Annotated in this window: 45 protein-coding genes and 1 riboswitch (1 of these 46 only partly in view); of the genes, 25 read left to right on the forward strand and 20 right to left on the reverse strand. The window is 62.3% G+C overall.

Annotated features, from left to right (window positions below; translation table 11 throughout):
- A protein-coding gene (locus RGQ15_RS17935; protein ID WP_311162230.1) for an ABC transporter permease crosses the window boundary here: on the forward strand, positions 1 to 790 show its 3' portion. The gene continues 323 nt to the left of window position 1, outside the view; only the last 790 of its 1,113 coding nucleotides appear in the window; its start codon lies beyond the left edge, outside the window; it ends in the stop codon at positions 788 to 790.
- 37 nt (positions 791 to 827) lie between these two features.
- Here RGQ15_RS17935 and RGQ15_RS17940 read toward each other — a convergent pair whose 3' ends face one another.
- Positions 828 to 2,270, reverse strand: coding sequence for a helix-turn-helix domain-containing protein (locus RGQ15_RS17940; protein ID WP_311162078.1), 1,443 nt, complete (start codon positions 2,268 to 2,270; stop codon positions 828 to 830).
- A 135-nt stretch (positions 2,271 to 2,405) separates the two neighbouring features.
- Between RGQ15_RS17940 and aceB the strand changes: the two genes are divergently transcribed.
- Together aceB and RGQ15_RS17950 are read left to right on the forward strand one after the other, a co-directional pair.
- Positions 2,406 to 4,028 (forward strand): malate synthase A, encoded by a 1,623-nt coding sequence (gene aceB, locus RGQ15_RS17945; RefSeq protein ID WP_311162079.1) that lies wholly within the window; start codon positions 2,406 to 2,408, stop codon positions 4,026 to 4,028.
- 68 nt (positions 4,029 to 4,096) lie between these two features.
- Positions 4,097 to 5,707, forward strand: a complete 1,611-nt coding sequence (locus RGQ15_RS17950; protein WP_311162080.1) for an isocitrate lyase — start codon at positions 4,097 to 4,099, stop codon at positions 5,705 to 5,707.
- Between the two features lie 73 nt (positions 5,708 to 5,780).
- On the opposite strand, the gene RGQ15_RS17955 is transcribed toward RGQ15_RS17950, so the two are convergent.
- Entirely contained in the window at positions 5,781 to 7,820 is a 2,040-nt protein-coding gene (locus tag RGQ15_RS17955; protein WP_311162081.1) for a TRAP transporter permease, read from the reverse strand.
- Positions 7,821 to 7,902: 82 nt separating this feature from the next.
- The gene (locus tag RGQ15_RS17960) at positions 7,903 to 8,904 is read right to left on the reverse strand and encodes a TAXI family TRAP transporter solute-binding subunit (RefSeq protein ID WP_311162082.1); all 1,002 of its coding nucleotides are present in this window, start codon (positions 8,902 to 8,904) and stop codon (positions 7,903 to 7,905) included.
- 240 nt (positions 8,905 to 9,144) lie between these two features.
- Between RGQ15_RS17960 and katG the strand changes: the two genes are divergently transcribed.
- From katG to RGQ15_RS18020, 12 genes are all read left to right on the forward strand, one after another.
- A complete protein-coding gene (katG, locus tag RGQ15_RS17965) occupies positions 9,145 to 11,367 on the forward strand; it encodes a catalase/peroxidase HPI (protein ID WP_409201355.1) in 2,223 nt (740 codons plus the stop codon).
- A gap of 357 nt (positions 11,368 to 11,724) precedes the next feature.
- Entirely contained in the window at positions 11,725 to 13,227 is a 1,503-nt protein-coding gene (locus RGQ15_RS17970; RefSeq protein ID WP_311162084.1) for an inorganic phosphate transporter, read from the forward strand.
- A 227-nt stretch (positions 13,228 to 13,454) separates the two neighbouring features.
- Positions 13,455 to 16,535 carry a response regulator gene (locus RGQ15_RS17975; RefSeq protein ID WP_311162085.1) on the forward strand — a complete coding sequence of 1,027 codons (3,081 nt, stop codon included), beginning with the start codon at positions 13,455 to 13,457 and terminating at the stop codon, positions 16,533 to 16,535.
- Positions 16,532 to 17,395 (forward strand): CheR family methyltransferase, encoded by an 864-nt coding sequence (locus RGQ15_RS17980; RefSeq protein ID WP_311162086.1) that lies wholly within the window; start codon positions 16,532 to 16,534, stop codon positions 17,393 to 17,395. Before RGQ15_RS17975 ends, RGQ15_RS17980 begins: the two co-directional genes overlap by 4 nt.
- Positions 17,385 to 19,193, forward strand: coding sequence for a response regulator (locus RGQ15_RS17985; protein WP_311162087.1), 1,809 nt, complete (start codon positions 17,385 to 17,387; stop codon positions 19,191 to 19,193). Before RGQ15_RS17980 ends, RGQ15_RS17985 begins: the two co-directional genes overlap by 11 nt.
- Before the next feature lie 273 nt (positions 19,194 to 19,466).
- Positions 19,467 to 21,344: a TRAP transporter large permease subunit gene (locus RGQ15_RS17990; protein WP_311162088.1), complete on the forward strand. Its 1,878-nt coding sequence runs from the start codon at positions 19,467 to 19,469 to the stop codon at positions 21,342 to 21,344.
- A gap of 31 nt (positions 21,345 to 21,375) precedes the next feature.
- A complete protein-coding gene (locus tag RGQ15_RS17995; protein WP_311162089.1) occupies positions 21,376 to 22,392 on the forward strand; it encodes a TRAP transporter substrate-binding protein in 1,017 nt (338 codons plus the stop codon).
- Between the two features lie 5 nt (positions 22,393 to 22,397).
- On the forward strand, positions 22,398 to 23,228 hold the full coding sequence (locus RGQ15_RS18000) for an IclR family transcriptional regulator (RefSeq protein WP_311162090.1): 831 nt from the start codon (positions 22,398 to 22,400) through the stop codon (positions 23,226 to 23,228).
- On the forward strand, positions 23,225 to 24,394 hold the full coding sequence (locus RGQ15_RS18005) for an acetyl-CoA acetyltransferase (RefSeq protein WP_311162091.1): 1,170 nt from the start codon (positions 23,225 to 23,227) through the stop codon (positions 24,392 to 24,394). The genes RGQ15_RS18000 and RGQ15_RS18005 overlap by 4 nt, the downstream gene beginning before the upstream one ends.
- On the forward strand, positions 24,391 to 26,010 hold the full coding sequence (locus RGQ15_RS18010; RefSeq protein WP_311162092.1) for an acyl-CoA synthetase: 1,620 nt from the start codon (positions 24,391 to 24,393) through the stop codon (positions 26,008 to 26,010). Before RGQ15_RS18005 ends, RGQ15_RS18010 begins: the two co-directional genes overlap by 4 nt.
- Positions 26,011 to 26,018: 8 nt before the next feature.
- A complete protein-coding gene (locus RGQ15_RS18015) occupies positions 26,019 to 26,840 on the forward strand; it encodes a PCC domain-containing protein (protein WP_311162094.1) in 822 nt (273 codons plus the stop codon).
- Positions 26,837 to 27,601 (forward strand): SDR family NAD(P)-dependent oxidoreductase, encoded by a 765-nt coding sequence (locus tag RGQ15_RS18020; RefSeq protein WP_311162096.1) that lies wholly within the window; start codon positions 26,837 to 26,839, stop codon positions 27,599 to 27,601. The genes RGQ15_RS18015 and RGQ15_RS18020 overlap by 4 nt, the downstream gene beginning before the upstream one ends.
- Before the next feature lie 91 nt (positions 27,602 to 27,692).
- Here RGQ15_RS18020 and RGQ15_RS18025 read toward each other — a convergent pair whose 3' ends face one another.
- The 8 genes from RGQ15_RS18025 to RGQ15_RS18060 all read right to left on the reverse strand — a co-directional run bounded on the left by RGQ15_RS18025 (position 27,693) and on the right by RGQ15_RS18060 (position 38,339).
- Positions 27,693 to 29,498: an ABC transporter ATP-binding protein gene (locus RGQ15_RS18025; protein ID WP_311162097.1), complete on the reverse strand. Its 1,806-nt coding sequence runs from the start codon at positions 29,496 to 29,498 to the stop codon at positions 27,693 to 27,695.
- Position 29,499: 1 nt separating this feature from the next.
- Entirely contained in the window at positions 29,500 to 31,281 is a 1,782-nt protein-coding gene (locus RGQ15_RS18030; protein ID WP_311162099.1) for a gamma-glutamyltransferase family protein, read from the reverse strand.
- 15 nt (positions 31,282 to 31,296) lie between these two features.
- The gene (locus RGQ15_RS18035; RefSeq protein WP_311162100.1) at positions 31,297 to 32,166 is read right to left on the reverse strand and encodes an ABC transporter permease; all 870 of its coding nucleotides are present in this window, start codon (positions 32,164 to 32,166) and stop codon (positions 31,297 to 31,299) included.
- Positions 32,163 to 33,110 (reverse strand): ABC transporter permease, encoded by a 948-nt coding sequence (locus RGQ15_RS18040; protein WP_311162101.1) that lies wholly within the window; start codon positions 33,108 to 33,110, stop codon positions 32,163 to 32,165. The genes RGQ15_RS18035 and RGQ15_RS18040 overlap by 4 nt, the downstream gene beginning before the upstream one ends.
- Before the next feature lie 88 nt (positions 33,111 to 33,198).
- Positions 33,199 to 34,710, reverse strand: coding sequence for an ABC transporter substrate-binding protein (locus RGQ15_RS18045; protein ID WP_311162103.1), 1,512 nt, complete (start codon positions 34,708 to 34,710; stop codon positions 33,199 to 33,201).
- A gap of 61 nt (positions 34,711 to 34,771) precedes the next feature.
- Positions 34,772 to 35,473, reverse strand: coding sequence for a FadR/GntR family transcriptional regulator (locus RGQ15_RS18050; protein WP_311162105.1), 702 nt, complete (start codon positions 35,471 to 35,473; stop codon positions 34,772 to 34,774).
- 267 nt (positions 35,474 to 35,740) lie between these two features.
- Positions 35,741 to 36,733 (reverse strand): bile acid:sodium symporter family protein, encoded by a 993-nt coding sequence (locus RGQ15_RS18055; RefSeq protein ID WP_311162106.1) that lies wholly within the window; start codon positions 36,731 to 36,733, stop codon positions 35,741 to 35,743.
- 13 nt (positions 36,734 to 36,746) lie between these two features.
- Entirely contained in the window at positions 36,747 to 38,339 is a 1,593-nt protein-coding gene (locus RGQ15_RS18060) for a gamma-glutamyltransferase family protein (RefSeq protein WP_311162107.1), read from the reverse strand.
- A gap of 87 nt (positions 38,340 to 38,426) precedes the next feature.
- Here RGQ15_RS18060 and RGQ15_RS18065 point away from each other — a divergent pair, with 87 nt between their 5' ends.
- Positions 38,427 to 39,113 carry a GntR family transcriptional regulator gene (locus RGQ15_RS18065; RefSeq protein ID WP_311162108.1) on the forward strand — a complete coding sequence of 229 codons (687 nt, stop codon included), beginning with the start codon at positions 38,427 to 38,429 and terminating at the stop codon, positions 39,111 to 39,113.
- A gap of 9 nt (positions 39,114 to 39,122) precedes the next feature.
- Here RGQ15_RS18065 and RGQ15_RS18070 read toward each other — a convergent pair whose 3' ends face one another.
- The 5 genes from RGQ15_RS18070 to RGQ15_RS18090 all read right to left on the reverse strand — a co-directional run bounded on the left by RGQ15_RS18070 (position 39,123) and on the right by RGQ15_RS18090 (position 44,613).
- Positions 39,123 to 39,602, reverse strand: a complete 480-nt coding sequence (locus RGQ15_RS18070; RefSeq protein WP_311162109.1) for a 6,7-dimethyl-8-ribityllumazine synthase — start codon at positions 39,600 to 39,602, stop codon at positions 39,123 to 39,125.
- Positions 39,603 to 39,681: 79 nt separating this feature from the next.
- A riboswitch (FMN riboswitch) is annotated at positions 39,682 to 39,813 on the reverse strand.
- Between the two features lie 77 nt (positions 39,814 to 39,890).
- Positions 39,891 to 41,351: an FGGY-family carbohydrate kinase gene (locus RGQ15_RS18075; protein WP_311162110.1), complete on the reverse strand. Its 1,461-nt coding sequence runs from the start codon at positions 41,349 to 41,351 to the stop codon at positions 39,891 to 39,893.
- Positions 41,348 to 42,310, reverse strand: coding sequence for a transketolase family protein (locus RGQ15_RS18080; protein WP_311162111.1), 963 nt, complete (start codon positions 42,308 to 42,310; stop codon positions 41,348 to 41,350). Before RGQ15_RS18080 ends, RGQ15_RS18075 begins: the two co-directional genes overlap by 4 nt.
- Positions 42,310 to 43,134, reverse strand: a complete 825-nt coding sequence (locus RGQ15_RS18085) for a transketolase (RefSeq protein ID WP_311162112.1) — start codon at positions 43,132 to 43,134, stop codon at positions 42,310 to 42,312. Before RGQ15_RS18085 ends, RGQ15_RS18080 begins: the two co-directional genes overlap by 1 nt.
- Before the next feature lie 12 nt (positions 43,135 to 43,146).
- Entirely contained in the window at positions 43,147 to 44,613 is a 1,467-nt protein-coding gene (locus RGQ15_RS18090) for an L-fucose/L-arabinose isomerase family protein (protein ID WP_311162114.1), read from the reverse strand.
- Between the two features lie 343 nt (positions 44,614 to 44,956).
- Between RGQ15_RS18090 and RGQ15_RS18095 the strand changes: the two genes are divergently transcribed.
- The 5 genes from RGQ15_RS18095 (at position 44,957) to RGQ15_RS18115 (ending at position 50,072) form a co-directional block, all read left to right on the forward strand.
- Complete coding sequence (locus tag RGQ15_RS18095) at positions 44,957 to 45,895, forward strand: D-ribose ABC transporter substrate-binding protein (protein ID WP_311162116.1); 939 nt, start codon at positions 44,957 to 44,959, stop codon at positions 45,893 to 45,895.
- 56 nt (positions 45,896 to 45,951) lie between these two features.
- Positions 45,952 to 46,596 (forward strand): DUF2291 family protein, encoded by a 645-nt coding sequence (locus RGQ15_RS18100; RefSeq protein WP_311162117.1) that lies wholly within the window; start codon positions 45,952 to 45,954, stop codon positions 46,594 to 46,596.
- Positions 46,593 to 48,116, forward strand: coding sequence for a sugar ABC transporter ATP-binding protein (locus RGQ15_RS18105; RefSeq protein WP_311162119.1), 1,524 nt, complete (start codon positions 46,593 to 46,595; stop codon positions 48,114 to 48,116). The genes RGQ15_RS18100 and RGQ15_RS18105 overlap by 4 nt, the downstream gene beginning before the upstream one ends.
- Positions 48,113 to 49,195: an ABC transporter permease gene (locus tag RGQ15_RS18110; RefSeq protein ID WP_311162120.1), complete on the forward strand. Its 1,083-nt coding sequence runs from the start codon at positions 48,113 to 48,115 to the stop codon at positions 49,193 to 49,195. Before RGQ15_RS18105 ends, RGQ15_RS18110 begins: the two co-directional genes overlap by 4 nt.
- Before the next feature lie 67 nt (positions 49,196 to 49,262).
- Positions 49,263 to 50,072: a DeoR/GlpR family DNA-binding transcription regulator gene (locus tag RGQ15_RS18115; RefSeq protein WP_311162122.1), complete on the forward strand. Its 810-nt coding sequence runs from the start codon at positions 49,263 to 49,265 to the stop codon at positions 50,070 to 50,072.
- Positions 50,073 to 50,093: 21 nt separating this feature from the next.
- Here RGQ15_RS18115 and pcaQ read toward each other — a convergent pair whose 3' ends face one another.
- Positions 50,094 to 51,017: a pca operon transcription factor PcaQ gene (pcaQ, locus tag RGQ15_RS18120; protein ID WP_311162123.1), complete on the reverse strand. Its 924-nt coding sequence runs from the start codon at positions 51,015 to 51,017 to the stop codon at positions 50,094 to 50,096.
- A 254-nt stretch (positions 51,018 to 51,271) separates the two neighbouring features.
- On the opposite strand from pcaQ, the gene RGQ15_RS18125 reads away from it, so the two are divergent.
- The 3 genes from RGQ15_RS18125 to RGQ15_RS18135 are packed head-to-tail and all read left to right on the forward strand — an operon-like array spanning position 51,272 to position 54,151.
- Positions 51,272 to 52,297, forward strand: a complete 1,026-nt coding sequence (locus RGQ15_RS18125; RefSeq protein ID WP_311162124.1) for a TRAP transporter substrate-binding protein — start codon at positions 51,272 to 51,274, stop codon at positions 52,295 to 52,297.
- Between the two features lie 16 nt (positions 52,298 to 52,313).
- On the forward strand, positions 52,314 to 52,835 hold the full coding sequence (locus RGQ15_RS18130; RefSeq protein ID WP_311162125.1) for a TRAP transporter small permease: 522 nt from the start codon (positions 52,314 to 52,316) through the stop codon (positions 52,833 to 52,835).
- Positions 52,832 to 54,151 carry a TRAP transporter large permease gene (locus RGQ15_RS18135; protein WP_311162126.1) on the forward strand — a complete coding sequence of 440 codons (1,320 nt, stop codon included), beginning with the start codon at positions 52,832 to 52,834 and terminating at the stop codon, positions 54,149 to 54,151. The genes RGQ15_RS18130 and RGQ15_RS18135 overlap by 4 nt, the downstream gene beginning before the upstream one ends.
- Before the next feature lie 18 nt (positions 54,152 to 54,169).
- Here the strand turns inward: RGQ15_RS18135 and RGQ15_RS18140 are convergent, their stop codons facing one another.
- Positions 54,170 to 55,084 (reverse strand): LysR family transcriptional regulator, encoded by a 915-nt coding sequence (locus RGQ15_RS18140; RefSeq protein WP_311162127.1) that lies wholly within the window; start codon positions 55,082 to 55,084, stop codon positions 54,170 to 54,172.
- Between the two features lie 91 nt (positions 55,085 to 55,175).
- Between RGQ15_RS18140 and RGQ15_RS18145 the strand changes: the two genes are divergently transcribed.
- Positions 55,176 to 55,526: a hypothetical protein gene (locus RGQ15_RS18145; protein WP_311162128.1), complete on the forward strand. Its 351-nt coding sequence runs from the start codon at positions 55,176 to 55,178 to the stop codon at positions 55,524 to 55,526.
- Positions 55,527 to 55,528: 2 nt separating this feature from the next.
- Here RGQ15_RS18145 and RGQ15_RS18150 read toward each other — a convergent pair whose 3' ends face one another.
- Both RGQ15_RS18150 and RGQ15_RS18155 read right to left on the reverse strand, forming a co-directional pair.
- The gene (locus RGQ15_RS18150) at positions 55,529 to 56,293 is read right to left on the reverse strand and encodes an L-fucose dehydrogenase (RefSeq protein WP_311162129.1); all 765 of its coding nucleotides are present in this window, start codon (positions 56,291 to 56,293) and stop codon (positions 55,529 to 55,531) included.
- Positions 56,293 to 57,570, reverse strand: a complete 1,278-nt coding sequence (locus RGQ15_RS18155) for an L-fuconate dehydratase (protein ID WP_311162131.1) — start codon at positions 57,568 to 57,570, stop codon at positions 56,293 to 56,295. The genes RGQ15_RS18150 and RGQ15_RS18155 overlap by 1 nt, the downstream gene beginning before the upstream one ends.
- Positions 57,571 to 57,671: the final 101 nt, after the last annotated feature.

A 57,671-nucleotide genomic window follows, 5' to 3' on the forward strand; every position in this document is an offset into this window, starting at 1 on the left:
GCCGGGGTTCGATGCCCGACTGAGCGCGGGACGAAAGGCCCCGATTCAGGTCATCCTGGACGGCAGGAACTCTGCGACCGCGGCGCAGGCAGCTTCGTTCGTCGCGTCAGTCGTCGCCAGTTTCAACCGGTCCATGGGTCATGCGCCCCTGGTCAGCATCGAACGCAGAGCATGGTTCAATCCCAACCTCGAATCCCGCTGGAACCTGATGCCACCCTTGATCGCCGGTCTGAGCATGTTGCAAACTCTGCTCCTTGCGGCGCTTTCAGTCGCACGCGAGCGTGAACAGGGCACCTTCGACCAGCTTCTGGTGACACCTCTGACGCCGCTTCAGATCCTGATCGGCAAGGCGCTTCCGACGATGATGATCGGCATCCTGCAATCGACGATCATCTTTCTCGTGATCCTGTTCTGGTTCGGCATCCCGATGAAGGGCTCGGTCGGGGTGCTTTATCTGGCGCTGGGAATGTTCACCCTCGCCTCGGTGGGGATCGGTCTGTCTATCTCTGCGGTTGCGCTGAACATGCAACAGGCGATGCTTTATACATTCATGCTGGTCATGCCCCTGATGTTGCTGTCGGGGCTGCTCACACCGATCGCGAACATGCCCGAGATCCTGCAGATCGCGACCCATGCCAACCCGCTGCGCTTCGGGGTCGATCTGGTGAGACGTGTCTATCTGGAGGGTGCGGGCCTGTCGGATGTGGCCCCCGACTTCCTGCCGCTGGCAGCGATCGCGCTGGTGACCCTGCCGCTGGCAGCATGGCTTTTCCGAAACAGGCTTTCGTGATGTACAACGGAATGGGGGAGGAAACCGCCCTGGCGCTTCAGATCCCCGCCTCCTCCTCGAAACTGAAGATTGCAAGACTGCGCTCGCGTTCGTTCACCTTCAGCCTCCGATTGATCGGCGCATGGGCGCGCGCCGGGCAGTTCGATCTTTCGCAAAGGTAGCAATTAAGACCGATATCGACGGGGCGCGCGCGCTCTAGGTCGATCCCCTCTGCATAGATCAGGCGTGGCGCATAGGCGACGTCGCAGCCCAGCCCCACCGCCAGCCGACGCGCCGGCGCGCCATGCGTACCCCCTGCCCGTGTGACCGTCCGGGCAATCGAGAAATAGGTGGCGCCTTCGGGCATCCGCACAACCTGGGTCTGCACCCGGTCGGGCGTCTCGAAGGCCGCATGGATGTTCCAGAGCGGGCAGGTTCCCCCAAAGCGCGAAAACGGGAAACGTCCCGCGCTGAAGCGTTTCGAGATGTTTCCAGCCTGATCGACCCGGACGAAGAAAAACGGAATGCCGCGTGCATCAGGTCGCTGCAGGGTTGTCATGCGATGCGCGGTCTGTTCGAAACTCGCCCCGAAGCGATGGCTCAGCAGTTCGACATCATAGCGGGCGGATTCGCAGGCCGCGAGAAAGCGACCATAGGGCATCATCACCGCCGCTGCGAAGTAATTGGCCAAGCTTACACGCAGAAGCGATACGGCTGCGGTATCGTCCAGAGCGGCTTCTTCGGTCAACCGCGAAATCAGCGCTTCCTGCTCGAAGCGGGCCAGCAATACCCCGATCTGGAATCGTCTGCTTGACTGGCGAAGAAGTTCGGAAAGCATCAATTCACCGCGATGGGGGTCGAAACGGCGAAGCTGCTCGCCCATCACATGTCCCGGCAGGATGCGGACGCTTATCCCGTGGCGCATCAAGCGGTTCGTCAACGCAAGATGGGGCTCATTGCGGTGCAGGGCCATTTCTTCGGCGAGAGCCTCTGCCGCACGATCGATCGCATCAACATAATTCTTCTGCGCATAGAACCAGTTTCGCACCGTATCGACAGGGCGCGAAGAATCGGCCAGCGCCTCGACCTTGTCTCGGTCGGTCATCGGATTGTCATCGGTCTGCGGGCGCAGCACGGCTTCGCGGTAATGATCGTGCAGGCGCACGAAGGCCGACGCGATCTTCGGCGATGCCTCGAGTACGGCTTCGACTTCGGACCGTGACAAAGCCCCTGCCCCCACGACAGGATCCTTCAGCGCCGCAGAGAAGTCCGCCGCAAGCTGGGCATCCGTCGAGGGAGCTAGTTCAGAGATATTCAGGTCATAGACTTCGGCTATCCGCATCAGGAGGCGTGCCGAGGCCGGGCGCTGGTCAGCCTCGATCAGGGTAATGTAGCTGGCGGATACGCCCAGCTCGGCCGCCATCTGGGCCTGCGTAAGTCCCAGAGACTGTCGCAGAACGCGCAATCTCTGCCCGATGATGAGTTTTTCGCCTCGCGCCATCTGACAAACCTTACAAAGTTTTCCTTTCGGATGTGACAATACTGACCGTCATACCCAATGATCTCTAACAGTTAATGCATATTCGGCATGACATTACTAGAGTGACATCATAACTCGACTCATGAGGAGCACGTCATGCCGCTCGATCACAACGCACCCCCGCTTCCGCCCGTCGTCCTGCGCGCAGTGCCGGGCGCCGAGCATGTCCTCACACCCGAGGCCCTGAACTTCCTGGCCGAACTGCAGATGCGCTTCGGCCTCAGGCTCCATGCGCTGATGGTTGCCCGCACCCGTCGGCAGGAGCGGATCGACCGTGGTGAATTGCCGGACTATCTGGCCGGCACGCGCGAAATCCGTCAGGGCATCTGGAAGGCCGCCCCGGTTCCCACTGCCCTTGAGGATCGCCGCGTCGAGATCACCGGACCCGTCGACCGCAAGATGATGATCAATGCGCTGAATTCCGGCGCGCGTGTCTTCATGGCCGATTTCGAGGACGCCACCGCACCAAGCTTTGCCAATATCATCGCGGGCCTTGCGAACCTGATCGACTATCGCGACGGCACGCTGGAATACATGGATGATATCACCGGCAAGACCTATCGCGTCGGTCCAGTTCCCGCGTTGCTGATCGTTCGCCCGCGTGGCCTGCACATGGCCGAGGCGAATGTGCTGATGGGCGGCCAGCCCGTCTCGGCAGCGCTGTTCGACTTCGGCCTCTCGTTGTTCCATTGCGGTCGGGCGCTTGCCGCCACCGGACGCGGACCTTTCTATTACCTGCCAAAGCTCGAATGTCATGCCGAGGCAAAGTTCTGGAACGAGGTCTTCGTTTACGCTCAAGAGCGGATGGGGATCGCGCAGGGCTCGATCAAGGCGACCGTGCTGATCGAAACCCTGCCCGCGGCCTTCGAGATGGACGAGATCGTCTGGGAACTGCGCGATCATATTGCCGGGCTGAACTGCGGCCGATGGGATTATATCTTCAGCTATATCAAGAACTTGCGCAATCATCCGGCCTATCTTCTTCCGGATCGCTCGAAGCTGGCAATGGACGAGGCCTTTCTGGCGACCTATGCCGCACGGGTCGTCAAGGTCTGCCACCGCCGAGGCATTCACGCGATGGGGGGCATGTCGGCCGCGATCCCGGTCAAGGATGACCCACAAGCCAACGATGCCGCTTTCGATCAGGTCCGCGCCGACAAGAAACGCGAAGTCGGCATGGGTTTCGACGGCTGCTGGGTCGCGCATCCCGACCTGGTTCCGGTCGCCCAGGCAATCTTTGATGCCGACATGCCCGGCCCGAACCAGATCCGCAAGCCGCGCCAGGAATGGCGGATCGAGCCTGCGATGCTGCTCAAGCCGCATCAGGGCGAGATCACCGAGGCGGGCGTGCGCCTGAACATCTCGGTCGCGATCGAATATCTTGCAAACTGGCTTCAGGGCCGTGGTGCCGTTCCCATCCACAACATGATGGAGGATGCTGCCACCGCCGAGATCAGCCGCGCCCAACTGTGGCAATGGATCCGCCATGGCGCGCTGGTCAGGACCGAGTTTGGTGACGAACGCCGCCTGACCGCCGACTGGCTGGGCGAGATGATCCAGGCAGAGATCGTTTCGATCCTGGAACGCATCGGACCGAACGGCTTCCACCGTGGTCGCTACCCGTCCGCCGCCCGGATCGTGCAGGAAGCCGCGACGGCCGAAACCCTGCCCGATTTCATCACCACGCCGGCTTATGACGTGCTGAACGCCCTCGACTGAGGACACCCGGTTTTCGGCGGGCCGCCGTGCCCGCCCCCCCGCTTCAAGATTCCATGAGGAGGAACTACATGACGACCCGCAAGACCTATGCCGAACTGCGCGCCCAGACCGAGGCGCGCTACCCCTCGGGCCAGACTCCGGGCGGCGTCACGGTCGACGACATCGTGCAACTGAAGCTGCAGAACACCTACGATACTCATCTCGACATCGCCCGCGACATGGCCCGCGTCATGCGTGAGGACATGGCCGCATATGATGCCGATCCCGGCAAGTTCACCCAGTCGCTGGGCTGCTGGTCGGGCTTCCATGCGCAGCAGATGATCAAGGCGGTCAAGCGCATGCGCGGCACTTCGCGCGGAACCTATGTCTATCTGTCAGGCTGGATGGTTGCAGGCCTGCGCAACCGCTGGGGCCACCTGCCCGATCAGTCCATGCACGAAAAGACCGCCGTCGCCGACCTGATCAACGAAATCTACGTCTCGCTGCGTCAAGCGGATGAAGTCGCGCTGAACGATCTCTTCCGCGAGTTGAAGGCGGCCCGCACCGAAGCCGAGCGCGCCAGGGTCATCGAAAAGATCGACAGCTTCGAAACCCATGTGGTTCCGATCATCGCTGATATCGATGCAGGCTTCGGCAACGAACACGCCACGTATCTGCTCGCGAAAGAACTGATCAAGGCCGGCGCCTGCGCCCTGCAGATCGAAAACCAGGTCTCCGACGCGAAGCAATGCGGCCATCAGGATGGCAAGGTCACCGTCCCGCGCGAGGATTTCATCGAAAAGCTGCGCGCGTGCCGCCTGGCGCTTGAGGAAATGGGAGTGGAGAACGGTGTCATCGTCGCCCGCACCGACAGCCTTGGCGCAGGGCTCACCCAGAAGGTTCCGGTCAGCCAGCATCCGGGCGATCATGCCGCCGAATACATCAAATGGCTGAAGACCGAACCGATCACCGATGCCAACCCGATGCGCGAGGGTGAGCTTGCCATCTATCAGAACGGCCAGTTCGTGAAGCCGATGCGCCTTGCCAACGGACTTTTCCCCTTCAAGGAGGGCAGCGGCCGTGCTCGCGTAATCGAGGACTGCATCACCAACCTGACCGAAGGCGGCGCCGATATGGTCTGGATCGAAACCGACACGCCCAATGTCGACGAGATCGCCGGGATGGTGAACGAGGTTCGCAAGGTCGTTCCGAAAGCAAAACTGACCTATAACAACTCCCCCAGCTTCAACTGGACGTTGAACCTGCGCAAACAGGTTCGCGCGCAATGGCTGGAAGAAGGCAGGATCGGTCCCTCGGACTATCCGGACGGAAACGAGTTGATGAAGGCGGAATTCGACGCGACCGAGCTTGGCCGCGAGGCCGATGCCCGTCTGCAACGGTTCCAGACCGACATCTCGGCCCGTGCCGGCGTGTTCCACAACCTCATCACGCTGCCGACTTTCCACCTGACAGCCAAGTCGATGGATGAACTGTCGCGGGGCTATTTCGGCGAAGACAAGATGCTGGCCTATGTCAAGACGGTCCAGCGGGAAGAGATCCGCCGCGGCATCTCGGCTGTCAAACATCAGCACGAGGTCGGATCGGACCTGGGCGATACGTTCAAGGAAATGGTCGCTGGTGAACGCGCGCTGAAGGCGGGCGGCCATGCGAACACGATGAACCAGTTCGCTGCAGAGTAAGTCCTGCTGCGGCTTTCCCTCGGCCGCAGCATGAACCTGCCGGCGCGCGCTCCTCGCGCGCCGGCTTTTCCTTTTACCGCTGGCTCAGTGCCTGACGCAGCGTGATCCCGCCCAGGATGAGGCAGCCGATGGCTGTCGAGACAGGTTCAGGCGCAATCAGCAGGAAGGCTGCAATGACCAAGGCAACCCGTTCGATCATCCAGAGCGGCGCGAGCAGCCAGTTCGTCAGCGCTGCCGACAGCGACAGGATGCCCAGGACTGCGCCCGCAAACGCGAGCAGGAACGAGCCCCAGGTGAATCCTTCCGTCACCAGCAAAAGAGATGGCGAGAAGACGAAGACGAATGGTACTAGCGCCTTTCCCATCGACAGTCTGAAGGCGGTGTTCCCGGCCTTGAACGCGTTGGCACCTGCGATCCCGGAGGCCGCATAGGCCGCCATCGCAACGGGCGGCGTTACGTCCGCGATGACCCCGTAATAGAAGACGAAGAAATGCGCGACCATCGGTTGCACGTTCATCATGCCCAGAACCGGCGCGGCAACAGCGACCATGATGATGTAATTCGCCGTCGTCGGAATGCCGCAGCCCATCAGGATGCAGACAACTGCCGTCATGATGAGCGTGAAAAGCAGCGTCAGCGTTTGCACACCCATGATCTCGAATGGCAGGAAGCCCAGGAAAGCATGCGTCGCAACGCCCCAGCCTTGCGCCACCGAGGTCACCATGAAGGCGATCTTGAAGCCGATCCCGGTCAGGGTGACGACGCCGATCACCACGCCGACCAGCGCAGCGGCTGCGGTCACGGAAAGCGACTGGCGGGCACCGTGAACGAAGCCCTCGAAGATACCGAGCACGGTTTGCTTGATGCCGTTCAACGGTCCCGAGGCCATGACCTGCTGGACTAGGTAGACGACGATACAGGCAGAGATCGCGCAGAAGGCCGACCAGAACGGCGTTCTGCCCGACATCAGCATGAAGACAAGCAGGATCAGCGGAATGGTCGACATCCAGCCTTCGCGGAGGACGGCAATGGCATTGGGCAGTTCTTCCTTGGACAGGCCGCGAATGCCCAGCCGACGCGCCTCAAGATGGACCTGAACGAGAACGCCGAAGAAATGCATGAAGGCCGGCACGATCGCGGCGATCAGGATGCCGCGCAGCGGAATGCCCAGATACTCGACCATCAGGAAGGCGACGGCGCCCATTACCGGCGGCGTGATCTGCCCGCCCGTCGACGCGGCAGCCTCGACCGCAGCCGCGAAATGGCGCTTGTAACCCACCTTGATCATCGTCGGGATGGTCAGGGCGCCTGTCGTCACCGTATTCGCGATCGACGACCCCGAGATCGAGCCCATCAGCGCCGAAGAGACGACCGAGACCTTGGCCGGACCGCCGGCAAAACGACCGGTCAGGGCCGTCGCCAGGTCGATGAAAAGCTGCCCCAGTCCGATCTTCTGCGCCATCACGCCGAAGAGCACGAAATGGAAAACATAGGTCGCGATGACACCCAGCGCCGTGCCGTAGATCCCTTGCGAGGTCAGGTAAAGGTGGTTGACGATCGCTTTCCAGTCAGCACCAGGATGCACGAAGATGCCCGGCATCTGCTTGCCGAAATACGCATAGGCCATGAACAGGATCGCAATCACCGGCAGCGGCCAGCCCATCGAGCGACGTACCGCTTCCAGCAGCACCACGATCAGGATCGTGCCCATCGCCACGTCGAGCGTGTTCGGGTTGCCGACGCGGAAGGCAAGCTGGTCGTAGATCCACGGCACGTAAAGCGCGCTGACCGCACCGCCGATCGCAAGCAGCCAGTCCACGACCGGGATGCCGAGGATCGCGAAACCGCTAACCTTGTGCCGCCCCGACTGAAAGGCCGAGAAGCTCAGGAAAGTCACGAAGACGGTCACTGCCATGTGCAGCCCGCGATGCGTGGTCGCGCGCGGGATGCCGAACCCGGCGGTGTAGTAGTGATATACCGAGAGCAGGAAAAGCAGCACCGTGGACAGGATCGCGACCGGAACCGTGACGTCGCGGAAGCGGGCTTCTGGATCGAATTGTTCCTCGATGGCGCGGAGTTCGGCTTCGGAAAGTTGAGGCGTGGATTCGCTCATCCTGCTCGTCCTTTCAATGGGTTGTCATTTCAAAGCAACACGGCCCCGAAGGGCCGTGTCCCAGATCCGAGATGTGGCGCTCTTATTCGAGCTTCCCGGCTTCCTTGTAGAACTTCTCGGCACCCGGATGCCACGGAATGCCCGCACCTTCCGTCGCGTTGTCGAGCGTGATCAGTTTGCCCTTTGCGTGGCCCGCGGCAAAGAGCTTCTGGGTGTTGTCGTTGTAGATTGCCTTGGTGATGTTGTAGATCAGCTCTTCCGGTTGGTCGGCGCTGGTCACCATCTGCGCACCAACGGAAATCGTGGCGACATCGCCGTCCTGACCGTTATACGTGCCTGCCGGGAAGCTGTCGGCTGCGAAGAAGGTATATTTCTCGCGCAGCTTGTCGGCCGCCTCGCCCTCGATCGGGACAAGCTTGATGTCATGCTGGCTGGCCAGTTCCGCGATTGCACCTGCCGGATAGCCGCCGACGAAGAAAAACGCATCCATCGCGCCGTCGCGCATGCGGTCGGCTGCCTGGTCGGGCTTGAGGAATTCCGGTTTCACATCGCCTTCGCTCAGGCCGTAGGCCTCGAGGATGATGCGTGCGTCGACAAGCGTTCCCGAGCCCGGTTCATCGAGAGAGACGCGCTTGCCCTTCAAGTCCGCCACGCTCGCGATCCCCGATTCCGCCGATGCGACCAGATGGATGCTTTCGGGATAGAGGTTCGCGATCAGGCGCAGCTTCTCGACTGCCGGCTGGCCTTCCCACAGCCCGGTTCCGGTCTGGGCCCAATAGGCAACGTCAGATTGCGTAAAGCCGGACTCGAGCTGGCCGCCGTTGATGGCATTGATGTTGCCGACCGACCCGTTCGAGGCGACCGCCGTGGCGACAAGTCCCGGCACCCCGCAAGAGCCGCCATCTTCGCAGGCGCGCGAACCGGGTGGGTTCGAGATCGCATTCGCGATCAGGCCGCCGATCGGGTAATAGGTGCCAGCAGTGCCGCCGGTTCCGATCCGGAAAAACGACATTTCCTGCGCCGTTGCACCCTGAGCCAGAATTCCGACCGCAGCGGCGATCCCGAGAATGAAACGTTTGTTCACGTCTTCCTCCTGTTGAAGTCCGCCGCACACTAACATGAAGCGACAAAAAGAGAGAAGACTCACTAACATAGCTCATACAGTGAGGGTCAGGATAACCCTGCATTATGATGACCATTACACATTAGAAATTAATATGATCGACGCAGTAAGCTAGTAACGTAGTCAATGCGCGAGTCACCGAAAGCCACTGCCCGCTGTGGGTAATGGACCCAGGCCGCGAGTTAGCCGAAGGAAGCACTCATGGACGATAAGATCGTGAAAACCGGAGGCGGCTGCCCCGTCATGCACGGGACCAACCGCAACACCCGTGCCAGCGCCCGTTCCAACCGCGAATGGTGGCCGAACCAGCTGAACCTGAAGATCCTGCACCAGGACAATGTGCAGTTGAACCCGCTGGGCGAGTCGTTCAACTATGCGGAAGAGTTCAAGAAGCTCGACATCGCGGCCGTCAAGGCCGACCTGCGCAAGGTGATGAACGACAGCAAGGATTGGTGGCCCGCCGACTGGGGTCACTATGGTCCGCTGTTCATCCGCATGGCCTGGCATAGCGCCGGGACCTATCGCACCGCCGATGGCCGCGGCGGCGCGCGCTCGGGCGCGCAGCGCTTCGCCCCGCTGAACTCATGGCCCGACAACGTCAACCTCGACAAGGCCCGCCGCCTGATCTGGCCGATCAAGCAGAAATACGGCAACAGCATCAGCTGGGCCGACCTGCTGATCCTGACCGGCAATGTCGCGCTTGAATCGATGGGCTTCAAAACCTTCGGCTTTGCCGGTGGCCGCCCCGACGTGTGGGAGCCGCTTGAGGACATCTATTGGGGTTCCGAGGTCGAATGGCTTGCACTGAGCGGATCGGAAGGAAGCCGCTATTCTGGTGAGCGTGAGCTGGAAAGCCCGCTGGCTGCCGTGCAGATGGGCCTGATCTATGTCAACCCGGAAGGCCCCGACGGCAATCCCGACCCGGTCCTTGCGGCCAAGGACATCCGCGAGACCTTCGGTCGCATGGCCATGAATGACGAGGAAACCGTCGCGCTGATCGCCGGTGGCCACACCTTCGGCAAATGTCACGGCGCGGGCGAAGCCAGCCATGTCACCGCCGATCCGGAAGGCGCCGCGATCGAGCTGCAGGGCTTCGGCTGGAACAGCACCTTTGGCAGCGGAAGCGGCGCAGATGCGATCTCGTCGGGCCTCGAAGTGGTCTGGACCCAGACCCCGACCGAGTGGAGCCACGGCTTCTTCCGCAACCTGTTCGAATATGAATGGGAGCTGACGAAATCCCCCGCGGGCGCGCATCAGTGGAAACCCAAGGGCGATGCCGGCGCCGGCACCGTGCCGGACGCGCATGATCCGACCAAGCGCATCGCGCCTTCGATGCTGACAACGGACCTCTCGCTGCGCTTCGATCCGATCTACGAAAAGATCTCGCGCCGCTTCTACGAGAACCCCGAGGAATTCGCGGATGCCTTCGCCCGCGCCTGGTTCAAGCTGACCCACCGCGACATGGGGCCGAAGGTCCTGTATCTGGGACCGGAAGTTCCGGCCGAAGACCTGATCTGGCAGGACGTGATCCCGACCCCGGATTACCCGCTGATCGACGCAGCCGACGTGGCCGATCTGAAGGCCAAGGTTCTGGCCTCGGGCGTGACGCTTTCGGAACTGATCCAGACCGCCTGGGCCTCGGCCTCGACCTTCCGCGGCTCGGACTATCGCGGCGGCGCGAATGGCGCCCGCATCCGCCTGGCCCCGCAGAAGGATTGGGAAGCCAACCAGCCCGAGCAGTTGGCACGTGTCCTGTCGGTCCTGGAAGGCATCAAGGCCGAATTCGACGCCAAGAGCGAGAAGAAGGTCTCGATGGCCGACCTGATCGTCCTGGCGGGCGACGCGGCTGTCGAAGCTGGCGCCAAAGCCGCCGGACACGATCTTGCGATCGAGTTCTTCCCGGGCCGTGGCGATGCCACCCAGGAGCAGACCGATGTCGAAAGCTTCGACTGGATGGAACCTCTGGCCGACGGCTTCCGCAACTATCAGCGCCAGCAGTTCTCGGTTGCGGCCGAGGAGCTGTTGATCGATCGCGCCCAGTTGCTGCAACTGACCGCGCCCGAGATGACGGTTCTGATCGGTGGTCTACGGGCTCTGAACGCCAATTATGGCGGCACGGGTCATGGCGTCCTGACCGACCGTCCGGGCCAGCTGACGAATGATTTCTTCGTCAACCTGCTTGGCATGGATACTGTCTGGAAGGCTCAGTCCGATGCTCAGGACGTGTTCGACGGCACCGACCGCACTACCGGCGCGCCGAAATGGACCGCGACCCGCGTCGATCTGGTCTTCGGATCGAACTCGCAGTTGCGCGCCATTGCCGAGATCTATGCCCAGGACGACGCGACCGAGAAATTCGTCGCCGACTTCGCAAAGGCGTGGTCGAAGGTGATGAACGCCGATCGCTTCGACATCCGGAAGTGATTGCTGATCCGTGGCTCGCCTGCGGGCCGCCACGGACGGCATGACAAAATCAGCGCGCGCCGCAAGGCGCGCGCCCATCCTTTTGGAAGGCCTTTCTGGATAGTCGCGAATGCATTCAGACCATTAGGCCGATTTCCTAAAGCAACATCTCAACAAGGGCCCGGCACAGAACTGGCCGAGACCGGCGCGCAGCGACAGTCATGCAGACACCAATGGCCAGAAAGCCGATACCTGAAGGGTGGTTGGTGATTTGACAGGGCCTGACGTAGCGATCTGGGCGTATGGCTGTTGTGATATCGGACCCATCGCGCTATCTCGCGCGCGAATTGTGACCAGCAGATGACGGGCGTGTGACGCGTGACCAATACCGATGAACGACTTCGCGCCCCGACCGGACCGCGAAACCAGTGGAAGACGCTCGACAAGGATCTCGGGCGGATCGTCTCGATCGAGATGGCGGCTGCACGTCTGTCGCGCCCCCTGGTGGCGCCGGGACTTGCGCTGCTTTTCGTCGTCGTCGTGGCCATTGCGGCCCTGGCCCTGATCGGCGCAAGCGGAAGTAGCCTGATCATCGTCGGCGCTGCCGTCATCGCAGCCTATATGGCGCTGAACATCGGCGCCAACGACGTGGCCAACAACATGGGCCCGGCTGTCGGTGCCAAGGCACTGACCATGGGATCGGCGCTGATCATCGCCGCGATCTGTGAAACGGCCGGGGCCTTGATTGCTGGCGGAGATGTGGTCACGACGATTTCCTCGGGCATCGTATCGCCAGAGGTCGTCGCGGATTCGTCTACTTTCGTCTGGCTGATGCTGTCTGCATTGATCGCGGCGGCATTGTGGATCAACATTGCCACGCTTTTCGGAGCGCCTGTTTCGACGACGCATTCGGTGGTGGGTGGCGTCGTCGGCGCCGGCATAATGGCCGCGGGCTTCGGCGTCGTCGATTGGGGCAAGATGTCGGGGATCGCGGCAAGCTGGGTCATCTCTCCGGTCCTGGGCGGCGTCATAGCCGCGGCGATGCTCGCCTTCATCAAGGCAAAGATCGCCTATGTCGATGACAAGATTGCCGCGGCCCGCCGCTGGGTCCCGGTCCTGATCGGTGTCATGGGTGGCGTTTTCGCCACCTATCTTGCGATGAAGGGCCTGCGCCGGATATTTCCAGTCGACGCTGGAACCGCCCTCTGGATCGGCTTCGCGGTCGGTATCGCGTCCTGGCTGGCGGCACGGCCGCTCATCGCCTACCAGTCGAAGGGTCTCGAAAACCGCAAGAAGTCGCTCCGCGCGCTTTTCGCGCTGCCGCTGGTCATTTCTGCGGCGCTTCTTTCCTTCGCCCATGGGGCCAATGATGTCGCCAATGCGGTGGGGCCGCTGGCCGCTGTCGTTCACACCGTGCAGGCGGGGGATATTTCGGCGCAGGTCGCGATCCCGAGCTGGGTGATGATCATCGGCGCATTGGGGATTTCCTTGGGCCTGATGCTGTTCGGCCCCAAATTGATCACGATGGTGGGTGACCAGATCACCAAGCTGAACCCGATGCGTGCCTATTGCGTCGCCCTTTCGGCGGCCGTGACTGTCATCATCGCAAGCTGGCTTGGCCTGCCGGTCAGCTCGACCCATATCGCGGTCGGGGGGATCTTTGGTGTGGGCTTCTTCCGCGAGTGGCATGCTGAAAAGCGCGCCCGGATGCTGGGCCTGCAGAAGGGCAAGGTTGTGCCAGCCGATGAACGCCGTCGTCGCAAGCTCGTCCGTCGCTCGCATGCGGTGACGGTCGCGGCGGCATGGGTGATCACCGTTCCGTTCTCGGCGATTTTGTCGGCCGGCGTCTTTTTCGTGATGTCGCAATTCGCCCTGAACTGATCAGATGAGGGTTGCTGCCATGACGTTCGGCCACTAGCTTCGCCGACTGGGCCGGCGGGTCATGCATTGGCTCGCCGAAGCTGCAATGTCGCTTTATAGGACGGGCGCTGCTGCATTGCGGGAACCGCATCGGAAACGCATGCGTTCCCACTGGCTGGAATGGTTCCGATTGGAGGTCGCGCCTTGCGTTTTTCTAGAAATATCAGCTACGAGAAGCGAGAAAGCGCGTGAAGATCTCAGTTTCAGATTGGGCCATTTATCTGGCCATCGCGGTTGTGACAGCGACTGTCTTTACCCTCGATTCTATCTTCCCTCTCGGAACCGCGATTTGGCTGATCTACCTGCTGCCGCTGGTCCTTTCCTTTTCCGCGCGCCGTCCAATCGCTCCGCCGATCGTGGCAGTGCTGCTTGTGGGTCTGATAACGATCGGGTTCTTTCTGGCTGCGGCGGGGATCGACCCCAAGCTTGCCATCATCAACCGCGCGCTCGCCAGTCTTGTCATCCTGCTTCTGGGAGGCGTCGGCTACTTTCTCATCCGCAGTCGCACGACACTTGCCGAGATCGACTGGGTCCAGAAGGGAGAGGTCGAGACATCCAAGACGCTGCAAGGCGACCTGAGCGTCGAGCAACTTGGCACAGGCGCATTGAAGCGTCTGTCCGATTATCTGGGCGCACGCGCGGGTGTGGCCTATGCCGCCGATCGCAACAGCCTGCGGCTGATCGCGGGATGGGGAACGGACACCTCTGCGCTTCCCGACCAGATCACGCAGGGCGAAAGCCATCTTTGGCGCTCGATGGATGAAAACCGGATCCTTACCATTTCGGCGACCCCGGACGATGCGCTCGGCTGGAACACGGGGCTGATGCGTGGCCAGGCCGCGCATTCGGTCATCCTGCCTCTTCATGACGGCAGGCGGGTCAATGGTGTTTTCGAGTTCGGATTTGACCGCGCGCCAGAGGCCGCGCTGCTGAACCTTCTGGGCCGCATATCGGAAAAGATGGGTATTGCCCTTAAGTCAGCACGTTACAGGGAAGATCTCAAGGAACTTCTTGAAGAAACCCGGCGTCAGGCGGAAGAGCTTCGCAGCCATACCGAAGAACTCGCCGCGACGAATGAAGAGCTTGAAGAGCAGACCCGTGCGCTGCAGGAAAGCGAAAAACGGCTTTCGGCACAGCAGGCAGAGCTTGAGCAGCAGAATGCTCAGCTGGAAAGCCAGACCCAGCAGCTTGAGGAACAGCGGGACGCGCTGGCGCGATCGCGCCGACAACTCGTCGAACAGGCCGAGAAACTTGCCCGCGAAAGCCGCTACAAATCGGAATTCGTGGCGAACATGTCCCATGAGCTTCGCACGCCGCTGAACGCACTTCTGATCATGTCGCGCCTGCTGGCCGATAACCGCAGCCGAAACCTGACCGATGAGCAGGTCCGCTGGGCCGATACGATCGAGAGTTCCGGCCAGGACCTTCTGGCACTGATCAACGACATTCTCGATCTCGCCAAGATCGAAGCGGGCAAGCTCGATGTGACGCCCGAGCCGGTGGCCCCCTCGGCGATTGTCGGGCGCCTGCTGCGCAAGTTCGAGGTCCAGGCTCGCAGCAAGGGGCTTGAGCTGCAGACCGAGGTCACACCACAATTGGCAGAGATCCAGACAGACCCTGCGCGGCTTGACCAGATCCTGCGTAATTTCGTTTCGAATGCGATCAAGTTCACCGAGCGCGGACGCGTAACGGTGAAGGTTCAGGACCGGGATGGCGAAGTCGCCTTTTCCGTTCAGGACACCGGGATCGGGATTGCCGCGACCGAGCAGGAAGCCATCTTCGAGGCGTTTCGGCAGGCGGACGGCACGATTTCGCGAAAGTACGGTGGCACGGGCCTTGGTCTGTCGATCTCGCGCGAGTTGGCCGACTTGCTGGGGGGCAGGATCGAGCTCGAAAGCCAGCCGGGTCGAGGCAGCACCTTCTCTCTGATCGTGCCGCGCCAGATTGGTGAGAGCAAGGGCGCTGCGGTCTCACGACCATTCTCAACCGCGCCGACGCCCCTGCCAGAGAGATTCAACGAGCACGGCGAACTCGGCGGGCTGGCCGGCGTTGCGGATGATCGCGGACAAATTTCCGAGGGTGATCAGATCATTCTCGTCGTCGAAGATGACACGGCGTTCGCACGGGTGATGCTGGACCTGGTGCATGAGCTTGGCCTTCGCGCGATCGCCGTGGGAACCGCCGATGATGCCGTCCGTGCAGCGCGAAAATACCTTCCTCAAGGGATCGTTCTGGACATGGGGCTTCCCGATCATACCGGCATGTCGGTTCTGGATCGCCTCAAGCGCGATGTCGCCACGCGGCATATCCCCGTTCACGTCGTCTCGGCGACGGATTACATGCGCGAGGCTCTTGCCCAAGGGGCCGTGAGCTATCTGATCAAACCTGTCGAGCGGCAGGCGCTCACTCAGATAATCCAGCAGCTGGGCCATCAGATGGAACAGCCGATGCGCAGGGTCCTGATCGTCGAGGACGATCCCGCGCAGCTCGAAGGGCTCAAGGCGCTTCTCAGCAACGACCATGTCGAGACGATCGGCGCTGCAACCGCGGCCGAAGCGCTGGCCGCATGCCGAGAGTTCAGCATCGACTGCATCGTGCTCGACATGACCCTGCCGGATGCTTCCGGCTTTGAATTGCTTGAACAGCTTGATGCCGATGAAGGAGCGTCTTTCCCGCCGGTGATCGTCTATACCGCCCGCGCCTTGGATCAGGACGAGGAGCTGCGCCTGCGTCGCTATTCCAAATCGATCATCATCAAGGGCGCGAAATCACCCGAGCGGCTGATCGACGAAGTCACCCTGTTCCTCCATCAGGTCGTGTCCGACCTGCCGCCGCGCCAGCGCGAGATGCTTGCGGCTTCGCTCAGCCGGGACAACCTGCTGGATGGGCGCCGGATACTCGTGGTCGAGGACGACATTCGGAACGTCTATGCCCTTACGGGAATTTTCGAGCCGCACGGTGCCGAGGTGCAGATTGCGCGGAACGGCCGCGAGGCGCTCGAGATGCTGGGCCGCGTCGCGGATGGCGGCGCGCCAGGCATTGATCTGGTGCTTATGGACGTGATGATGCCGGAAATGGACGGGCTGACCGCCACCCGCGAGATCCGAAAGATCGAACGCTGGCGTTCGCTGCCGATCATCATGCTGACCGCCAAGGCAATGGCGGATGATCAGACCCAGTGCCTTGCCGCCGGAGCGAACGACTACCTGTCCAAACCCATCGACGTCGGCAAGCTCTTGTCACTGGCACGGGTGTGGATGCCCCGATGACCACCTTGCCCGTGCAAACACAGGCGACCGAGCAGATCGAGCAGGACCTTTTCCTTGAGGCCCTGCATCGCCGCTACCATTACGACTTCCGGTCCTACTCACGCGCATCACTTGCGAGACGAACCGATATCGTCAGAGAACGCCTTGGCTGCGAAACCCTGAGTGACGCGCAGCGCCGCCTGCTGCACGATCCATCGGTGCTGCCCGAGGTCATTGACGCGATGACCGTCCAGGTCAGCGAGTTCTTTCGTGATCCGGCCTATTTCCGTGCCCTTCGCGAAGAGGTCGTCCCCCATCTCAAGACCTATTCCTCGCTCAAGGTTTGGGTCGCGGGTTGCGCGAATGGCGAAGAGCTTTATTCGCTGGCGATTCTGTTCCGCGAAGAGGGATTGCTTGACCGAACCATCTTCTATGCGACCGAAATCAACCGCCGCGCTCTCGCCAAGGCCTCGGCAGGCGTCTACGACATCGACCGGTTGCCCGGCTTTTCCCTGAATTACCAACAGGCGGGTGGCACGGGTTCGCTCTCGGATCACTATACGGCCGCCTATGGCCGCGCGGTCTTTGACCGCAATCTGCGCAACCGCGTCGTCTTCAGCGAACACGACCTGGCCACCGACGAAGTATTTTCCGAGGTCCACCTGATCTCGTGCCGGAACGTGCTCATCTATTTCGACGACAAGCTGCAGAACCGCGTTCTGCGCCTGTTTGCCGAATCCCTGGTGCGCGGGGGCTTTCTTGGTCTTGGCGCCCACGAGACGCTGCGTTTTTCCGAACATGCCGGGTCCTACTCGGCATTCAATGAACAAGAGCGCGTTTGGCGCCGAACCGCATCGCAGGAGATCTTCAATGCCCGATGACAACATCCGCTTCCTGATCGTGGACGATATTCGGGAAAACATGATCGCGCTTGAGGCCCTGCTCAGACGCGACGGGTTGCAGGTCGATTTTGCCAATTCCGCCTCCGAAGCGCTCGAGTTGATGCTGGTCCATGATTATGCGTTGGCATTTCTAGATGTGCAGATGCCGGAAACCGATGGCTACGAGCTTGCCGAACTGATGCGCGGAGCCGAGCGGACGCGGGGCGTGCCGATCATCTTCGTCACCGCCGCCGACCGCGACGAGCGCCGGCGTTTCCGCGGCTATGAAGCGGGCGCGGTCGATTACATCTTCAAGCCGCTTGACCCGGTGGTGCTGAAGTCAAAGGCCGAGGTCTTTTTCCGGATCGGCGAGCAGGCGCGTGATCTCGAGCGCCAAAGGGACGAGATGCGCGTGCTCGCGCATCATCGTGATGTCGCGATTTCCCGCCTCAAGGCGCATGCCGACAATTCGCCGCTCGCGCTGATCGAATGCGATCGGGAACTGACGATCAGAAGCTGGTCCATGGGGGCCGAGAGAATCTTTTCGCGCAGCGCGGTCCAGATGCTCGGGCATCATGTCTGCGACGAGGGATGGCTCAGCGACGACGCGGCCTCGGTCCTGCGCGGCTGGGTCGAAAGGGGAAAATCAGAGCCACGCCACAGTGCCGAATTCCCCGCGCATCGTGGTGACGGCAAGCAGATCCATTGCGAGGTCTACGGCTCGATCCTGCAGGACCCTTCCGACGGCAACCTGTCGCTTTCGCTGCAAATTCTCGACGTGACCGAACGACGCCATGCCGAGGAGGTCCGTAATCTGCTCGTCGGTGAACTGAACCACCGGATCAAGAACACCTTGGCCAATGTTCAGGCCATCGCGCGCCAGACCCTGCGCCAATCCGAAGATCTCGACGGCTTCGGTCAGCGCTTCGCCGGACGGTTGCAGGCGCTCGCGCGCGCACATTCGATCCTGTCCGATGCGACCTGGTCCAGCGCGCCGCTGGACCAGATCATCAACGAACAGATCCGCGCCGGAACGCTGGATGCCGCGCGACTGGTCCGCAGCGGGCCGCGGGTTCAACTTTCGCCTGAAAATACCCTGAGGCTGGCGCTGAGCCTGCATGAATTGGGAACCAACGCCGCGAAGTACGGGGCACTCTCCGTGCCTTCGGGCCGCGTGGTCCTGAGCTGGAAAGTGCAGGGCGATCACCTGCATCTGCGCTGGGAGGAGCAAGGCGGTCCCGCAGTGACACCACCCGCAAGGACGGGTTTCGGGACGACGCTGATCCGTGCAAGCGCCGGCGGCGATGATGACACGGTGCGCGCCGAATGGCTTGCCGCGGGCGTTGTCTGGACAATCATCCTGCCGGTCGAAACCAACCTCGACGACCAACCGGAGCCCTGCCCTGCGCTGGAGCCGGTCGATCGCGCCAATCGCGTGCGGGAACTCAGCGGCTCGCATGTCCTTGTGATCGAGGACGAGCCGCTTGTTGCCATGGATATCAGTCACGAATTGAAGGCTGCCGGCGCGAGCACGGTCGATATCGCCCGCACGATCAGCCAGGCATTGGAGGCAATCGAGCGCTCAGGCTTTGATGTGGCCCTGCTTGACGGGAACCTGTCTGGTGAACCGGTTGACCAGATCGCCACGGCGCTCACCCGGCGGGCGATCCCGTTCTGTTTCGTTTCCGGATATGGCCGACAACATCTTCCGCAGAACTTTCAGGACACTCCGGTCGTCGAGAAACCTTTCCGGACCGACGCCCTGCTTCCCGTGCTGTCGGAATTGATGAAGTCCTGAGCCCCTCACCGTTTTAAAACGGAGTTTGTCGCTCCGAGACTGGTCGCGTTCGCATCAGAGCGCGGCACAGTCATGCCTGACCTGTTCCATATCGTGGAGTCCGAACCAACCAAAAACCGGACAAACTTCCCGAAACCGCCGCGCTTCGCCACTTTCTGCTTGCATTTCGCTTCTCAGCCTACAGAAATTCGAACCCGAGCGGCAGGCATACGGTCCACATGATGGATCGCGCGCAAGGGATGGGGAGATCCCGTCGCGGGAAGGGAGGACAGAATGCAACTCACCGACAATGATCGGGGGGCCGAACTCGCGCTCGGCGGGGTCGAGGCCCTGACGGAACCGAAGCGCGCCGAATACTGGATGCGGCCGGTCGAATTCCTGGCCGCCGGACTGCTGGTGGTGATGATCGTTACCGTTCTGGCCAATGTCTTCTTCAGATATGTCCTGACCAAGCCCCTGATCTGGGGGGACGAGGTCGCATCGATCAGCTTCATCTGGATGGCGATGCTGGGTGCTGCCATGGCCGTTGACCGGCATGAGCACATGCGCCTGACCGTATTCCTGCCCCTTTTGCCCGAAAGGCTTGCCCGCGCGGTCGAAGTCGTGGGGCAGGTGCTGGTCTGCATCCTGTTGTTGCGCCTTCTGCCAGTCGCAATCGAATATGCCTATGAGGAAAGCTATGTGACATCGCCCGCTCTGGGATTGCCGATGTCCTTCCGCGCCTCGGCCCTGCCAACCGGGATCGGGCTGATGAGCGTGCTGATGCTGGTGTCGGTGCTGCGGACGCGAGCTTGGGCCACGATCGCGGGGACGTTGGTGGTGGCGGCGGCTGTGGTCGCACTCCTCTGGTTTGCAAAGCCCGGGCTGCTCGCGATCGGCAACTGGAACCTGCCGATCTTCCTTGGGCTGGTCGTCGGTATCCTATTGCTGATGGGGGTCCCGATCGCCTTCTGTTTCGCCCTTGGCACGCTGTCCTACCTGACCTTCGCCAGCCATTCGCCTGTCTTCGTCATGATCGGGCGGATCGACGAGGGCATGTCTTCGCTGATCCTGCTTTCCGTGCCTGTCTTTGTCCTGCTGGGCTGTATTCTGGACGCAACGGGAATGGGCAAGGCCATCGTGAATTTCCTGGCATCGCTGCTTGGTCACGTGAAGGCAGGGATGAGCTATGTCCTGCTTGGCTCGATGTTCCTCGTCTCGGGGATCTCTGGCTCCAAGGTTTCCGACATGGCGACCGTGGCCCCGGCCCTTTTCCCTGAAATGCGCCGCCGTGGCCATTCCGCGCCCGAGATGACGGCCCTGCTGGCGACCGGCGCGGCCATGGCCGATACCGTTCCACCCTCGATCGTGCTGATCGTGCTCGGTTCGGTCGCGGGCGTGTCGATCGCGGGGCTGTTCATTTCGGGCTTTGCCATCGCCATGGTGTTGCTGATCGTTCTGGCCGTGCTTGCACGCTGGAAGGCAAAGGACGAAGACATGAGCGGCGTGAAGCGCGCTTCCCTGTCGTTCATCGGCAAGGCCGCAGTGATTGCGACGCCGGCCCTGGTCCTGCCCTTCATGATCCGCAGCCTTGTCGGCGGTGGCGTCGCGACCGCGACAGAGGTGTCGACCATCGCCGTCGTCTATGCCTTCGTGATCGGTGTCCTGCTTTATGGCGGCATCCCCATGCGCAAGCTGGGCAACATGCTGGTCGAAACGGCAGCCATGTCGGGTGCGATCCTGTTGATCCTTGGCGCGGCATCTTCGATGGCATGGGCGCTGACCCAATCGGGTTTCGCGCGCGACCTGATGGCGATCGTGACCGGCCTGCCCGGTGGCTGGGTCGTCTTCATGCTCGCCTCGATCGCTATTTTTCTGGTGCTCGGCTGTGTGCTGGAAGGGCTGCCTGCCATCGTGCTGCTGGCGCCGATCATGTTCCCGATCGCACGCGGCCTCGGGATCCACGACATCCACTATGCCATGGTCATCGTGACCGCGATGAATATCGGGCTGATGGCGCCGCCCATCGGCATCGGATTCTACATCGCCTGCAAGATCGCCGACGTGCCTGCCGATCAGGTGATGCGCCGGATCTGGCCCTATCTGCTGGCGCTGATGATCGGCCTTTTCGTGATCGCGGCCGTGCCTTGGTTTTCGACCGCGCTGCTCTGACGATTTCATAACCCTCGGGGAGGAGGAAAACATGAAAACAACCCGTCGCACGATCTTGCTGGGTGCCGCAGCCACGGCGCTTGCCGCGCCGTTCATCCGGCCGGGACCAGCCCGCGCAGCGGATTTCGCCTACAAGATCGCGAACAACCAACCGATGGAGCATCCGAGCAACGTCCGCCTGGCCGAAGCGACCAAGGCCATCCTGGAAGAAACCTCGGGGAGCGTCGATATCCAGATCTTCCCGTCTAACCAGCTTGGTGCCGATACCGACGTGCTCGGCCAGCTTCGGGCGGGCGGGGTCGAATTCTTCCAGCTTTCGCCGGTCATTCTTTCGACGCTGGTGCCCAATGCCTCGATCAACGGGATCGGCTTTGCCTTCCCGAATTACGACGCCGTCTGGAAGGCGATGGACGGCGAACTTGGTGCCTATGCGCGCGGTCAGATCGAAGAGGCCGGTCTGATCGTGATGGACAAGATCTGGGATAACGGCTTCCGTCAGACCACGTCCTCGACCAAGGCGATCACCAGCCCGGCCGATCTGGAGGGCTTCAAGATCCGGGTGCCGGTCAGCCCGCTCTGGACGTCAATGTTCTCGGCATTCGGCGCTGCTCCCGCTTCGATCAATTTCGCCGAGGTCTACACGGCACTCCAGACCGGGATCGTCGACGGGCAGGAAAACCCGCTCACGATCATGAAGGTGGCCAAGATGTGGGAGGTCCAGAAATACCTTTCTCTGACCAATCACATGTGGGATGGCTTCTGGCTGCTCGGCAACCGCCGCGCGTGGAATGCGCTGCCCGAGGACGCCCAGCAGATCATCGCCAAGCATTTCAACGCCGGCGCCGAAAAGCAGCGCGCAGACGTGATGGAGTTGAACGCTTCGCTGCGGAGCGATCTGGAAGGCCATGGCTTTACCTTCAATGAAGTCGATCCGAAGCCATTCGAGGAAAAGCTGCGCGAGGCAGGCTTTTACGCGGAATGGAAGAAGACCTATGGCGACGAGGCCTGGGCCATTCTTGAAGCTGCAGTCGGTCGCCAACTGGCCTGACGCGGATGTCCCGGTCCCCCGATCGCGTCCGGACGCAGACCGAGCCAGCCCAGGCTGGGGCGCAGGCTGTCGTGCGGGCATTGTCGCTGCTGTCGCTTGTCGGCAGGGGCGGGAACGAGGGGCTGGGGCTTTCGCAACTTGCCGAGGATGCCGGGCTGACCCGACCGACCGTGCGGCGCCTTCTTCTTGCACTGGGCGCGGCACGCATGGTGGAACAGGACAGACGGACGCGCCGCTATCATCTTGGCCCGGAAGCCTATCTTCTGTGCTCATTCGCCCAGGACCGGCATGGCATCCTGACGCATGCGCGCGATGCGATGCTGCGACTGGCGCAGGAAACCGGCGACACGGTCTTCCTGACCGTTCCACAGGACGACCATAGCCTGTGCCTTGATCGCATCGAAGGCGATTTCCCGATCCGAACCCATGCGCTCAAACGAGGCGATCGCAAGCCGGCCGGCGTGGGCGCCGGCGGAATGGCGATCCTTGCCGCCCTGCCCGTCCCAGAGGCGGATGCGCTGCTAAGGCGCGTCGCGCATCTGACCGGCAATCTTGGCCCCCTGCTCGCGCAGGATCTGCATCGGGCACGTGACCTGGGTCATGCGCTCAATCCGGGGCGTATCGTTCCGGGTTCCTGGGGGATCGGGGTGGCGATCCTTTGGCCCGATGGCCGGCCCGCCGGGGCGCTTTCGATCGCGGCGATCGAAGACCGCATGCGCCGCGATCGACAGCCCATGCTGGTTGCCGCCCTTGAACGCGAGGCGCGCGAGGTCGCCGCAAGGCTTGCCGCGCTCGACCCGCGTCCCCTTTCCGAAACAAAGAGGAACACCGCATGAGCGAACCGCTGATCGTTGGTTGGTCGCATGGCAAGTTCGGCAAATCCCAAGCGCCCGATACAATGTCCCTGATGCAGGAAGTGGCGCTGCCCGCACTGGAACATGCCGGCATAGCCCCCGATGCCGTCGATGGCATCTTCACGGGCGTCTACAACAACGGCTTCTCGCGGCAGGATTTTCAGGGCGCGCTCGTTGCCATGGGGACACCCGAGCTGACGGGCGTGCCCTTCATGCGGACCGAAAATGCCTGCGCGACAGGCTCGGCCGCGATCTACGCTGCCGCCGACTTCATCGCCTCGGGTCGCGGGCGCGTCGCACTGGTTATCGGGGCAGAGAAGATGACCGCAACGCCAGGTCACGAAGTCGGAGACATCCTGCTTTCCGCCAGCTACGTCCCCGAGGAAGGCCAGATCGAGGGCGGTTTTGCTGGCGTCTTCGGTCGCATCACAAGCACTTATTTCCAACGTCACGGCGACCGCTCGGAAGAGCTGGCCATGATTGCCGCCAAGAACCACGAAAATGGAATGCGCAATCCATACGCGCATATGCACAAGCCCTTCGACGCGGCATTCTGCAATACCATTTCAGACAAGAACCCCCTGGTTGCAGGACCATTGCGGCGGACAGATTGCTCGCTCGTCTCGGATGGTGCGGCGGCGCTTGTCCTGGCGGATGCCGAGATGGCGGCAGAACTGTCCCGCGCCATCCGGTTTCGAGCGCGGGCGCAGGCGGGCGATTTCCTTGCCCTGTCGCGCAGGGACCCCATTGCCTTCGACGGGCCGCATCGGGCATGGCGCGCCGCGCTGGATCAGGCGGGTCTGAGTGTCATGGACCTTGACCTTGTCGAAACCCACGACTGCTTCACCACTGCCGAGATGATCGAATATGAAGCGATGGGCCTGGCTCCGCGCGGCGAAGGCTGGCGCGTGATCCGGGACGGCGTGACGCGTTTTGACGGCGCGCTGCCAGTCAATCCCTCGGGCGGGCTGAAATCGCGCGGCCATCCCATCGGCGCAACGGGCGTGTCGCAACATGTCATGGTCGCCATGCAGCTTGCCGGTGATGCAGGCGACATGCAGCTGCGCGATCCCCGATTGGGCGGCGTCTTCAACATGGGCGGCGCTGCGGTGGCGAGCTACTGTTCGATCCTGGAGCGCGTGAAATGACTGGGCCGATTGGCGGAATGCGCCCCATCTCGACACGGGTCATGAACCTTGCGACCTTCCTGACACAGGCGGCAAGGCGCGACCCGGACGGAACCGCGCTCGTCATGGCGGACACGATCTGGAGCTGGTCGGAATTCGAGCGACGGACGGATGCGCTGGCTTTCGCGCTGCAATCGGAACTGGGGCTGCGCAAGGGCGATCGGGTTCTGTGCCAATCTCAGAACTGTCTTGAGATGATGCAGGCCATGTTCGCCGTCTGGCGCGCCGGGGGCGTCTGGGTACCCGCAAATTTCCGCCAGACCCCGGAAGAGGTCGCCTACCTGACCGAGGCGTCGGGCGCGCGCTTCATGTTCTGCAACGCGACCTTCCCCGGGCACGCCACCGCCTGCCGCTTGGCCTGCCCCGAATTGACGGTGCTGTCATTCGGCGGTTCGGATTTCGCGCCTGCGATCGAGGATATCACGTCGCGCTCATCGGGCCAAAGGCCGATCATCGCCGAAGTGGACCGCGACGATCCGTGCTGGTTCTTCTTCACGTCGGGCACAACCGGGCGACCGAAGGCATCGGTTCTGACCCATGGCCAGATGTCCTTTGTCGTCACCAACCACCTTGCCGACCTGATGCCGGGCCTGACATCAGACGATGCTTCGCTGGTCGTGGCGCCCTTGTCCCATGGCGCAGGTGTTCACCAGTTGACCCAGGTCGCGCGGGGCGTGAAGACCGTGCTGATGCCCAGCGAGAAGTTCGAGGTCGCGACGGTCTGGGAACTGGTTCGCGAATGGCGTGTGTCGACCATGTTCACGGTGCCCACGATACTCAAGCTGATGGTCGAACATCCGTCGGTCGCTGCGGCCGATACCTCGTCCTTGCGCTATGTGATCTATGCAGGCGCGCCCATGTACCGGGTCGATCAGCAGCAAGCGTTGCGTGTCCTGGGCAAGGTGCTCGTCCAATATTTCGGCCTTGGCGAATGCACCGGCAATATCACCGTCCTGCCCGCCCATCTGCACGAGGCTGAAGACGGCCCCACCGCCCGAATCGGAACATGCGGCCATGCCCGCACAGGGATCGAGATCCAGATCCAGGACGATGAGGGACATGAATTGCCCCCCGGCCAGACCGGCGAAATCTGCTGCATCGGGCCCGCCGTCTTCGCCGGTTACTATCAGAACCCCGAGGCCAACGCGAAATCCTTCCGCAATGGCTGGTTCAGGACGGGCGATCTTGGCCATCTGGATGAACAAGGTTTTCTTTATATCACGGGTCGCCAGTCGGACATGTTCATATCGGGAGGATCGAACGTCTATCCACGCGAGATCGAGGAAAAGATCCTGACCCATCCCGCCATCAACGAGGTTGCGGTGCTCGGGCTTCCCGACCCCCTGTGGGGCGAGGTCGGCTGGGCCGTCTGCGTTGCCTCCGGCCCTGTGCAGGAGGATGAACTGGCCGAATTCCTCGACGGTAAGCTTTCCCGCTACAAGATGCCGAAGCGGTTCCTGTTCTGGGACGCCCTGCCCAAATCAGCCTATGGGAAGATCACCAAGAAGATGATCCGTGAGGAAATCGAAACGCGCGGACTTCTGGCGCAAAGCAATGCGACGAAGGCTCCGGCGTGAACGCGCGAATGAAGCATCCCGGCCCGCGCGCAATCGAACGGGTGATCGCGCGCCCAGCGGCCCTTCAGCGCATCTGCGGCGTCCTGAAGGCTGGCCAGAGTGTCATCGCGGCGGTCGGGGAGCTTTTTGCCGAAAAAGGGCTGAAAGGCGGTGTTGTGTTTCTCAGCGGTGTCACCTGCGCGCCCATTCGATATGTTCTGCCGGCGCTTTCCACGGATGGTCTGCATGCCGCGTGGTATTCGCAGATCCATTCGCCCGACGGGCGATGGAGGCTGGCAAGCGCGACCGCCTCGGTCGGCTGGAAGGAGGGGGCGCCGTTCCTGCATTGCCACGGCATCTGGTCGGGGTCTGGCGAAACGGCCATGGGGCATCTTTTGCCATCCGACAGCGTCATCGCCGAGGATTGCCACGTTTCGGGCTTCGGGGCTCCTGCTGCGTGGTTCGAAGCCCTGCCCGATGCCGAAACGGCCTTCACCCTGTTCACTCCTCTGGGAGGGGAAGACGGAAACTCCCTTCTGGTCCGCATCCTTCCCGGCGAGGATGTCGTGACCGCGATCGAGAATGTCGCTGCCGCGCATGGCATCCTGAATGCGGGCCTGCACGCGGTCGGCAGCATCGACCATATCCGCTTTGCCGAGGGTCACCGGATGGATTGTCTTGCGACGGAACTCCACTTCAAGGGTGCCGAGCTTCGGGCTGGCAAGGCGCATATCGGCATCGAGGTGGTGGATATTCACGGAAACATCGCGCGGGGAACGCTGCTTCGAGGGGAAAATCCCGTCGGCGTCACGCTGGAACTGGTCATCGAAAACCGAAAGGAACTGCCATGAGCAAAGTCGCCATCGTCACCGGTGGATGCCGGGGAATCGGCCTTGCCACCACCGAGATCTTTCTTGAACAGGGCTGGCGCGTGGTCATGGTCGATCGCGATACTGACGAACTGAAAGCGGCATCGTCACAGCTTGAGAACGTGCTTCCGATCGATGCGGACATCTCGGACCCGGCCCAGGTCGAGCGCATGATGACCGAGGCGCTGGCCGCCTATGGCCGGGTCGACGCGCTGATCAACAATGCCGGGGTCGCGCTGTTCTCGCGTGCGGGTCGTACCAGTTTCGAGGAATGGCGCGAGGTCATGTCGACAAATCTTGATGGCGTGTTCCTTTGCACGCAGGCCGCCACGCCTGCCCTTGCCCAGACCAAGGGGGCCATCGTCAATATCGCCTCGATCTCGGGGCTGCGCGCGTCGACTTTACGGGTGGCCTATGGGACGTCCAAGGCGGCGGTGATCCACCTGACAAAGCAATTCTCGGCCGAACTGGGCGAGTTGGGCATTCGCGTCAACTGTGTCGCACCCGGCCCCGTCAGGACCAAGCTCGCGATGGCCGTCCACGCGCCCGAGATTATCTCGGCCTATTATGACGCCATTCCGCTGAACCGTTACGGCGAGACGCGCGAGATCGCGGAAGCGATCGTGTTTCTTTGCTCCGACAAGGCCAGCTTCGTTTCGGGACAGACTTTGGCGGTGGATGGCGGGTTCGATGCGACCGGCGTTGGCCTGCCCGCCCTGCGCCGCGAGAACGAACCCGCCTGAATGCCCGATCCCCGACGGATCGCCGTTCATCCGCCGGGTGCAGCGACAAGTTCGGCCTGCCCCTGATCCAGGGGCAGACCGTCACTTGGGGTCACTGGACCACCAGATGCCCATCGCCTAGGTCGGTCCATTCACGCCTGGGCGGCACGAAATCGGGGGCCCGGACCGGGCTTTTCAGCTCATCCACGGCCAATCTGCGCCTGAAGCCCCGCCTGGCGGGATCCGGCACCGGAACCGCTGAAATCAGCTTCCTGGTATAGGGATGTCTCGGATCTCCGAAGATCGCTTCACGCGGCCCGATTTCGACGATCTCACCCAGATACATGACTGCGACGCGGTGGCTGACACGTTCGACAACTGCCATGTCGTGGGAAATGAAAAGATAAGCGATCCCCAACCTTTCCTGCAGGTCCATGAGCAGATTGCAGACCTGCGCCTTGATCGAGACATCCAGTGCCGAGACGCTTTCATCCGCGACGATGACCTTGGGTTTCAGGCCCAGGACACGCGCGATTGCCACCCGCTGACGCTGGCCACCCGAGAATTCGTGCGGGTATCGGTCCATCATCGACGGGTCGAGCCCGACCTGTTCCAGCAGGTCTGCCGTCGCCTGGCGGGCCTCGCGGCGCCCGGCGATACCATGCTTCAGAAGCGGTTCGGCAACTGTCTGGCCCACCGTCATGCGGGGGTTGAGGCTCGAATAGGGGTCCTGGAAAATCATCTGGCCGGATCGGCGCATCCGACGCAGATCGGCGCCTCGCAGATCGGGAACATCGAAGCCGTCAAGCTGCACATCACCGGACCGTGGTTCCACAAGTCGCAGGACCGACCTGCCTGTCGTGGACTTGCCGCAACCGGATTCCCCGACCAGCGACAATGTCTCGCCTGCCCAAAGATCGAACGAGACATTCTCGACCGCGTGGACATTGCCCTTGGGGCGGCCAAGCAGGTCCTTGCCGACGGCGAAACGCGTGACGAGATTGCGCACCGACAAGACTGGCGTATCAGTTCGGTCGACCTGCCGGCACAGGGGCTGCGACGGTGCAATCTGACCATTCGACATGTCCACGACCGGGAAGCGCAGCGGAGCGGGCACGCCTTGCATCGAACCCAGTTTCGGCACGGCAGACAGCAATGCGCGGGTATAGGGGTGGTGTGCGGCCGTGAAAATTTGTTCCGTCGGACCGGTTTCGACGCAATCTCCCCGAAACATGACGACGGTGCGGTCAGCGATCTCGGCCACGACGCCCATGTCATGGGTGATGAACAGGACGGCCATGCCGGTTTCCTGCTGCAGATCCTTGATCAGATCCAGGATCTGGCCTTGGATCGTCACATCCAGCGCGGTGGTCGGCTCATCGGCGATGAGCAGGCGCGGCCGCGAGGCAAGCGCCATGGCGATCATGACCCGTTGGCGCATCCCACCCGAGAACTGGTGCGGATATTCGTCGATCCGGGTTTGGGCATTCGGGATTCGCACCCGCTCCATCAGCTTCAGCACCTCGGCCCGGATCTCGGCCTTGCCCATCGGGCTGTGCCGGGCAAGCACCTCGCCGATTTGCACCCCGACGGTAAAGACCGGGTTGAGCGAGGTCATCGGTTCCTGAAAGATCATCGCGATCTCATTGCCGCGGATCGCTTGCATCCGATCCTCGCCGAGGCCAAGCAGTTCTCGGCCGTTCAGGCGGATTTCGCCTGAGACACGCGACCGCTTTGGGTCGAGCAGTTGCAGGATCGAAAGCGATGTCACGCTTTTCCCCGAGCCGCTTTCGCCCACGATCGCGACCGTTTCGCCCGGGGAAACATCGAAGGACACGTCACGCACCACGTCCTTCCAGCCCTGCGCTGTGCGGAACGCCGTGGTCAGGCCGCGGACGGAAAGGACAGGCTCGGCCATCTCAGCGCCCTGCCGCATAGGCCTGCATCAATCGCGGGGTAGCAGCGGCGCGCAGCAATCCCGATGGTTCGCGCCGGGCGGCGGTCAGCCGTCCGATATCCCAATCCCCGGCGACGGTGACCAGATGCCCCCGGCGGCGCAGCTCGGCGATCGTCGTCTTGCCGACCCGGCCTTCGATCAACATGCCACCGGGCGAGCAGGTCCGAGGATGAAAGGATGCCGGAAAATGCGTCGAGTGATAGAGCGGCGCGTCGATCGCCGCCTGCAGATTGGTTTCATGATGAGCGTAGCGCAGGAAGAACGCGAGTTGCCACTGATCCTGCTGATCGCCGCCCGGCGTGCCGAAAGCCAGAAGCGGCTTGCCATCCCTGAGCGCAAGGGATGGCGTCAGCGTGGTTCTGGGCCGTTTGCCCGGTGCAAGCGATGTGGGAAGACCGTCCTCAAGCCAGAACATCTGGGCCCGGCTGTTCAGGCAGAAGCCCAGTTCGGGGATTACCGGGGAGCTTTGCAGCCAGCCGCCCGAAGGCGTCGTGGAAACCATGTTGCCCCAGCGATCGATCACGTCGATATGGACCGTATCGCCGCGCCTTTCCGAAAGATGCGCCATGGTGGGTTCATAGACCGCACCCGTGCCCATTCCTGCAAGCATCCGCATCGTCCGATCGCGCTGACCTTCGAAGCCGGGCACGGTGCCCGGTCGCAGCTCCATCGAGGCGCGCTCGCCGATCTGGGTTCGTCGGTGGGCGGCATAGGGCTCCGAGAGAAGCGTCTCCATCGGCACGTCATGGAAATCGGGATCGCCGTAATAGACTTCACGATCGGCATAGGCGAGCTTCATCGCCTCGATGACCGTATGAATGTAATCGGGCCCGTTCGGGTCCATCGTCGCCAGATCGAAACCTTCTAGGATCTTCAGCCCCTGCAGCAGGACTGGACCTTGGCCCCAGGGGCCGGTCTTGGCGATCGTCCAGTCATGATACGTGCCGAATTGGGGCTCTTCCACCGTGGCGTGCCATCCCGACATGTCTTCTGCGGTAAGGACGCCGCGATGCCGCTCGCCGGAGCCGTCCATCACCTCGGTTTCGCGGCAATAGCGGTCGATGGCCTCGGCGACGAACCCCTTGTAGAAGGCGTGGCGGGCAGCTTCGATCCCCGCATCACGGCCCGAGGCGGCATCTGCCTCGTCCAGAATGCGGCGCCAGGTACGGGCGAGGACCGGATTTCGGAACATGCTTTGTGCCGCGGGAACTTCGTCCCCCGGCATCCAGGTTTCCGCCGAGCTGGGCCACTCGGTCCGGAAGAAATCGGCAAGCTCTGCGATTGTGCCCGAAACGCGCGCCAGCAGGGGATGGCCGTGTTCGGCGTAGAAGATCGCCGGTTCAAGCACTTCGCGCAGGGTCATGGAACCATAGTCGCGCAGCATCAGCATCCAGCCGTCGAATGCGCCGGGAATGACCGTCGCCAGCAGACCGTTTCCGGGGATCAGGTCAAGCCCCTCGGACTTGTAGCGCGCGATGCTTGCCCCGGACGGAGCCGGGCCCTGCGCGCAGATCACTTCGGTGCGGCCCGTCGCTGCCGAATGGATGATCGCGGGCAGATCGCCACCCGGCCCGTTCAGATGGGGTTCGACCACCTGCAGCACGAAACCCGTGGCCACGGCGGCATCGAAAGCATTGCCGCCCTTTTCAAGAATGCTCATCCCGACGGCGGTCGCGATCCAATGCGTCGACGTGACGACGCCGAAAGTTCCGAGCAGTTCCGGGCGTGTGGTGAATTCCGTCATTTCAGGTCCTTGAAATCAGTGTTCGCGAGGGTCCAGCGCATCGCGCAGCCCGTCGCCAAGAAGGTTGAAGCCGATCACCACTAGGAAGATCGCGGCACCGGGCCACAGGGCCATCCAGGGGGCTTGAGAAAGAAAGTTCTTCGCCACGTTAAGCATCGACCCCCAACTGGGTGCCGGGGCTTGCTGCCCGAGGCCAAGAAAGGATAGCGAGGCCTCGGCTATGATCGCGGTCGCGATGGTCAGCGTCGCCTGCACGATGATGGGAGGCGCGATATTGGGCAGGATATAGCGCGACATGATGTCGAAATGCCCCAGCCCGATCGAACGAGCCCCCTCGACATAATCCTCGGTCCGGACGGAAAGAACCTGGCCCCGGGTCAACCGGATGAAGACGGGCATGGCGGAAAGCCCGATCGCGATCATGGCATTCGCAAGGCTCGGGCCGAGAAACGCGGCAAGGGCGATCGCCATGATGAGAAAGGGCATGGCAAGCAGTGCGTCCGTGAAGCGCGAAATCACCGTATCGACCCAGCCGCCAAAATAGCCGGCGGCCAGACCGATCGGAACGCCCGTCGCGACGGCAATCGCGACCGAAATGACGCCTGCCATCAGCGAAGCACGCGCGCCCCAGATCATGCGCGAAAGCACATCCCGGCCGATATCGTCGGTGCCGAACCAATGTTCGGCCGAAGGAGGCTTTCGGATCGCCGTCCAGCTCGTGGCCAAAGGATCGGGGATCGGGAGCAGCGGAGCCATGAGCGCCAGCAACACGAAGAAACCGACGATGGCCGCCCCGACCAGGGCTGCGGGGCTGCGTCGGAATTTGCCCCACACCCGATTACCCATGCGGGCGGAGCCCACCGCATTCGACTCGATGGCAGTCATAGCGCGGTCCTCATGCGGGGGTTGAGAAGGACATAAAGGACATCCGCCAGCAGGTTCATCAGCAAGAAGCCGATGGCGGTGCACAAGACGACCCCCTGCACGACTGCGTAATCCCGGTTGAAGACAGCATCTACGGTGAGCTTGCCGAAACCCGGAATGGTGAAGATCTGCTCGGTCAGGACCGCACCGGCCAGAAGCTCGCCGAAAAGCAATGCGGTCAGCGTGATGATGGGCAGGAGCGCGTTGCGAAAGCCGTGCTTCATCACCACCTCGCGCCGGGACAGCCCCTTTGCCTTTGCAGTACGGATGTAATCCGTCCCGAGCACGCCCAGCATGGCGGACCGCGTATGCCGCATCAGGGTCGCCGCCAGCGCCGTTCCCAGGACGAAAGCGGGCATCAGCATGGTCTGGATCGATCGGACCGGATCGACAAAGGGGGATTCGTAGCCAGAGGCCGGCAGCCAGCCAAGCCTGACCGATACAAGCAGGATCAGCATGATCCCCAGCCAGAAATTCGGGATCGACAGCCCAGAAAGAGCGACGATATTCGCGATCCAGTCAATCGGCCCACCCTTCCTCACGGCTGCGAGGATGCCGGCGGGAATGCCGATCAGCAGGGCAAACAGCATCGACATGATCGCAAGCTGGATGGTCACCGGCAGCTTCTGGGCGATCAGTTCAAGGACCGGCTGACCTGTCCTGAGTGAGGTCCCGAAATCGCCGGTCATGACCCCGCCCAGCCAGCGCAGGTATTGCACGGCAAAGGGATCGTTCAGGTGATATTGTTCGCGAAGGAATTCCAGGGTCGCGGGGTCGCGTTCCTCGCCTGCCAGGGCAAGCACCGGATCGCCCGGCAGCAGTTTCTGAAGCGAGAATACCAGCAGCGATACGATCAGCAGCGTGGGCAGGGCCACGAGGACGCGCTTGAGGATGAAGATCAGCATGAACAGGCTCTGGTCCTTGGCCGGCAGTTTCAGCCGGCAGTTCGGGAAGGCGGCGGGATAAGCCGCCTTCCCCGCATTGGCAGGATGGTCAGTCGGCGTCCGTCACGCCCTTCAGACGGATCATGCCGTCGGGATAGGCTTCAAACCCCTCGATGCCCTTGTCCATGGCAAAGACATATGTCTGATGCCCGAGGTAGATGATCGGAAGATCACGATCGAGGATCGCGGTCGCAGCGTCGTATTTCTGCTTGCGCGTCGCAGGATCGCTGGTCGCGCGCGCCTCGTTCAGCAACGCGTCGACCTCGGGATTGCAGTATTTCGCATCGTTGATGCCGCCCTCGCACGTGACGAACTGGTGGATATTGCCATCAGGATCGGGGCGGCCCGACCAGTCCGAGCGCGAAAGCTGGAAATTGCCGGCCGTCTGTTCAGAGAGCAGCGTGGCGAACTCGGTCGCCTTGAGCGAGACATCGAACCCTGCCTCGGCGACCATCGCCTGGATGACCTGCATCATCTGGGTGACGACCGGGTTGTTCGCGTGCTGCAGTTCGACCGGAACGCGGTCGAGCCCGGCCTCGGCAAGAAGCGCCCTGGCAGCCTCGACGTCGCGCGCGGGTACCGGAATCTCCTTGTTGAACCAGGGCGAGGTCGGGGCCCAAGGCTGGTTGCCGGCCTTGGCAGTGCCCTCGAACACGACCTGGTTCAGCGCATCACGATCGATCGCCAATGAAAATGCCTGACGGACGCGGGCGTCTTCTCCGATCGGGTTCTTGGCGCGATCGCCATTGTTGATATTGGCGTAGATCGCCATGTAGCCCAGGCCGACCGCTTCCTGTGTCGACAGTTTGGCGTCACCCTTGACGCTGGCGACATCGCTGGCCGCGACACGTTCGATCATGTCGAATTCGCCCGAGCGCAGGTTGGCCAGGCGCACTGTCGTATCAGGGACAGGCAGATAGACGACGCGATCGATGCTGACCTTGTCGGCATCGTAGTAATCCGCGAATTTCTCAAGCACGATACGGTCCTGCTGGATCCGTTCGACGAATTTGAATGGGCCCGAGCAGACCGGTTTCTGTCCGAAATCCGCTCCTGCCGCCTCGGCAGCGGTGGGCGAAATCATCATCCCGGCCCGGTCAGAAAGCTGCGCGAGCAGCGAGGCATCGGGCGCCTTCAGCGTGAACGTCACCTGCATCGGCCCCGTCGCCTCGACGGATTCGACGGACGAAAGCTCGGACTTGCGCCGCGATTCCGGCAAGGTCATCGAGCGGTTGATATTGTAGACCACGGCCTCGGCATCGAATGGCGTGCCATCGTGAAAGATCACGCCTTCGCGCAAATTCATGACCAGTTGCAGCCCGTCCTCGGTGGTGGACCAATCGGTGCCGAGCTGGGGCACGATATTCACGTCCTTGTCCAGATCGACCAGCTTGTCGCAGAGCCCGGTATAGACGATCCGGCCCACAAAAGTTCTGGACTGGTCCGGATCAAGCACGTCCGCATCATCCTGCAGGCCGATGCGAAGTTCGCTCGCTCTGGCAGGTGCGGAGATGGCGGCCAGAATTGCCGTCAGAGCTGCGGCAGAAAGCAGTGACTTCATCGTGTTTTTCTTCCCCTGTTGTTGTGTGTCGCATCCGGTTGATCCGGTCATTCCGACTTCTTCAAAATCCGGACCCGTCAATCGAGGTTTGCCGGATCAGTCTTTCCTGAAGCATCAGCAGGTGCTGACGCATATGTTCGGCCGCTGCCTGTGGGTCCCTTTCGGCGATGGCATCGATGATGTCGTGATGCTGGCGCCGGGTGACGTCACGCGTGCCATTTCCGCCTCGCGCCCGTTCGCGAATTGATTGCCATGCCTCGTCTTGGCGAAGCCTGTTCACCGTTTCGAACAAAGACAGAAACAGGCTGTTGCCCGAGGCCTGGGCGATGAGACGGTGGAGTGTTCCGTCCCAAAGCTCGCGTGCGTCGGCATCCTCGCATTGCACAATCCTGTCGGCCAATTCTCGCATCCGCGTGATCTGCTCGGCCGTCGCACGCATCGCGGCCAATGCGGCAAGCTGCGGTTCGATCCGAAGCCTCACTTCCATTATCTCGAGAAAGTCGGTCGTCGCGGCCAGCGCTTCGCCACCAGCGAGCGCAGGTGAGGGGCCGACGAAGGTGCCCGACCCCTGTCGACGCCAGATCAGCCCCTCGGCTTCGAGCACTTCAAGCGCCCGGCGGACCGCACGGCGTCCCACCCCCAGGGTCTCGGCAAGCCTGCGCTCGGTCGGCAACCTGCTCCCCGCGGCAATCCCGCCGGAGGTCAGATGCTGCCTGAGACGTTCGAGCGCATAGGCAGAATTGCCGTGTTCGGCGCGGAGCATGATGTCATCTGAAGCGGCGGGTGCGAGCGTGGGCATAAGGGAACCAATTTCATAACTGGTTTCATAATCGTCACGCTGAGTGGATTCGCAATGGCAAGGTTCGTCGGGGACGAAAAAGATTCGGGCCGGCGGCAAACTGCATGAATTATTGGCAATACCTGCCCGGAGCGACTAAGCTCGCGTCCGCGGATGCTAAGTGGGAATGGAACCACTGCAAAAAGAAATGGTCCCCTAAGGGGACCATTCGTAGCGGTTCAAACGGTAAGATCACGAGGCAAGGGCGGCCTTGTTCAACGCGTGTCGGCGCGCACAGCGCTGCGCGATCATTGCGCAAATCAAAAGCTGGGACATGTGATAGATCAGGACGGGCAAGACCGTGGCGCCGAGAGTCGAGACCGGGAAAAGAGCCGTGGCGATCGGCAGACCGCTTGCCAGGCTCTTGGTCGAGCCGCAGAAGAACAGAACCACCCTGTCCGGCTCGTTCAGGTTGAACACCTTGCCGGCGGCAATCATCAGCGCGAAAACCACGCCAAGGAACAGCAGCAGGACAAGGATCAGCACGACAAGGCTGATGGCCGGGATGCCTTTCCACAATCCCGAAACTGTGCCTGCGCTGAACGCGGAATAGACGATGAGCAGGATCGAACCGCGATCGACCGTCAAGGTCATGATCCTGTGCCGGCGTACGAAATCCCCGATCAGAGGGCGCAGCAGCTGACCGACGACGAACGGCAGCAGGATCTGCATGCCGATCCGCAGGACCGCATCAAGGCTGACGCCACCGCCGCCCTGATGCAGCATCAACGCGACCAGCGCCGGCGTCAGTGCCACCCCGATCAGGTTCGAAAACGAGGCAGCACAGATGGCCGCCGGCACATTCCCCTCGGCCATCGAGGTGAAGGCGATCGAGCTTTGAACCGTCGAGGGCAAAACCGCGAGGAACAGCAGGCCCAGCGTCATCTGCGGACCAAGAATGCCCCCGAAGACCCAGGCAAAGACGAGCCCGAGCAAAGGGAACATGACGTAGGTCGCGCCGAAGGTCAGACCCTGCAGTTTCCAGTTCGTCAGCCCCGCCCTGACGGAAGCGGAATCAAGCTTCGCGCCGTAAAGAAAGAACAGTGCCGCGACGGCCCAATAGGTGACGCCGCGCAGGATGTCTGCGGCGACCCCGTCCGCAGGCAGGATCAGCCCCAGCATGACCGTGCCGAGCAGCATGAGCATGTAATTGTCGATCCCGATGCGGCTGATCCAGGTCTTCATTCCCGACATCTCCCTAGTATCCCAGCGCCATGCCGTCCTTGCGGCTGTCCGACCCGCCTTCGAGCATGTTCGTATTGGGGTCAATGCGGATCGCCTGTGATCCGCCGAGTGGAGTGTCGAGAACCCGGATCACATGCCCGCGCGCAGCAAGCGCTTCACGCGTCTCGGCCGGCAGGCTCGCCTCGACCTCGAGCACGCCGTCAAAGGCGAAGCTGCGCGGTTGGTCCATCGCGGCTTGCAGCCCAAGGTCGCGGTCGATGACGCCCGACAGGAAGGCCGCGTGACCTGCTGCCTGATATTGTCCGCCCATCACGCCGAACGGCATCAGCACCTTGCCGTCCTTCGACAGCATGCCCGGAATGATCGTATGCATCGGCCTCTTGCCCGGCCCGATGGCATTGGGATGACCCTCGATCAGGCGGAACGAGGCGCCCCGGCTGTGGAACAATACACCGGTCACCGGATCAAGGCGGGTCGAACCGAAGCCGTGGAAAATGGAATTGATGAAGGATAGCGCGTTGCCCTCGGCATCGACCACGCAAAGATAGATCGTGTCCTTGTGTTCGGGCTCGTCCCAAAGCGCTGGTGGAAGTGCCCGGCTCATGTCGATGCGCGCGCGGAGTGTCTCGATAGCCTCATCCGAAAGCAGCTTCTCGGCCAAGCCCTCGCAGCAAGCTGGGTCGGCGATCAGGGCATCGCGATGGTAATAGGCAAGCTTGGTGGCCTCGGTGTGAAGATGGATACGGTCGGCTTCCGAACATGTGGCCAGGTCGAAGCCTTCGAGGATTCGCAGGATCATCAGCGCCGCCAGCCCCTGCCCGTTCGGCGGACATTCATGGACTTCGAAGCCGCGATAGCTTGTCGAGATCGGCTCGACCCATTCAGCGCCATCGCTGGCCTTGGCGAAGTCCTCTACCGTATGCAGGCCGCCAAGGCTTTGCAGATGCGCGACCATGCTCTCCGCCGCCGCACCCTCATAGAAAGCGGGGGCACCCTCTTGCGCGATCTCGCGCAGCCGCACAGCCAGCAACGGCTGCGCGTGCCTGCTGCCAGCCTCGGGTGCCCTGCCATCTGGAAGAAAGACCGCAGCGGCATGCTCGTCCGAACCGATCAGTTCCGCCGCGGCCGCCCAATCCTGCGCGACGCGCGATGTGACCGGATAGCCGTCTTCGGCATAGCCGATCGCGCGTTCGAAAAGCCTTTCGAGGGGCATTGAGCCATGATCGGCATGCAGTCGGCACCACGCCGAAACAGCGCCGGGAACGGTGACGGCATGTGCACTGGTCTGAGGGATCTGTTCGTCCAGCCCTGCGGCTTTCAATGCCGCCACAGTCGCGCCTGCTGGCGCCCTGCCCGAACCGTTCAGCGCTTTCACCGGCCCGCCCGCAGGCGCGTATAGCGCAAAGCAATCGCCTCCGATTCCCGTCATCAGCGGATCAACCACGGCTTGCACCGCCGATGCGGCGAGCCCGGCATCGACGGCGTTCCCGCCCGCGTTCAGGATCTCGAGCCCCGCCGCCGTCGCAAGCGGATGCGAAGTGGCAATCATTGCCTTGCCGGCAAAGGTCGAAGGGCGTCGTCCGGTAAGAAAGTCGTGGCGGCTCATCTTGGTCCCGTCATCAGATTCGTCTGGTCTCACCTATCGTTTATGTATACATATTGATTTGTCCAGTACACAATTCATGAGAGAGAGATGACGCGCAGCGAAAGATCGGCTGATCAGGTGCACTCGATCCTGTCCGATCGGATCGTCGCCGGCAGACTGCGGCCCGGCGATCCGCTGGCCGAAAGTACCCTCGCCGATGAATTCGGGCTGTCGCGCACGCCGATCCGCGAGGCGCTGCACAGGCTGGCATCCGAAGGGCTGGTGGAAAGGGGCGCTCGCCGCGCTTTCGTGGTTCGGCGCATGAGCGTCACCGATCTGCGCGATCTCTTCGAAACGCTGGGAGAAATAGAGGCAATCTGTGCCCGGCTCGCCGCACATCGCATGACCGAGATCGAGCGGGACGATCTGCGCAGGTTGCTGGGGCAGGAAAGGATTGATTATCCGCTGCTCAATGCGCGGTTTCATGATGCGCTTCGAACCGGTGCGCGCAACCACCTGATGTCCGGACTGCTTGAAGATCTCGACCGACGCAGCCTGCCGTGGCGGGACGCCAGTTTCCGCGCGCAGACCCGTCGGGTCGAGCAATCTCGCGCCGAGCATCTGGAGATTCTCGACGCGGTCCTTGCGCGGGACGGAGAACTGGCTGCCCGGCTGATGCGCGAGCACATGGCGAGTTCTCTCAGCGCCATTGCCGAGATGATCCGGGAAAGGCCCGGCCCGGGCGAACGCATTGTCGCCCGGCCAAGGTCCGGTGCGGTGCCGGACCTCGACTGAACCCGGAGATCAGGCGGCCGCGCTTTGCTCGATTCCGGCGATGTCGGCTTCCATCGCAAAGATCTGGGCGACGGCATTGGCAGCCTCGGCACCCTTCTTCACGAAATGCTCGCGGAAAAAGCCAGTGAGCAATTCGGTTTCCTGGTAGTTGTGAGGCGTCAGCGAAACCGAGAAACAGGGCACGCCGGTTTCCATGCCAGCCTGCATCAGGCCATTCACGACGGCGGCGGCGACAAAATCGTGGCGGTAGATCCCGCCATCGACGACCAAGGCCGCCGCGACGACAGCATCATAGCGACCGGTTTGCGCCAGTTTCTTGGCCACAAGCGGCATCTCGAAAGCGCCGGGCACGTCGTAGGCGTCGGTCACGACGCCCGGCATCAGGCGCGCGGCCTCGGCCAAAAAGCCTTCATGCGCGCGGTCGACGACATCGGAATGCCAACGAGCCTTGATGAAAGCGATACGGGAAGTTCTGGTGTTGATCGTCATGTTTTCAGGACCCCTGCGGTCGGTTGCGTCAGGTCCCAAGGCTGTGCCACGACGAACCCGACCAGGGGGCCGGGAACTTCGAGGTTCTCTTTCATCCGGACTATACCGTCGGCCCCGGAGTTTCACCGGATCTGCTGTCCCCCTGCATTTGCAAGGGCGCTCGCGGGCTATCACCGCCGGTGGGGAATCGCACCCCGCCCTGAGAATTTTTGCTGGATAGCAGCGCGCCGTTCAGCCTGCAATCCACCGCGTTACGGATAGGCGAAAAAAGAACGCGATGCGCAAAACTTAGCCACGAGCCATTGCCACCCCGCGGGCCCAGTTCGTCCGTAGGTTTTGTCGCGTTTCGCCGGGCATCTGCGGCTGAAATCCGGTGGTGCCTTCAACGCGTTCCACCGCCGGAAAGCCCAACGCGGAAAAAGCCATTGCGGCGGCACCTAAAGCCCCGACCTCTTCAACCTCGGATCTCAGGACGGGGCGATCAAGCAGGTCTGCCTGAAGCTGCATCAGGAACGAATTGACCGAGGCACCGCCATCGGCGCGCAGATCGGCGAGCGGATGGCCGATATCCAATTCCATTGCCTCGAATACATCGGTGATCTGATGGGCGATCGCTTCGAAGGTCGCGCGGGCCAGGTGGGCGGGACGGGTGGCATGGGTCATGCCGGTCACAAGCCCCGTCGCGCGGTCGTCCCAATGCGGCGCGCCAAGTCCAGCCAGCGCGGGAACGAACACGACGCCGCCTGCATCGGGCACGCTTTGGGCCAGATCGGACAGGGCCCGGGCGTCTTTCATCCCAAGCATCTGAGCCATGAAAGCCGAGGCCTGTGCCGAAACGGTGATATTTCCCTCCAGCGCATGGGCCACGCCGTTCCGGTCGCTCCAGGCGATTGTCCCGGAAAGACCGTGACCCGAGGCCATGCGATCGGGCGTCAGCGTCATCAGCGAGGAGCCCGTGCCGAATGTGGCCTTGACCGGACCCGGGGCCCGCACGCCATGACCGTAAAGCGCGGCATGGCTGTCGCCCATCATCGCCCGGATCGGCAGGCCGGCGGGCAGCGCAGTCACCCCCTCGACGGTCACTCCGAATTCGGCATCCGAGGCGACCGGATGCGGCAAGGCTGAGAGAGGTGCGCCGAACAGGGCGCAAAGCTCGGCGCTCCAGTCCAGCTTGTCGGTGTCGAAAAGCTGGCTTCGCGAGGCGTTGGAATGGTCCGTCAGGAAACTCGCGCCGCCGGTCAGCTTGTAAAGCAGCCAGGCATCTACGGTACCCGCCCGCAGCCGTCCTTGCCCGGCAAGCGCGGCCACATCAGGAAGATTGCGGATCGCCCAGCCCAGTTTCGATGCCGGAAAAAGCGGATTGATGGCCAGCCCCGTCAGCTCGACAACCCGGGCATCGTGACCCTGCGATTGCAGATGCGCGCAATCATCGGCCGTGCGACGGCATTGCCAGATGATAGCGGGCGCAACTGGCTCACCGTTTTCCGCATCCCACATGACCAGCGTTTCGCGTTGGTTCGCGATGGCCAAGGCGACGATTTCACCGGCATGCTGCGCGAGATCCGCGACGACCTTGCGGACGCTTTCCCAGATGTCCTGGGCTGACTGTTCGACCCAGCCGGGACGGGGATAATCCGTCACCAGCGGCGCTGAAGAGCGGGCATGTATGCGGCCGACGGGATCGACCAGCGCTGCCTTGGTATTCGTCGTGCCCTGATCTATGGCCAGGACGAGGGGTGCCTGGATCACTTTGACGCCCTTGTCATAGCGGCCCTGGCACGCTCGGCGATGCCTTCGGCGCTGAGCCCGTATTCCCTGAACAGCCACTCGACCGAGCCGGTCGGCAGGAAGCCGGGGAAGCCTATGCGCTCGACCGGGACCGGGCGATGGGCCGAGGTCAGCTCGGCCACTGCCCCGCCCAAACCACCCCGGACGGATGCTTCCTCGGCGGTGACGATGGCGCCGGTTTCCTCGGCGGCGGCCAGCACGGCGGCCTCGTCCAGCGGGTTCAGCGTCGCCATGTTCAGCACGCGGGCATTGATCCCCTCGGCTGCCAGCAGGTCCGCCGCAGCCAGGGCGATATGGGCGATCGTGCCATTGGCGATCAGGGTGACATCGCCGCCCGCACGCAGGATCTCGGCCTTGCCGGGGCGGAAGACGCGGTTCTCGACCGCGAGATCGGGAACCGGCATGCGCGACAGGCGCAGATAGACCGGGCCCTCGTGATCTGCGGCCCATTTCACCGCCTCGGCGGTCTCCCAAGCATCGGCGGGGACGATCACGGTGATGTTCGTGAGCGGCCGCAGCCAGGCGAAATCCTCGATCGAGTGATGCGTTGCGCCAAGTTCGCCATAGGCCACGCCCGAAGACTGGCCAACCAGCTTCACGTTGAAGCCGGCATAGGCGATATCGGCCTTGACTTGCTCCAGCGCGCGACCCGTAAGAAAGCAGGACGCGGCCGAGACGAAGGGCACCTTGCCGCCATTGGCAAGGCCCGCACCGACGCCGACCATGCATTGTTCCGCAATGCCGACATTGACCAGCCTGTCAGGGAACTGCTTCTGGAAGCCGCCGAGCTTGGAAGAGCCGATGGAATCATTCACGACGGCGACGATGCGCGGGTCGTTCGCGGCCAGATCGCAAAGGGTCAGGGACCATGCGTCGCGGCAATCCCGCAGACCTTCGGTTTTCACAGCGGGCGCGGCCATCAGACCAGTTCCTCCATGGCTTGTGCAAATTGTTCGGTATTGGGCACGCCGTGGTGCCAGCCAGCCTGGTTTTCCATGAAGGACACACCCTTGCCCTTGACGGTATTGGCGATGATGCAGAGCGGCTTGCCGCGGCCCTTGGGCGAGGCGGATAGCAGCGCCAGAAGCGCGCCGACGTCATGGCCATCGGCCATTTCGACATGGAAGCCGAAGGCGCGATACTTGTCGTCCAGCGGATCAAGACCCGCCGTCTGCTCGGTCCCCTGCCCTTGCTGCAAGCGATTACGGTCGATGATCAGGGTCAGGTTCTCGAGCTTGCGATGGCCGGCGGTCATCGCGGCCTCCCAGTTCGAGCCCTCCTGCTGCTCGCCGTCGCCGGTCAGCACGAAGGTGCGGTAATCCGCCCCCGATATCTGGCCGGCAATGGCGATGCCGACCGCGACCGGGAAACCGTGGCCCAAGGGACCGGTATTGGTCTCGATCCCCGGCAGGTAGTTTCGGTTCGGGTGGCCGTTCAGCAGCGATTTCGGCTGCATGTAGGTCTTGAGCCAGTCCTCGGGGTAATAGCCCGCGGCGCAGAGTGCGGTGTAAAGCGCGCCGGTGGCATGGCCCTTGGACATGATGAAGCGGTCGCGGCTCGCGAGGTCGGGCTGCGCCGGATCGTAGTTCATGACACCGAAATACAGCGTCGCCATGATGTCGATGGCCGAGAAGTCGCCGCCGGGATGGCCGAGCTGCGCCTCGTGGACCATGCGGAAGGCGGTGCGGCGCATCCACAGCGCCTTTTCGCGGATCAGGGCCGCGGGATCGTTTTCGAGTGTCATGTCACCCTCGCATCAGAAACGGTTGGGAATGAAGAGCTGGGGCTCGGGCTCGGCCTCATGGTGATAGATCGGCCAGCCGAGATAGCGGGTCACCGCCTCCTCGACGACATCGGCGTGATGGCCGCGCACCATGGCGACGTGATGCTCGAAGCCGTTCTGGCTGACGAAGCGCATCAGTTTGCGCAGGTTCGGCACGCGGGTCACCGCGATGCCGCCATCCATCGGGAAGGGGTGGTCGGTGAACTCGCCCTGGCCGAGGTAGCATTTCACTCGGCCGAGGCGGTCGTCGGTGGACAGGCGGAAATAGGTCATCGGGCCGGGCTTCACCTTGCCCTTGACCGCGCCGAAGCATTTCGACTTGCCGATGGTCGCGCCCAGAACGTCGAGCTCGCTGATCTCGGGCGTGTCGCCGATGAAGCTTTTCGGATAGTTGCCGCAATGGGTGCAGACGCAAAGATCCTGCTCGTAGCCGTAATTGTTGTTCCAGTCGAGCAGCGCCGGCGGCGCGCCCGAGGCCAGAGCCAGCGCATACATCGAGACCGCGCCGATCACGTCGACCTCGCAGGCCGAAGGCATCAGCTCTTCGCCCATCATCGACATGGTGACGCAGGTGGCGCAGCCGAAATTGTCCTGCAGAGAGCGCCAGCACTGGATCGCCGAAGCGTCGCAGCCATTCTCCTCGATCCAGCGGTTGACGGCGAGGGTCCACTTGGCTTGTTTCAGGATCTGGCCGGGCTGGATATGGGCGGGGATCGTGCCATAGGCCTTGATCTTCTCGATCTTGGCCAGCAGGTCCGGGTCCGCGTCCGGGATCGCGGCGGCCGCGCCGATCATCTCGGAGAGGTCCACCGTCACCACCGTCAGGCCCGAGGCCTGCAGCAGCTTTTCCGAATAGCGCATGGTCTGGAAGGCGCCGGTGCGTGCCCCGATCGAGCCGATGCGGGCGTTCCTGAGCCCCCTCACGGTGCGGCAGACGCGGGCGAAACGGTCGAGATCGCGGCCGAATTCCTCGCCCCAGGTGTCGCAGGTATGGTTCGTCGTCTCGCTGAAGGCGATGCCATATTGCCAGAAATTGTTCGAGACCGAGAGCTTGCCGCAGAAGGCGTCGCGCCGCTCGGCGACCGAAACCTTGTCGACCTCATCGTTCGAGGCCTGCAGCAGGATCGGCACGTCCAGCTTGGCGCGGTTGACCAGCTCGGCAATGGCAATCTCGTCGCCGAAATTAGGAAGGCAGATCACCAGCCCGTCGATGCGGTCGCGGTTTTCCTTGAAATGCGCGGCGTAGAGCTCGGCATCCGCGATGGACTGGACGGCTCCATTGGCAGTCGCCTCGTAAGGCAGGGTGACCGCCTCGATTCCCAGTCGCTCGAGCTGGGCCAGAACCTCGTCGCGCGCGGCCTTGCAGGGCGCGGGGCTGAAGAAGGCCCGGCTGCCGATGACCACGCCGAGGCAGACCTTGCGGCGGATGGTAAGCGTCATGAATTTCCTCCCGACAGGGACCGCGCTCGCATCGCGGTCAATCGAAAATGTTTCGTTTGTTTTCGATTATTGAGTTTTTAATCTGAATCCATCCGTCCACGCAAGACAAAGCTATCAGCCAGATCTTTGTTTTCAGCCCCGCTCCAGCGTTTCTTCGTCCATATTTCCTTGCCGCGCCTGCGAAATACGTCGCTGCGCTTGCGGAATCCGTTCAGCATTCTCCGCCAGCCGAGATCAAAATCAAATCGCATAATTCGAAAACACTTGACTGAAAACGCCAACAAGAAGCAGGAATAACTCAGAGGAGTCGCTGCCGGTCCGGCGGCACAATGGGAGGAAGACCATGAACCTGAAACGCCGCATCCTGGTGTCGGCCATGGCATTGGCCATGGCGGGCGCGTTGCCCTCGCTGGCCGCCGCCGCCGATACCATCGCCATCATCACGCCGAGCCATGACAACCCGTTCTTCAAGGCCGAGGCCGACGGCGCCGCCGCCAAGGCCAAGGAGCTGGGCTACGAGGCGATGGTGCTGGTCCATGACGATGACGCGAACAAGCAGTCGCAGCTGTTCGACAGCGCCATCGCGGCAGGCGTCAAGGCAATCGTTCTGGACAATGCGGGCGCCGACGCCTCGGTCGCCGCCGTGCAGAAGGCCAAGGATGCGGGTATTCCAAGCTTCCTGATCGACCGCGAAATCACCGCTTCGGGCGTCGCCGTCAGCCAGATCGTGTCGAACAACTATCAGGGCGCCCAGCTTGGCGCCGAGGAATTCGTCAAGCTGATGGGCGAGGCTGGCGACTATGCCGAGCTTCTGGGCAAGGAATCCGACACCAATGCCGGCATCCGGTCGCAGGGCTATCACGACGTGATCGACCAGTATCCCGATCTCAAGATGGTCGCCCAGCAGACCGCGAACTGGTCGCAGACCGAGGCCTACACGGTCATGGAATCGATGCTGCAGGCCAATCCGGGGATCAAGGGCGTGATCTCGGGCAATGACACCATGGCGATGGGCGCCTGGGCCGCGCTGGAGGCCGCCGGCAGGACTGACGTGATCGTTGTGGGCTTCGACGGATCGAACGACGTCCGCGATTCGATCCTCAAGGGCGGGATCAAGGCCACCGTCCTTCAGCCCGCCTACAGCCAGGCGCAAATGGCCGTGGAACAGGCCGACACCTTCCTCAAGACCGGCTCGACCGGCGTCGAGGAAAAGCAACTGATGGATTGCATCCTGATCAATGGCGACAATGCGGCGAAACTCGAAACCTTCGCATTGAACTGATCCTTGAGGCCCGGCGCCACGATGTGCGCCGGGCATTCAGAAGTCGCGAGAATCCCATGAAACGCATCATTCTGGTCGCGGCCTGCCTGGCGGCAAGCTTCGGCCTCAGCGCCTGCAAGATCGTCAAAACCCAAGCCCCCGACGAAAAATCCCCTGCCGCCGATGCCAGTGGCGACGATGCCCGCATCAGCGCGCTTCTGGCCGAAACATGGGAGCCCAGGCTGCTGCCCGTGATCCGTGAAAAAGCGGTTCCCGTCACCGACCTGCGCAATGCCGTCGCAGGTGGCATTGAGGCTGCGGGAAAGGCCCATGGCAAGGCTGGCTCGGGCGCCGGGGCTGCATGGAACTTCGCCATCAAGGGCGAGGGCAAGGTCGTCGAGGCCAAACTCGACAGCCGGGCCCGGACATTGGGCATCGACACCGATGGCGACAGCTCGCCAGATGTGACGCTGCAACTCGGCCCGGTCGTCAAGGGTACGGCCCTGCGCGACTTCTCGCCCTTCTACGATTTCACCAATTTCCGCGACCAGATCGAATTCGCCAAGCTTGGGCGTGCGCTGAATGACACGGCCTCGACCGCGCTTACCCTGCCCGAGGGCGATCCGACCGGCAAGACCGCAACGTTCATCGGCGTCTTTGCCATTCGCTCGGCATCCGAGCCGTGGCTGATCACGCCAATTTCGGTCGAGTTCGCACAATGACGGAACAGCATCCCGTCGGTCTGACGATCCGCAACGGCGTCAAGGTCTATCCCGGGACCGTCGCGCTGAAAGGTGTCGATTTCGACCTGCGCATGGGCGCGGTCAATGTGCTGGTCGGCGAAAACGGCGCGGGCAAGTCGACGATGATGAAGGTCATCGCCGGTGTCGAAGCGTTGACCGAGGGCGAAATCACCCGCGACGGGAAGGTGGTGCATTTCCACTCCAAGGCGGATGCGGTGGCCCACGGAATCGGCATCGTCTTTCAGGAATTGAACCTGTTTCCGAACCTGACCGTTGCCGAGAATATCTTCATCGGCCGTGAGCCGACCCGTGCAGGCGTCGATATCGACCGCGATCATCAACGGACCGAGACCGCAAGGCTGATGAAAAGGCTGGAACAGCCGATCGACCCGGATACACCCCTTGGCAACCTGCGCATCGGCCAGCAGCAGATCGTCGAGATTGCCAAGGCGCTGGCACAGGATGCCGAGATCCTCATCCTGGACGAACCGACTTCGGCGCTTTCCGCCTCGGAGGTGGAGGTCCTGTTTCGCGTCATCGCCGATCTGAAGGCGCATGGGGTGGGCATCGTTTATATCAGCCATCGGCTCGAGGAACTGATCCGCATCGGCGATTACATCACCGTGCTCCGGGACGGCGAGATCACCGGCTCACGCCCGATGCAGGGTGTGGACATCCCGTGGATCGTGCGCGCGATGATCGGCGACAGTTCGAAGGAGTTCGGACGCACGGAGCCGCCCAGTTTCGGTGACGAGGTCTTCCGCGCCGAGGAAGTCGTCTTGCCCCGCCCAGGTGGTGGCAATGCGGTGGATCATGTGTCGCTTTCCGTCCGCGCGGGCGAGATCCTTGGGCTCTACGGTTTGATGGGCGCTGGTCGCACCGAGTTTCTGGAATGCGTCATGGCCCAGCACCCGCATTCCGGCGGCCGCTTCTTCGTCGACGGCAAGCCACTGACCGAAAAGGACGTGACCGGACGTATCCGGCGCGGCATCGCGCTCATCCCAGAGGACCGTAAGCGCGACGGCCTCGTCCAGATCATGGCGATCCGCGAGAATCTGACCCTGTCATCTCTGGACAGGTTCTCGCGGGCCTTCCATCTGGACCTGCGGGCCGAGGCCAGGACCGCGATCGACTTCATCAAGCGCCTGACAATCAAGGTCGCGAGCCCCGAAAATCCGGTTTCCAGCCTGTCGGGCGGAAATCAGCAAAAGGTCGTCATCGGCAAGGCCCTGATGACCAATCCCAAGATCCTCTTGATGGACGAGCCTTCGCGCGGCATCGATATTGGCGCGAAGGCCGAGGTCTTTCGAACCATGCGCCAGTTGGCCGCCGATGGTCTGGGGATACTCTTTGTCACCTCCGATCTGGATGAGGTCCTGGCCCTTTCGGATCGCATCATCGTCATGGCCGATGGCCGGATCACCGGAGAATTCGAAAGCGGCGTCGACGCCGCCCGGGTGATCGCTGCCACCGCCCCCGCCAAGGAGACCGCCGCATGAGCGCCACCGCCACCACATCGAGCCCGGCCGTTTCACCGGCGACGAGCGCGCTTCTGCTGCTGCTCAGGATGCGGACCTTCGTCGCGCTGATCCTGGTCTTCGCCTTCTTCGCGATCAATGCGCCGAACTTCCTCAGTACCGCCAACGCCGTGATCATCGCCAAACATGTCGCGCTGAACGCCTTTCTGGCGATCGGCATGACCTTTGTCATCATCACCGGCGGTATCGACCTGTCGGTCGGCTCGATCGTCGGGCTTTGCGGCATGGTCGCCGGTTGGCTGGTGCTTTACGGCATCGACCTGAACGCGGTCGGCCTGGCCTATTCGATTCAGTTCAATACGTTGGAAGTTGCCCTGATCACGGTTCTGGTCGGCATGTTCGTCGGGCTGATCAACGGGCTGCTGATCACCAAGCTGAATGTCGCGCCCTTCATCGCTACGCTCGGCACGCTTTACGTCGCGCGGGGCGCGGCGCTGCTTTCATCGGGCGGGCGGACCTTTCCGAACCTTTCGGGCAATGCGGAATACGGCTCGGGCAGCTTCCCATATATCGGCACCGGCAACCTTTTCGGGTTGCCTTTCATGATCTGGATGTTGCTCGCCGTAGCGTTGATCGCCGCTTATATCGCGGGCAGGACGCCATTGGGCCGACATATCTACGCCGTCGGCGGCAACGAACGGGGCGCTGCGCTATCGGGCGTCAAGGTCAACCGAGTCAAGATCTACGTCTATGTCTTTTCCGGCTTCTGTGCCGCGCTCGTCGGGCTCATCATCGCAAGCCAGTTACAGGCCAGCCACCCGGCTACGGGGGAAACGTTCGAACTGAACGCCATCGCCGCCGCCGTACTCGGAGGCACCTCGATGTCCGGCGGACGTGGACGTATCGGAGGGACAATCGTCGGCGCCTTTGTGATCGGCATTCTTTCGGACGGGCTCATCATGATGGGGGTTTCGTCTTTCTGGCAGACGGTCATCAAGGGACTTGTCATCATCGCAGCCGTCGTGATCGACCAGGCGCAAAGCCGCCTGCAGGCACGTGTCGCCCTGCAACAGGAAGCCGCGGCCGCTCAGACAGCCTGACGCGCTTTGCCAATTGGTCGGGAATGTCCTAAGACCCGCCCCGACCCCCCCTTTCGCGGAGCCTCCCTTGCAGCAGAAGCCCGAACCCACGCGCGACGAATCCATGATCGGCCTGCTGTCCGAGCCGCGCCGCCGCCGCATCCTGGAATGGATACAGGAAGAGGGCGCGGCCCGCGTGCGCGAGTTGGCAGCTGCCTTCCAGGTTTCCGAGGCGACCATTCGGCAGGATCTCGAGCGGCTCGAAAGCGAAGGGCTCATTACGCGGGAACATGGCGGCGCCTATCTGAACTCGGCCCCGGCTCAGGTGGAAAGCCTGATGCTGCACCACCAGGAAAACATGGACAAGAAGCGGCGGATCGGTGCCCTGGCCGCCAGCCTCGTCAAGGATGGCGAGACGCTGATCCTGGATGCCGGCACCACGACGACCGAAGTCGCGACGCGGCTTGTCCATCGGCGAAACCTGACGGTGATCACCAACGCGCTCAACATCGCCATCATCATGGGCGCGGTGCCGGGTTTCGAAGTCCATATGCCCGGCGGCCAGTTCAAGGCGCCGACGCTTTCGCTGTCAGGCGACAAGTCGGTCGACTATTTCCGCAACATCTTCGCCGGCAAGCTGTTTCTCGCCACGGCCGGCGTCGCCCTGGACGCGGGTCTGACCTATCCGAGCTTCGCCGATCTGCAGCTGAAAGAGGCGATGATCCGCGCCGCCTCGCGGGTCTACCTCGTCGCTGACAGCACCAAGATCAACAAGAGTTCGTTCACGAGGCTGGGTTCGCTTGAGGTCATTCATTCCTTCATTACCGATGACGGGATTTCAGACGCGGACGCCAAGGAATTCGAGGCTCGGGGTATCGAACTGCTCATTGCGCGATAGCGGAACCGCCGAAAGACGTGCTCAGGCCTCTCCCGCCGCGCGAAGACGGCGGATCACGCGCTCCAGGGCCTGGATGAACAGCCGCTGCTCGGAGGACTCGACTTCGCCCGCGCGCAGCATCAAGCCGACCGCGCCCCGCGTCGTGCGGGTCTCGACCGGCAGCCGGACCAGTTCGCCCGCCGCGATTTCCCGCGCGACGACGCCTGTCGAGATGATCCAGATCGCATCGCTGTCGCGCGTCTTGGCCCGCCCGAAACAGACCGAAACGGTCTCGATCCGGTTGCGCGGCAGCGGCACGCCTTCGGCAACCAGCATCCGACGGACAAGCGGCCGGATCGCCGCCGTCGATGGCGGATAGATCACGGGCCAGTCTACGATCCTCGCGAGAGCGGGGCTTTGCAGGATCGGATGGCCGGGACGCACCACGATTGCGACATCTTCCATGTAAAGCTGCGTGAAGCTCAGGCCGTGCATCGTCTCTGGCTCGCCCAGCCGACCAATGACCGCGTCAAGCTCACCGTCGTGCAGCAATCGTGTCAGATGGTGATGCGGGCCGTCGATGATGCGCAGACGCATGCTCGGGGCAACGGCTGCAATTTCATCCACGACGGGCGGCAGAAGCCGTGCCGCGACCGAAGGTAGTGCTCCGACGTTCAATCGCGAGCCCGTGTCCTCACCGAATGCCTGTAGTCCAGCCAACCCCTGCTCAAGTGAGGCGAGGCTCGCATTGGCGAAACTATGGAACAACTCTCCCTGGGCCGTCAGCGCGATTCCACCTCGACCTCGGGTCAGCAATTCTGCCCCGACGATGTCCTCAAGTTCGGAAAGGCTGCGCGAGATCGCCGGCTGGGTCAGATGCAGGGTTTCGGCAGCGCGCTTGAGGCTTCTGCCGCGCACGATCTCGACAAAGGCTTGGAGGTGGCGAATCTTGATCCGGCGATCCATTACTTATCGTTTTTGGTAAGTCATCTGCAGAATACATCATTTTACATTTCAAACACCACATGTAATCTTTCCGTTGGGAGAGGAAACACTTGGCTGCAAAAGCAAATGACCACCGCAAGCAGGGTTCCAGCCCTGGTCGCGCCGAGACATCGGGTCGCGAGGCACCGTTCGCATTCCTTCATGAAGCGCAGGTGACCTGGCTTGGGTGTCATGCCAAGAAGATCTCCAAAGCTCATGAATAGGGGAGGAGCCCAATGAAACGAACATTGCTGGCCAGCATTGCCGCCATTGCAATCGCCGGAACCGCCTCGGCGCAGGAGGTGACGCTGCGCGTGCACCATTTCCTTTCAGCCGAGGCCCCGATGCACAAGGGCGTGCTCGAGCCCTGGGAAAAGATGGTCGAAGAAGCGTCGGGTGGTCGCATCGACGTGCAGCTTTTCCCTTCGATGCAGCTTGGCGGCAAGCCGCCGCAGCTTTTCGATCAGGCCCGTGACGGCGTCGTCGATGTGTCATGGACGCTGCTTGGCTATACCCCCGGTCGCTTCCCGATCTCCGAGGTCTTCGAACTGCCGTTCCTGTCCGGCACCGCCACCTCGACCACCATGGCGCTGCAGGAGTTCCAGGCGAAATACATGGGCGATGAGTTGAAGGACGTTCATCCGCTTCTGATCCATGCCCCTGCCGCCTACAAGTTCCACACCAAGGGCAAGCCGATCCAGTCGATGGCCGATCTGGCCGGCCTGAAGATCCGCACGCCATCGCGCATGATGACAGACGGGCTTGGCGCTTTGGGCGCGACTGCCATCGGCATGCCGGTGCCCGAGATCGCGCAGGCGCTGACGACAGGCGTCATCGACGGCGCCGTTGTGCCGTGGGAGGTCTTCGGCTCGCTGCGCATCGAAAGCGTCACCAAGGACCACACTGAGTTCGGGACCGAAAATGGCGGGCTTTCAACCTCGGTCATGGCGCTTGTCATGAACCAGGCCAAGTACGACTCGCTTCCTGACGACCTGAAGAAGGTGATTGACGACAATTCCGGTGCCACGCTCGCGGCAATCGCTGGCACGACCTTCGACGAAGCCGAGGCAGCCGAGCGGCAAAAGGCCATCGATGCTGGCGGTACGATCGTTATCATTCCCGAGGCGGATCTTGCCGAATGGAAGGATGCGACCCAGCCCGTTGCCGATGGATGGGTCAAGGCAATGAACGATGCCGGTCACGACGGGCAGGCAATGCTGGATGACGCGCGCGCCATGCTGACAGCCGCGCAAGGCAAGTAAAGAGACGGAGGGCGGCATGGCCGAAACCAATGTTTTGACCGAACATTCGAAATCAGTTGCGGTTCCCCGCTGGCTGGCCGCCCTTTGCAAGCTGTTTGCGGGGATCGGGGGCGTCACGCTGCTTGCAATGATGCTGATGACCGTTGCCAGCGTCATCTTGCGGGGTGTGGTGGGCAAGCCCATCCCCGGTGATTTCGAAATGGTCGAGATTGCAAGTGCTATCGCGATCTTCTGTTTCCTGCCCTGGTGCCAGGTGAATGGCGGAAATGTGCTGGTCGACTTCTTCACCCAGAAGTCGGGCCCGCGCACGAACCACCTTCTCGAGGCACTGGGCGATCTTTTCTACCTGCTGATCTCGGCATTGCTGCTGTGGCGGCTGTGGCACGGAGCAGCGGAAATGCGCCAATACGGAGAACAGACAATGGTCCTGCGGCTGCCGGTCTGGACCAGCTTCATCATCATTCTTCCCGCCATGGCGCTGCTGGTCGCCACATGTGCCGCCACCCTGCGCGGACATCTGAAGGCCGTGTGGAAATGACCGGCATCGCCGCCGGGCTGACGGGCTTTGCCGTATTGCTGGTGATGATGGCCATCCGCATTCCAATCGGGGTTGCGATGCTGTCAGTCGGGATCGGGGGTTATGCTCTCTATACCGGGCTGACGCCGCTTCTGGCATTCCTCAAGACCTCGACCTATTACCAGTTCTCGACCTATTCGCTGTCGGTCATTCCGCTTTTCGTCCTGATGGGCGAGTTCGCGACCAAGGCAGGCATGAGCCGGGCGCTTTACCGTACCGCCGCCGCCTTCCTTGGTCATCGCAAGGGCGGCCTTGCCATGGCTTCCATCGGGGGTTGCGCCGCGTTCGGCGCGATTTGCGGTAGTTCGCTCGCCACCGCAGCGACGATGGGGCAAGTGGCTCTGCCCGAGATGCGCCGTTACAACTATTCGGGCGCGCTCTCGACCGGATCTCTGGCCGCTGGCGGGACGCTTGGCATTCTCATTCCGCCATCCGTCATCCTCGTCCTCTATGCACTCATGGCCGAGCAGAGCATTGCGAAAATGTTCGTGGCCGCCATGGTGCCGGGCGTCCTGGCCGCCATCGGCTACATGATCGCCGTGGCGGTCTATGTCCGGCGCAATCCCGAAGATGGTCCCGCGGGGCCGCGCGCGAGCTGGGCCGATCGCCTGGGCGCCCTGCGGGAGACCTGGTCCATCATCCTGATCTTTGCCCTGGTGATCGTAGGCATGTATCGCGGCTGGTTCACCCCGACCGAGGCTGCTGCCATCGGCGCATTCGGATCGGGCCTGCTCGCCATCCTGCACGGCGGAATGCGGCTGGATGGCCTCATGGCCTGCCTGCGCGGCACGGCTCAGACATCGGCCATGATCTTCCTGATCATGCTTGGCGCCGAGATGTTCAACGCCTTCCTCGCCCAGACCCAGACCCCGATGCTGGCGGCGCAGGCCATTCAGAACGCGGGCCTCTCGCCCATGCTGGTATTGATGGCCATCCTGTTGCTGTATCTCGCGCTCGGCTGCGTCATGGATTCGATGTCCATGCTGCTGCTGACCGTCCCGATCTTTTATCCGATCATCGCAGGGCTGGACTTCGGCATGACCCGCGAGGACACGCTGATCTGGTTCGGAATTCTGGCCGTCGTGGTCGTTGAGGTCGGTCTGATCACGCCGCCGGTGGGCATGAATGTCTTTGTCATCAACGGGATGGCCAAGGATGTTCCCATGCTGGAAAGCTTCCGCGGGGTCCTGCCCTTCCTCATCAGCGATGCGATCCGGATCGCCGTCCTGATCGCCTTCCCCTTCATCACTTTGGGGATGGTCCGTCTTTTCAGCTGAATGCCACGTCAGACCCGGTCAGTTCCTGGCCGGGTCTGACGTGATCGTCTCGGCCACAAGCTGTCGAAACCAACGACAGGCCGAGTCTTGATGAAGCCGTCGGTGCCAGCTGAGATATACCTGCGACGAGGGTAATGGAAACGGGGTGTCTGCGACATTCAGCCCCTCTGTCTCGGTCTCGGCCAGTCTGCGCGGAACGACGGCGATCATGTCTGTCGCGCGCACCAAAGGTGCCACAAGCAGGAAGTTCGGAACGCGGATGCCCAGAACTCGACCCCGGCCCATTGTGGCAAGGTGATCGTCCACGGCATCCCTCTCACCCGCGCCTTCGACCAGGGCAAAAACCTGAGGAATGCGGCAGAACTGATCAAGGGTGGGAGGGGCGGAAAGCTCGGGATGGTCCTTCCTCCAGATGATGCAGAATTCCTCATTGCTCAGCAGCCGCGCGGGGAAGGACTGGGGCGCGTTCTCGGCATTCGTGACTGCAAAATCGATCTCGCCCTTCTCCATGCTCGATGCGAGCCGGTCAATCGCCAGCGGCACGCCCTCGATCCTGACCCTTGGCGCACGGTCCGACAGCACGGGCAGCAGTCGCGGCAAGAGAATACCCAGCACCAGATCCGATGCGGCAATGCGGAAAACGCGGCTATCAGCAGCGGGATCGAATGGCACAGAAAGCGCGACAAGTGCGCGCAGATCCTCGATGGCCTCACCCAAGGGGCCGTGAATTTCTTCCGCCCGCGGCGTCAGGGCCATGCCATGCGCATTCCCGATCAGAAGATCGTCACCGAATAGCTGACGCAATTTCGCGAGTTGGGCCGACATGGCGGGCTGGCTGACACCCAGACGCTTTGCCGCGACTGTCACGCTGCGCTCGCTCAGCAAGACATCCAACGACACAAGCAACCCCAGATCCCGACGGTGAAATTCCATTCCGATTATGCCCACGATAATGAGGATCGATTTGAGTTTTGCTCGGCAAGGACCCACCTGTCTAGCGACAATCATTCCCCGGAGAATCATGATGAAGGCCGTTTCGCTGGCGCTTGCCCTTGCCCTGACCCCATTTGCCGTCCATGCCGAGGCCGTGACGCTGAATGAACCGCTGAGCGGGGCCACCCTGATCAGCCATGAAACGGACGTTTCCTTCTATTTCTCGGAAACGGACACCGAAGCCTTCAGGATCCATGCCAGCTATGTTGCCAAGATCGACCATGGCAATCCGAAGCATCTGATGATGGACCTGCGTGATGGCGACAGCGTCAGCTTTTCATTGCCGGCCCATCTGAACGAGGTCCTGACCTTCTCGCGTGACGGAGACAGCGTGACGGTCAAGAACGATCCGATCACGCTTCGCTTCGATGAAAATAGCTAGGTTCAGTTCGCGATCGCCCGGTCGAGGTGAAGATATCCTCCATCCGGGTGCAGCCATTGGCCGGTCATGTGACTGGACCGATCAGAAAGCAGGAAGGCGCAACAATCCGCGATTTCGCGCGCCGTGGTCATGCGCCTGCCAAGCGGGATATTGCGGGTGATCTCGGCCAGGCGGGCATCTGGATCGGACATGGTATCGAGCCATCGGCGATAAAGTGGCGTCATCACCTCGGCCACGACGATCGCATTGACCCTGGCGCCAAAGGGCAGGAAGTCCACCGCCCATTCGCGCGTCAGACCCAATTGTGCCGCCTTGGCGGCCACATAGGCCGAGGTGCCCCCTTGCCCCGAGAGCGCGGTCTTCGAGCTGATATTGACGACGGCGCCCTTGGCCGCCTTGATGTCATCGGCCAGCAGGTGAAGCATGGTGTAGTAATGAACGAGGTTCTGATCGAGGCTGGCGCGAAACGCCGCAGGCCCCTTGCCCAGCCCCACCCCGTCATTCGCCCCGGCATTGTTCACGAGACCGTAAACCTGACCGTGTCGCTGATGAATGGTCTCAACCGCCGTCACGCAGGCAGCATCATCCGATAGCTCGGCCTGAACAAAATCCGCGCCCGTCTTGGTCAGCCATTCCGGCTCGGGCGCGCGACGAGCGACGATCACGACCCGCGCGCCTTCCTCGCACAGGACCTCGGTGATGCCCGCGCCGATCCCCGATCCACCCCCGGTCACGACGACCAGCCTGTCTTGCAGATGCAGGTCCATCACGCCCCCCGGAACCGATAGGTTTCAAGGCTTTCGGATTTCATCTCGATCGAGAAGCCCGGCATGACCGGCGGCATGTAGGCTGCGTCGCGGATGGTGCAGGGGTCAAGGAAATGCTCATGCAGATGGTCGACATATTCGATGACCCGCCCCTCTCGCGTGCCCGCGATGCAGAGGTAATCGATCATCGACATGTGCTGGACATATTCGCACAGGCCCACGCCGCCGGCATGGGGGCAGACTTTCAGCCCGTATTTCGCGGCCATCAGCATGACGGCGAGAACCTCGTTCAACCCACCCATGCGGCAGCTGTCGATCTGCACCACATCGATCGCGCCGCGCATGATGAATTGCTTGAACATGATCCGGTTCTGGCACATCTCGCCGGTCGCGACCTGCACCGGGGCCACGCCCTCGCGGATCTTGCGATGGCCCTCGACATCGTCGGGGCTGGTCGGCTCTTCGATGAACCAGGGCTTGACGAAGGCGAGCTTCTTGACCCAGTCGATGGCCTGGTCGACCTCCCAGACCTGGTTGGCGTCGATCATCAGGTTGACATCGGGGCCGACCTCGTCCCGGGCGATGGTCAGGCGGCGGATGTCGTCATCGAGATCGCGGCCGACCTTCATCTTGATATGGCGGAAGCCAGCATCGACGGCCTCGCGGCAAAGGCGGCGCAGCTTGTCATCGTCATAACCGAGCCAGCCCGCGCTGGTCGTGTAGCACGGGTAGCCTTCGGCCTTGAGGGTGGCGATCCGGGCCGCCTTGTCCTTGGCCTGCTCAGTCAGGAAATCCAGCGCCCATTCGGGTGTGATGCAATCGGTCAGGTAACGGAAATCGATGCAGCGCACCAGCTCGGCGGGCGACATCTCGGCCACCAATTGCCAGACCGGCTTGCCTGCGGATTTTGCCCAGAGATCCCATACGGCGTTGACCACGGCGCCGGTCGCGAGATGGATCGCGCCCTTGTCCGGCCCGATCCAGCGCAACTGGCTGTCCGAGGTGACATGGCGCCAGAACCGGCCCATGTCCTGCGCGATCCAGCCAAGGTCCAGCCCTGTCACGACCGGACGAAGCGCCTCGATCGCGGCGACGCAGATCTCGTTCCCGCGCCCGATGGTGAAAGTCAGGCCGTGTCCTTCATGCGGACCATCGGTTTCCAGGATGACATAGGCCGCCGAGTAATCGGGGTCAGGGTTCATCGCATCGGAACCGTCCAGATGCTGGCTGGTCGGAAAGCGCACATCGACGGTGCGCAGGCCGGTGATCCTTGTCATGCCTTCACCTCTTGCCGACCACGGGGGCCGTCGCACAGGAACGTCATCTTGTCCTCGTTGAATGAGCCGGGGGCTGTTTGCCCCCGGCAGGTTGGAAGCGA

The organism is Paracoccus sp. MBLB3053, assembly GCF_031822435.1.
Taxonomy (GTDB): domain Bacteria; phylum Pseudomonadota; class Alphaproteobacteria; order Rhodobacterales; family Rhodobacteraceae; genus Paracoccus; species Paracoccus aurantius.

Excerpts from the sequence above, each read along its gene's own strand:
- RGQ15_RS17940 (WP_311162078.1), bottom strand. The coding sequence starts at position 2,270 with ATGGCGCGAGGCGAAAAACTCATCATCGGGCAGAGATTGCGCGTTCTG.
- aceB (WP_311162079.1), top strand. The coding sequence starts at position 2,406 with ATGCCGCTCGATCACAACGCACCCCCGCTTCCGCCCGTCGTCCTGCGC.
- RGQ15_RS17950 (WP_311162080.1), top strand. The coding sequence starts at position 4,097 with ATGACGACCCGCAAGACCTATGCCGAACTGCGCGCCCAGACCGAGGCG.
- RGQ15_RS17955 (WP_311162081.1), bottom strand. The coding sequence starts at position 7,820 with ATGAGCGAATCCACGCCTCAACTTTCCGAAGCCGAACTCCGCGCCATC.
- katG (WP_409201355.1), top strand. The coding sequence starts at position 9,145 with ATGGACGATAAGATCGTGAAAACCGGAGGCGGCTGCCCCGTCATGCAC.
- RGQ15_RS17980 (WP_311162086.1), top strand. The coding sequence starts at position 16,532 with ATGACCACCTTGCCCGTGCAAACACAGGCGACCGAGCAGATCGAGCAG.
- RGQ15_RS17985 (WP_311162087.1), top strand. The coding sequence starts at position 17,385 with ATGCCCGATGACAACATCCGCTTCCTGATCGTGGACGATATTCGGGAA.
- RGQ15_RS17990 (WP_311162088.1), top strand. The coding sequence starts at position 19,467 with ATGCAACTCACCGACAATGATCGGGGGGCCGAACTCGCGCTCGGCGGG.
- RGQ15_RS17995 (WP_311162089.1), top strand. The coding sequence starts at position 21,376 with ATGAAAACAACCCGTCGCACGATCTTGCTGGGTGCCGCAGCCACGGCG.
- RGQ15_RS18000 (WP_311162090.1), top strand. The coding sequence starts at position 22,398 with ATGTCCCGGTCCCCCGATCGCGTCCGGACGCAGACCGAGCCAGCCCAG.
- RGQ15_RS18005 (WP_311162091.1), top strand. The coding sequence starts at position 23,225 with ATGAGCGAACCGCTGATCGTTGGTTGGTCGCATGGCAAGTTCGGCAAA.
- RGQ15_RS18010 (WP_311162092.1), top strand. The coding sequence starts at position 24,391 with ATGACTGGGCCGATTGGCGGAATGCGCCCCATCTCGACACGGGTCATG.
- RGQ15_RS18015 (WP_311162094.1), top strand. The coding sequence starts at position 26,019 with ATGAAGCATCCCGGCCCGCGCGCAATCGAACGGGTGATCGCGCGCCCA.
- RGQ15_RS18020 (WP_311162096.1), top strand. The coding sequence starts at position 26,837 with ATGAGCAAAGTCGCCATCGTCACCGGTGGATGCCGGGGAATCGGCCTT.
- RGQ15_RS18025 (WP_311162097.1), bottom strand. The coding sequence starts at position 29,498 with ATGGCCGAGCCTGTCCTTTCCGTCCGCGGCCTGACCACGGCGTTCCGC.
- RGQ15_RS18030 (WP_311162099.1), bottom strand. The coding sequence starts at position 31,281 with ATGACGGAATTCACCACACGCCCGGAACTGCTCGGAACTTTCGGCGTC.
- RGQ15_RS18035 (WP_311162100.1), bottom strand. The coding sequence starts at position 32,166 with ATGACTGCCATCGAGTCGAATGCGGTGGGCTCCGCCCGCATGGGTAAT.
- RGQ15_RS18040 (WP_311162101.1), bottom strand. The coding sequence starts at position 33,110 with ATGCTGATCTTCATCCTCAAGCGCGTCCTCGTGGCCCTGCCCACGCTG.
- RGQ15_RS18045 (WP_311162103.1), bottom strand. The coding sequence starts at position 34,710 with ATGAAGTCACTGCTTTCTGCCGCAGCTCTGACGGCAATTCTGGCCGCC.
- RGQ15_RS18050 (WP_311162105.1), bottom strand. The coding sequence starts at position 35,473 with ATGCTCCGCGCCGAACACGGCAATTCTGCCTATGCGCTCGAACGTCTC.
- RGQ15_RS18055 (WP_311162106.1), bottom strand. The coding sequence starts at position 36,733 with ATGAAGACCTGGATCAGCCGCATCGGGATCGACAATTACATGCTCATG.
- RGQ15_RS18060 (WP_311162107.1), bottom strand. The coding sequence starts at position 38,339 with ATGAGCCGCCACGACTTTCTTACCGGACGACGCCCTTCGACCTTTGCC.
- RGQ15_RS18065 (WP_311162108.1), top strand. The coding sequence starts at position 38,427 with ATGACGCGCAGCGAAAGATCGGCTGATCAGGTGCACTCGATCCTGTCC.
- RGQ15_RS18070 (WP_311162109.1), bottom strand. The coding sequence starts at position 39,602 with ATGACGATCAACACCAGAACTTCCCGTATCGCTTTCATCAAGGCTCGT.
- RGQ15_RS18080 (WP_311162111.1), bottom strand. The coding sequence starts at position 42,310 with ATGGCCGCGCCCGCTGTGAAAACCGAAGGTCTGCGGGATTGCCGCGAC.
- RGQ15_RS18085 (WP_311162112.1), bottom strand. The coding sequence starts at position 43,134 with ATGACACTCGAAAACGATCCCGCGGCCCTGATCCGCGAAAAGGCGCTG.
- RGQ15_RS18090 (WP_311162114.1), bottom strand. The coding sequence starts at position 44,613 with ATGACGCTTACCATCCGCCGCAAGGTCTGCCTCGGCGTGGTCATCGGC.
- RGQ15_RS18095 (WP_311162116.1), top strand. The coding sequence starts at position 44,957 with ATGAACCTGAAACGCCGCATCCTGGTGTCGGCCATGGCATTGGCCATG.
- RGQ15_RS18100 (WP_311162117.1), top strand. The coding sequence starts at position 45,952 with ATGAAACGCATCATTCTGGTCGCGGCCTGCCTGGCGGCAAGCTTCGGC.
- RGQ15_RS18105 (WP_311162119.1), top strand. The coding sequence starts at position 46,593 with ATGACGGAACAGCATCCCGTCGGTCTGACGATCCGCAACGGCGTCAAG.
- RGQ15_RS18110 (WP_311162120.1), top strand. The coding sequence starts at position 48,113 with ATGAGCGCCACCGCCACCACATCGAGCCCGGCCGTTTCACCGGCGACG.
- pcaQ (WP_311162123.1), bottom strand. The coding sequence starts at position 51,017 with ATGGATCGCCGGATCAAGATTCGCCACCTCCAAGCCTTTGTCGAGATC.
- RGQ15_RS18125 (WP_311162124.1), top strand. The coding sequence starts at position 51,272 with ATGAAACGAACATTGCTGGCCAGCATTGCCGCCATTGCAATCGCCGGA.
- RGQ15_RS18130 (WP_311162125.1), top strand. The coding sequence starts at position 52,314 with ATGGCCGAAACCAATGTTTTGACCGAACATTCGAAATCAGTTGCGGTT.
- RGQ15_RS18135 (WP_311162126.1), top strand. The coding sequence starts at position 52,832 with ATGACCGGCATCGCCGCCGGGCTGACGGGCTTTGCCGTATTGCTGGTG.
- RGQ15_RS18140 (WP_311162127.1), bottom strand. The coding sequence starts at position 55,084 with ATGGAATTTCACCGTCGGGATCTGGGGTTGCTTGTGTCGTTGGATGTC.
- RGQ15_RS18145 (WP_311162128.1), top strand. The coding sequence starts at position 55,176 with ATGAAGGCCGTTTCGCTGGCGCTTGCCCTTGCCCTGACCCCATTTGCC.
- RGQ15_RS18150 (WP_311162129.1), bottom strand. The coding sequence starts at position 56,293 with ATGGACCTGCATCTGCAAGACAGGCTGGTCGTCGTGACCGGGGGTGGA.
- RGQ15_RS18155 (WP_311162131.1), bottom strand. The coding sequence starts at position 57,570 with ATGACAAGGATCACCGGCCTGCGCACCGTCGATGTGCGCTTTCCGACC.